Origin of the sequence: Ferrimonas futtsuensis DSM 18154 (assembly GCF_000422645.1) — a bacterium.
Taxonomy (GTDB): domain Bacteria; phylum Pseudomonadota; class Gammaproteobacteria; order Enterobacterales; family Shewanellaceae; genus Ferrimonas; species Ferrimonas futtsuensis.
Window position 1 is genome coordinate 1 of record NZ_AUGL01000031.1, and the last position, 42,433, is coordinate 42,433.

The following is a 42,433-nucleotide window of genomic DNA, read 5'->3' on the forward strand; positions in this document are numbered from 1 at the left end:
AAGGCCTGATGTTCCACTCAGACCAGGGATGCCAATACAGCAGCCGGGCCTTCCGACAACGACTGTGGCGCTATCGCATCACTCAGAGCATGAGCCGCCGGGGAAACTGTTGGGACAATGCGCCGATGGAGAGGTTGTTCCGCAGCCTGAAATCAGAATGGGTACCCGCGACGGGCTACCCATCAGTGGCCGAGGCCAGAAAAGACATCAGTGAATACCTGATGCACTACTACAACCGACAGCGGCCCCATCAACACAATGATGGCGTTACTCCTGTTCAAGCCGAGAATCGGTCTAACTTACTGTCCGGAATTAGTTGACCACTACACCATGGTAGAGCCCTTATCAAGACACCCATAGTTAGGCCTATCTGCTGCGACCTTCTTGTATCGCGGTTGCACTACACTTAGCACTCGCTTTTGGAAAGGAGGGAACCATGCCAAAGGCCAGGAAGCAACAAGTCAGCTTGGATGACACGCGCCACTACCACTGCATCAGCCGATGTGTCCGGCGCTCATTTCTGTGTGGTAGGGACCAGTACAGTGGTAAAAGCTACGAACACCGTCGTCAATGGGTGGAGGACAGGCTGTTGTCCCTCGCCAAAGTGTTTGCCATTGAGGTCGCAGCCTATGCGGTGATGAGCAACCACACCCACCTTGTGCTCTATGTGAATGTGGAGCTCGCGAAGGATTGGGATGATGTCGAGGTCGTCTCTCGATGGCATCAGCTCTTCTCTGGGAACTCTCTCACTAAACGTTTTGCTGATGAAGAGCAGAGAGATTCCATGGAGTCCTGGGAGCTGGACATTGTCAAAATACAGGCTGAGCTCTATCGAACACGCTTGATGGACATCAGCTGGTTTATGCGGACTCTTAATGAATACATCGCCCGTAAAGCCAATAAAGAAGACGAGTGCACTGGCAGGTTTTGGGAGGGGCGGTTTCGTTCCCAGGCCTTACTGGATGAGCAAGCGCTTCTAGCGTGCATGGCATATGTCGATCTCAACCCGGTACGTTCAGGCATGGCAAAGAAGCCTGAGGAGTCTAAACACACCAGCATTCGACGGCGAATTCAATCTGCAAAGGTCGGCAAGCAGCCTGCGCTCCTAAAGAGCTTTACCTCATCCGGTGGTAAAGACGACGCTTTGCCCTGTCACCTTAATGATTACCTGGATCTGGTGGACATGACCGCCAGGGTGATGGTGGAGGGAAAAGGGCATATGGATGACTGTACTCCTTCCTTGCTACAACGCCTGAACGTGGAGGCTGATTGTTGGCTGGAGCTGACTCAGGGGTTTGAGTATCAGTTCAGTCACTATGCAGGGCGCGTGGACAGCCTCAAGCGCTGTGGTGATGCGAATCAGATGCAGCGAGTTCGGGGTACTGCAGCGGCGAAACGATTGCTCGGCTAACTTCCAATTTTCTTTTCGGCTTTGAACTCACCCATTGAGTGGGGTGAAGGGATAAGTGTGCCTCTTGTTTGGTTAATAGGCCTGTTGTAGTTGATTGGAGTGGTTGCAGCTGTCCTTTTAAGGGGCTGAGCCAACAAAGATGGGGCGCTGCCGGTGGCAACTGAGCGTGGAAGTTGGGATTTGGGAATGGAGGTGTGGGGGAGGGTGAAAAATTGGGTGTCTGTGTATGGAGAGCGGGGGAACGATGATGGATGTCTTGGTAAGGAGGATTGGGGAGGGTGAAAAGTTGGGTGTCAGTGTATGGAGGGCGGAGGAACGATGATGGATGTCTTGGTAAGGAGGATTCTGCCGGTGGCAACTGAGCGTGGAAGCGGGGGATTTGGGAATGGAGGTGTGGGGGAGGGTGAAAGGTTGGGTGTCTGTGTATGGAGGGCGGGGGAATAATGATGGATGTCTTGATAAGGAGGATTACCTTTACCTTGTGACATTCCTATTGTTATGATTTCTTATGGAAAAAATTCATATCAATTCAGCTTATAACTATCAAAAGTAGAAGCTTTAGAACACTAAGGGAATAGAGAGATGTCGAAACTTATCAGTTACCTCAATGAGTTAGATTCCAATGCTGAGCTGCAGTCTGCTCATGCGGAGGATGCGGAAGCGTCGATGCGTAGCTTCGGCCTTGGTGACAATGAAATTGCCGCAGTGCTCTCAGGAGACAACACTAAAATTGCTGAAGCGGCAGGGGTGGACGATCCTGAGATGATTGTTCGTACACCTCAAGTTCAGCAGAATTAACGGACTCCGATGCGCATTTGGCTCAGGGGTCTAATATCACTGTTGCTGAGTGCCGTATTGTTGTACGCAGGCGCCGTATTTGCTAATGGCGCTTCGGTTTCGGATCTCAGTCAGGAGATAGAGCGCATTCCTCAGCTTGCCTATGAGTCGCCAGCTGACGCTGAAGCGATCATCAAGCGCGTGAGGCGGAGCCTGGATCTGTTGACTCAGGAGTCTAAAGAGCGCTTCTTTCTCTTTGAGGCTTACTTTTATGGCGTAAGCCAAAAGCATCAAAAACGTCTTGAGTTACTTCTTTCATATGATTGGAGTGCTTCTCAACCTAAATATCAGGCCAGAGCATTCCAACAATTGGTTGATGTTCATATGAATCTTAACCAATTTGATTTGGCCTTGGACAATCTGGATCTGGCCATTCACCTGCTGCCTTTATTGCAGGAGGATACGGCCAAGATGTTGATTCTCCATTCTGCATATACTGTTTTTTCCAACCTTTATCGATATGATCAAGCTCTTAAATTTGCCGATCGAATTACAGCCCTTGGGATAGAGGGCAACTCTAAGCGAATTCAATGTTATGGCATGACTAATCGGTTGGATGCCCTGTTTCTTGATGGGCAGTTTAAGCGAGTATTACTGGAGGCCGAAGATGCCAGAGAGCTGTGCCTTTCAAGCCAGGACCAGCTTTCAGCGGATCTTATTCATGTTTATCAACTGGTTGCATCCATACAGGTGTATGGCGGCGCGATGTACCAGGAGCAGGCAGAAGCCCTGTATGCTCAACTAAAAAACAATCATCATGAATACACAATCCTTCTAGAGCATGCACTTGGTTCCCATTATTTTTATCAGGGACATATTGAAAGGGCGGGCGAGTTCTTCCTCAGAGCATTTAATCGGGCAGATGAACTGGATCTGCTGCGACTAAAACCCAAGCTTGCGGAGGCGGTGGCTAAGGTGAAGTGGCGCCAGCAGCGCTGGGATGAGTACGCCGCGTTCATCAATTTGACCATCGATGCTCACAAAGCCTACGAGCAGGATCTTTATGACAAGTCGGTCTATTTTCACCTGGCAAAAATTAATGCTGAGGATATAGAAGGCCAGTTAAAGATCATCGAGGCTAAAAACCGAGAGTTGCAGCTGGAAAACCAGTTGGCAGAAACTCGTTTCAAGCACATCAGAATACTTTTTGCCTGGGCATCCATCGGCTGCTTAGCGCTGTTTGCTTTGGTGGTTTTTGTTCAAAGGCAGAAGGCCAAGATTAAGGTGTCACTGGAGACAGATACCCTGACCAAAGTGCTGTCCCGGGTGAGTTTGATGGAATCTTGTACCAAGGCGGTGGCTGAGGCGAAGCGGCGGGAGCAGCCGTTGTCTCTGGTGGTGTTTGATTTGGACCACTTCAAGAGGGTTAACGATACCTTTGGTCATGCGGTGGGTGACTGGGTGCTGAAGACGGTGTCTCGTGTGGTGCGCAACAGTATTCGTGACAAGGATATTCTGGGTCGTCTTGGTGGTGAGGAGTTTGTTATCTGCCTGCCCAATACGGATATCGAACAGGCCAGGCAGTTGTCGGAGCGTTGTCGTGAGGGTTTGGAGCGGATCATTGCGCCAGTGGCCAACAACAAGCTGGATATCAGTGCCAGTTTTGGGGTGGCCAGGTTGGACGCGACCGTGGACAGTCTGGATAAGCTTCTGGTGACCGCCGATAAGTGCCTGTATCAGGCCAAGCATCTGGGGCGCAACCGGGTGGCGACGGTGCTGGATGACGACTGTACCGAAGCCTATCAGCCGTCGATGGGCCTGTGTTCTCTGCAGGCTGAGCATGGCCAGATTCCACTGAAGTAGAAAGGGCATACCCGGTGGTGGCTTATCGCCGCTATCGGGTATGCTTTTTTGTTGTAGGAAGAGATAGAGCGATGAGCAATCAGGGCAGTTTGGTTTGTGTGGGCTCCGGGATGCGGCTGGCGGGTCAGCTGACCCCGAAATCCAAGAGCTGCATCGAGCAGGCGGACGTGGTGCTGGCGGCCATGGCCAACCACCTGAGCCGCCAATGGATCAAGGAGATGAGCAAGGAGTATCGTTGTCTTCTGGACCTCTACGGTGAAGGCGGCGGCGAAGGCAAGCCTCGGGGCCAGACCTACGATGAGATGGCCGAGCGCATTATGGAGGAGGTGCGCAAGGGGCGCAGGGTGTGCGCGGTGTTCTATGGCCACCCCTCGGTGTTCTCCTGCATCTCCAAGAAGGCGATAGACCTCGCCCGGGCAGAAGCGTTTCCGGCGCATATGGAACCGGGAATTTCGGCGGCGGATTGTCTGTACGCGGATCTGGAGATCGACCCGGCCAGTGCCGGCGAGCAGGCGATGGAGTGCACCCAGTTTATGATCTACGAGCGGCGCATCGACCCCAGTGCGCTGCTGATCCTGTGGCAGCCTGGCGTCGCCGGGGATCTCTCCATGAAGCGGTTTGAGACCCATCAGGCCTATATCAATTTGTTGGTGGAGAAGCTGTCCCGGGATTATCCGCTGGACCATGAGGTGATCCTGTACGAGGCGGCCACCTCGCCGTTGGAGTCCACCCGCATCGAGCGCCTGCCTCTGGCCGAGTTGACCCAGGCCACCCTGAATCAGATCACCACTTTGGTGGTGCCACCCTGTCGGGAGATGGCTGCGGATAATGCCATGTTGGATAAGCTGAAAACCTTGGCTGAAACCGTGTGGTAGTGTCGGCTTTAGAACGGAATGAAAATAGAAAGGGCAGCCCAATGGCTGCCCTTTGTTCTATGCAGTTCTGTTAAACCGCTACTTATGCCGCTGCGCCAGTCTGGCGATCACCTCGGGCAAGGGCACCTGCTGCTGCTCCAGCAGTACGGTGAGGTGGTAGAGCAGGTCGGCGGTCTCATCCAGCAGGTTTTCCCTGTCGTTGGTGGCGGCGGCCAGGGCCACTTCCACGCCCTCTTCACCCACCTTCTGGGCCACCCGTCTGGGGTTGCCCGCCAACAGTTTGGCGGTGTAGCTGCTGTCTGGGTCGACGTCTCGGCGGGCGGCCACCACCTGGGCCAGTTTGCCCAGGAAGGGCTGATTGTCCAAGTCGTTAAAGCAGCTGGTGTTGCCCAGGTGGCAGGTGGGGCCGGCTGGGGTGGCCTGCACCAGGATGGCGTCGTTGTCGCAGTCGGTGCCGATGCTCACCAGGGTAAGCACATTGCCGGAGCTCTCCCCCTTGGTCCATAGCCTGTCCTTGGAGCGGCTGTAGAAGGTGACCTTGCCGCTCTCCAGGGTGACCGCCAGGGCCTCCGGGTTCATGTAGCCCAGCATCAGCACCTGACCACTGTGGTGGTCCTGAACCACGGCGGGGACCAGGTTGTTCATCTTGTTCCAATCGATTGAGAGAGTGGTCATAGCCGTACCTCGATGCCTTGCTGTTTCAGATAGCCCTTGAGCTCCATGATATCGATGATCTGTTTGTGGAACACCGAGGCGGCCAGGGCGCCGTCCACCCGGGCCTGCTTGAACACGTCGGCGAAGTGCTCCATGGCCCCGGCGCCGCCGGAGGCGATCAGCGGCAGGCCACTGACCTGACGGATGGCGCTGAGCTGATCGATGTCGTAGCCCTTACGCACGCCGTCCTGGTTCATCACGTTGAGGACAATCTCGCCGGCCCCGCGCTTCTCCACCTCCTGGGCCCACTCCTGGGTGTACCACTGGGTCTGACGGGTGGCAGACTCGTCGCCGGTGAACTGGTACACCTTGTAGCTGCCGCTTTCCCTGTCGAACCAGGAGTCGATGCCCACCACCACGCACTGGCGGCCGAAGGTGTCGTTGAGGCGGGTGATCAGGCTGGGGTCCGCCAGGGCAGGGGAGTTCACCGAGATCTTATCTGCGCCATCCGCCAGGATCTGGCGGGCGTCTTCGATGGTGCGAATGCCGCCGGCGACGCAGAAGGGGATGTCCAGGCGCTCGGCCACGGCGCTGACCCAGCTCTTGTCCACGGTGCGGCCGTCGCTGCTGGCGGTGATGTCGTAGAACACCAGCTCGTCGGCACCTTCGTCGGCGTAGCGCTGAGCCAGGTTGAGGATGTCGCCCACCACTTCATGGTTGCGAAACTGCACGCCCTTGACCACCTGGCCCGCCTTGACGTCCAGACAGGGGATTATCCGTTTTGCCAGCATGCCAGAGCCTCCTCGATGGTAAAACGGCCGGTGAGCAGGGCCTTGCCGATGATGATGCCGCCGATGCCGATGGCTTTCAGTTGCTTGAGATCCTCCAGCTCGGCGATGCCGCCGGAAGCTTGCCAGCTTATCTCCGGATACTGGCCAATCAGGGTCTGGTAGAGGGCCACGTTGGGGCCGGTGAGCATGCCGTCGCGGTCGATGTCGGTGCACAGCACGTGCTTGAGGCCAGCCTGGCGCAGCGGGGCGATCACCTCTTCCACCAACTTGCCTGAGCCTTTCTGCCAGCCGTGGGTGGCCACCTGGGCGTTACCCTGATCGTCCAGCAGCAGGTCCAGGGCGACGGTGATGCGCTCGGCGCCGAACTCCTGGATCCAGTCCGCCACCAGTTGTGGGTCGCGGGCGGCCAGGGAGCCGATGACCACCTTGTCCACGCCCAGCTTCAGCAGGGCTTGCACTTCGGCTTTGTCGCGGATGCCACCGCCCACCTGGATGGGGCAGCTCAGGTTCTCCACCAGTCGGGTCAGGGTGTCCAGCTGGCGATTGGCGGGATCCTTGGCGCCGTCGAGGTCGACGATGTGCAGCAGGGCGCAGCCGGCGTCGCGGTAGTGGCTGAGCTGGGCCAGGGGGTCGGTATCAAATTGGGTCACCTGGTTGAAATCGCCCTTTTTCAGACGCACCACCTGGCCGTTGATTAAATCGATGGCTGGAATGATCACGCTGTCATCTCCAAGAAATTGCTGAGTATCTTAGCGCCCACGGCGCCACTGCGTTCGGGGTGAAACTGCACCCCCATCAGGTTGTCCCGGCCCACGGCGGCGGAGAAGGGCTGGCCGTAGTCGCTGCTGGCCAGGGTGAGTTCGCCCACCGGTGCCGCGTAGCTGTGGACGAAGTAGACGTAGCTGCCCTCATCGATGCCTTTAAACAGCGGATGGTCGCTGGGGGCCAGGGTGTTCCAGCCCATGTGGGGCAAAGGCTGACCGGCGGTGTCCAGCTGGGCCACCTTGAAGGGCAGCAGGCCGGTCATGGGCGTCTGCTCGCCGCCGGTGGCACTCTCCTCGCTGGCCAGGCCCAGCAGCTGCATTCCCAGGCAGATCCCCAGCAGGGGCTGGGTGACCTTGGTGAGGGTGTCCAGCACGCCGCTCTGTTTCAGGGCAGCCATGCCGGCGCCGGCGCTGCCGACCCCGGGGAGGATCAATCTCGGGCTGGCGAGGATCACCTCCGGATCCCGGCTGACGGTGACCTCGGCGCCCAGGCGGGCCAGGGCGAAGCGTACCGACGCCAGGTTGGCGCAGCCGGTGTCGATGATGGTGACTTTGGGGGCGTCCTGGCTCATCAGAGCACCCCCTTGGAGGAGGGCAGCTCACTGCCTTCGATGCGCACCGCCTGGCGCAGGGTTCGGCCAAACACCTTGAACAGCGCCTCCACCTTGTGGTGCTCGTTGTCGCCGTCCACGGACAGGTGCAGGGTGGCGCCCAGGCTGTCGGCCAGGGAGCGGAAGAAGTGGGAGACCATCTCGGTGCTGAGATCGCCTACCTTGTCGCGGCTGAACTCGGCCTCGAAGCGCAGGTAGGGGCGACCGGACAGGTCCAGCAGGCACTGGGCACCGGTCTCGTCCATGGGCAGGGCGAAGCCAAAGCGGCCGATGCCTCGCTTGTCGCCCAGGGCCTGCTTCAGGGCCTGGCCCAGGGTCAGGGCCACGTCCTCGACGCTGTGGTGTTCGTCGATGTGCAGGTCGCCGCTCATGGACAGGGTCAGGCCGATGCCGCCGTGGGTGGCAATCTGCTCCAGCATGTGGTCGAAGAAGCCCACGCCGGTGTTGATGCTCACCGGGCCCGGGCTGTCGAGATCCACCTCAATCTGGATGTCGGTCTCACGGGTGGTGCGCCGGGCGGTGGCACGACGTTCACCCTGGGTGAGCTGAGCCAGGATCTGTTCCCAGCCGAAGTTGTCTCTGTCGTAGCGGATGCCGGCCACGCCCATGGCGCGGGCCAGCTCCATGTCGGTCTCCCGGTCGCCGATGACGGCGGAGCGGGTGAAGTCCACCTTGCCCTGGGTCAGGTAGTCGCGTACCAGTCCCAGCTTGGGCTTGCGGCAGCTGCAGTTGTCGCTGTCGAAGTGGGGGCAGATCAGCACCTCGTCGAAGCGCACCCCCTGGCTGGTGAACAGCGCCATCATGGCGTTGTGGGGGGCATCGAAGTCTGCCTGGGGGAAGCTGTCGGTGCCCAGACCGTCCTGGTTGGAGACCATCACCAGACGGTAGCCCGCCTGCTGCAACGCCAGCAGGGCCGGCACCACCGCGGGCTCAAATACCAGCTTCTCCAGGGAGTCGAGCTGTTTGTCGATGGGCGGCTCCTCTACCAGGGTGCCGTCACGGTCGATAAAGAGGATGGGTTGTTTCATGGTTATGCATCCTGTTGAAAAGCGGTCAGGGCGTTGGTGAGCAGCTCCATTTCGGAATCGCTGCCGATGCTGATTCTGAGCCAGCCGGGCAGGGCGCCGTAGGCTCGAATCAGTATCCCCTGAGATTGTAGGGTGTTAAAGAGGTCGTCGGCGCCATCGGCCTTAAACAGAACAAAGTTGGCGGCGGACTCCAGCACCTGATCGACATACGTCAGTGTGCTGAGGGCGGCCACCAGGGCGCTGCGGCGTGCATTAAGCTGAGCCACCTGGCTCTGCATGCGGCGGATGCCAAAGTCGCTCAGGGTCTCCAGGGCCAGGTCGGCCACGGGCTTGGGCACCGGGTAGGGGGCGATCACCTTCTCCAGCATGGTGATGATCTCTTTGCCTGCCAGCAGGAAGCCGCAACGGGCGCCGGCCAGGGCAAACGCCTTGGAGAGGGTGCGCAGCACCACCAGGTTGGGGCAACCGCCAATGGCGTCTGCCAGGCTCTGATCGGCGCAGAACTCAATGTAGGCTTCATCCACCACCACCAGGGTGTCTGGCAGGGCGTCCGCCAGGGCCAGCAGATCCTCGCGAGGTACCAGGGTGCCGGTGGGGTTGTTGGGGTTGCAGACGAACACCAGCTTGGCGCCGCGGCCTGCCTCGGTCAGCGCCAATGGCAACTGATAGCCCTCCTCCCAGGGCACCGCCTGATACTCGACGCCGCAGGTGAGGGCGCTGATGCCGTACATGCCGTAGCTGGGGGCCAGGCTGACCACCTTGTCTTGGCCCGGGACACAGAAGGTGCGGATCAGCAGTTCAATCCCTTCGTCGGCGCCGCGGGTGATCAACAGCTGCTCTGGACGCACGCCGGCATAGCCAGCGTAGGCGGCGCGCAGCTCAGGTGGCTGACAGTCCGGATAGCGGTTGACGTCCGCCACATTGGCGTTACGCCAGGGGCTTTCGTTGGCATTGAGCCAGACATCGCCACCACTCATGCTGCGGCGGGCGGAGGCGTAGGGAACGAGTTCCCTCAGTTCGGGGCGACAGAGGCGTTCGGCCAGGTTCATTACTGCTCTCCTTACTCTTAATCCAGTTGCGCCATGCGTAGGGACACTGCCTTGGCGTGGGCATCCAGGCCTTCGGCGTCGGCCAGGGCAATCACCGTGGGGGCCAGTCCCTTGAGGCCGTCGCGGCTCAGCTCCTGCACCGTATAGCGACGGCAAAAGTCCGCCAGAGACAGACTCGACGCACTGCGGGAGGCGCCATAGGTGGGCAACACGTGGTTGGTGCCACTGGCGTAGTCGCCCACAGACTCCGGAGACCAGGGCCCAAGGAAGATGGAGCCGGCGGCGCGCAGTGTGCCCAGCAATTCTCTGGGGGCTTTGGTCTGCACAATCAGGTGCTCGGGGCCATAGGCGTTGGAGACCTCACAGGCCTGCTCCAGGCTCTGTACCACCAGGGCGCGGCTCTGTGACAGGGCGGCGGCGGCGATCTCCTTGCGGCTCAATGTGGTGAGCTGACTCACCAGGGCGGCGTTGACCTTGTCGGCAAAGTCGTCGCTGAGACACACCAGCATCGCCTGGCTGTCTTCGCCGTGTTCTGCCTGGGAGAGCAGGTCGGCGGCCACAAACTCGGGGTTGGCGTCGTCATCGGCTAACACCAGCACCTCGGAGGGGCCGGCGGGCATGTCGATGGCGGTGCCACTCTGGCTGACCTGGGTCTTGGCTTCGGTGACGAAGCGATTGCCCGGGCCGAAGATCTTGTCCACCTTGGGCACGGTCTCGGTGCCAAAGGCGAGGGCGGCGATGGCCTGGGCGCCGCCGATGGGGAACAGTTGCTGCACCCCGCAGCGCCAGGCGGCGTAGCAGATGGCGTCGCTTACCGGAGGCGGAGTGGTCATCACCCGCACGTCGCAGCCAGCCAGCTTGGCGGGCAGGGCCTGCATCAACACCGAGGAGACCAGGGGGGCACTGCCGCCGGGAACATAGAGGCCCACTCGCTCAATGGCTTCGCTGCGCAGTTCGCAGACGACGCCGGGCTGGGTTTCCACTCGTACCGGCTGGAACTGCTGAGCGTCGTGGAAGGCAATCAGGTTGTCGATGGCAACATCGATGGCGGCCTTGAGGCTGGCATCGATGCGCTGGCCGCGGCGGCCCAGTTCGTCGTTGTCGTAGGCCAGGGCGTCGGGGCGGCCGCCGTCGAACTTCTCGCTCAGCTCAAGCAGGGCGTTGTCGCCACCGCGGCGGACCTGGTCGAGGATGCCCGCCACCGCTTGGGTCAGGTCCATGCTTTGCACCTGATCCGCCCGGGCCAGGGCCAGAGTCTGTTCGGTGTCGCACAGCTGGTTCCAGTTGAGTACTTTCATCTCTAACCTCTTAACCCAGCATCTTCTCAATGGGCAGCACCAGGATGGAGCTGGCACCCAGGGCTTTAAGCTGTTCCATGGTTTCCCAGAACAGGGTTTCGGAGCTGACCGCGTGCAGGGCCACCCGCTCGCTGTCCTGGGCCAGGGGCAGGATGGTGGGGTTCTCGGCGCCGGGCAGCAGGGCCACCACCTGATCCAGGGTCGCCTTGGGGGCGTGCAGCATGATGTACTTGCTCTCCCGGGCCTGGATGACGCCGTTGATGCGGGTCAGCAGCTTGTCCACCAACTCCTGGTTGGTGGCGCTCAGGGGGGAGGCGGTCTGAATCAGGGTGGCCTTGGAGCGGAAGATCACCTCGGTCTCCTTCAGGCCATTGGCTTCCAGAGTGGCGCCGGTGCTCACCAGATCACAGATGGCGTCGGCCAGACCGGCGCGGGGGGCCACCTCTACCGAGCCCTTGAGCATACAGTCGCTGAAGGGGACGCCGGTCTTTTTCATGTAGCTGGCCAGCAGGTAGGGGTAGGAGGTGGCGATGCGCTTGCCCGCCAGGGTGGTGGGGCCGTCCCAGGCCAGATCCTTGTCCACCGCCAGGGAGAGGCGGCAACCGCCGAAGTCCAGGCGGCGCAAGGTGGTGAACTCACAGGGGCGATTCATCGCCTCGCGCTCCAGACGCTCCTCCTCCAGCACGTTCTCGCCGACGATGCCCAGGTCCACCACGCCGTCCATCACCAGGCCGGGGATATCGTCATCACGGACACGCAGGATGTCGATGGGCAGGTTCTGGCAGTGGGACAGCAGGCGCTGGTCCCGCAGGTTGAGCTTGAGGCCGGCCCCCTTGAGCAGGGTCTGGCACTCATCGGCCAGGCGGCCGGATTTTTGGATGGCGATTCTCAGTCGTTGTTGAGTCATGATTCAGTCCTGATAAAAAACAAAAAACCCTGGGCGCTTGCTCCAGGGTTCTTATGTGTTCAGGTTCTGAATCCGCTGGAGGGCGCCGTTTAAACAGCAGCCTCCAGCGACAATGCCAAAGGCTACCGCTTGAAATGATGATGGTGATGTAGGGCGGTAAACTTCAGCATGGGTGAATTCCTAATGATTCAGTACAAAATTCTGTGCACGTTCAACGTGGCGTGCTTTTAAGCTAATTCAGTGAATAAATAATTGCAACAACCAATTTACGCTTTTTTTCTGATGAATCCATAACCCCGCTGTCAGGGGGCAGCGGCTGTGTCATAATGGCCGACCCTTAAGACTCCGTGTGCTACTCCATGTCCCGTTTCTCCAGCAAAATCAAAAAGGCGTTCGCCGCCGATGGCCTGCTGGCCGATACTCTGGAGGAGTTTCGTTACCGCCCGCAACAGCAGCAGCTGGCCCACGCGCTGGCACAGCACAGCACCTCGGGCAGGGTGCTGGTGGCGGAGGCGGGCACCGGCATCGGCAAGACCTTCGCCTACCTGCTGCCAGCCCTGTTGAGCGGCAAGAAAGTGGCCATCAGTACCGGCACCAAGAACCTGCAAGATCAGCTCTTTTTCAAAGATCTTCCCCGACTTTTGCCGCTGATCGACTCGGGCATCAAGGTGGCGCTGCTCAAGGGACGGGGCAACTACCTGTGCCTGTATCACCTGACTCAGCAGCTGGCGGACCCGGAGGCCCAGACCCCGGTGGAGATGGACCAGCTGATTCGCATCCGCAGCTGGGCCAACGGCACCGGCACCGGGGATATGGCGGAGATGGACGCCCTGGCGGAGGACGCCCCGATACTGCGCAAGGTGACCTCCACCCAGGACAACTGTCTGGGTAAGGCCTGCCCGGATTTTGACCGCTGCTTCCTGAAAAAGGCCAGGGCCAAGGCGATGGGGGCGGATCTGGTGGTGATCAACCACCACCTGTTCTTCGCCGATTCGGCGCTGAGAGAGGGGGGCTTTGGTGAGCTCCTGCCTGAGCTGAACTGGATCATCTTCGATGAGGCCCATCAACTGCCGGACATCGCCCTGACCCGCTACGGCGAGCGCCTCTCCGCCTCCAGTTTTCACTACCTGGGACGGGACGTGCGCCGGGTGTATAAGACCCTGAAGGACTGCAAATCGCTGGAGACCCGGGCCGACGAGCTCAGCCAGTGGGCCGATGAACTGACCGAGGCGATCCAGGCCAATGGCGAACCGGCCTGGCAGGCACAGCTGGGGTTTGAGGCGGTGTCTGGCGCTTGGCAGGGGCTGACCCGCTCCCTGGGCTTACTGAAGACCGAACTGGGCTACCATCTGGGACGGGATGAGCTGGGTGACCAGTGCTTCGAGCGCAGTGCCCGGCTGATGGGGCTGCTGGAGCACTTCGGCAACCCGGATGCCAAGCGCATCTACCGGCTGGAGCGGCGGGAGCGCGGCTTTGGTCTGGTCTCCAGTCCCATGTCGGTGCGGGATGAGCTCAAGGCCCTGTATAACAGCTACCACTGCGCCTGGGCCTTTACTTCGGCCACTTTGCAGGTTGGGGGCGACTTCGGCTACTTCACCCGGCAGATGGCGTTGGAGAAGGCCGATTCGCTGATCCTGGACAGCCCTTTCGATTACGCCAGTCAGGCGCTGATGTGTGTGCCCCGCCACCTGCCTCAGCCGCACGAAGCCAATGTGGCCGAGCACCTGGCCGAGATCGCCTCCAGGCTGATTGAGGCGGCGGACGGGCGCACCTTCCTGCTGTTCACCAGCTACCAGATGATGTACCGGGTGGGGGAGTTGCTCAGTCACCGTCAGAGCCGGCCTCTGCTGGTGCAGGGGATGGACTCCAAGCGGCAGTTGCTCAGCCGCTATCACGCCTACGGCAATGCCGTGCTCTTAGGCACCGCTGCGTTCTGGGAGGGGGTGGACGTTAGAGGGCGTGCGCTCTGTTGTGTTATGATCGACAAGCTGCCTTTCGTCTCTCCGGACGACCCCCTGACCCAGGCCAGGCTGACCGCCTGTGAACGCAGTGGTCAGGATCCCTTTGCCATGGTGCAATTGCCTCAGGCGATCCTCGCCTTGAAGCAGGGTGTCGGCCGATTGATTCGCAGCGAGAAGGACCAGGGGGTGCTGGTGATCTGCGACCCCAGACTGGTTCAGCGCCCCTATGGCGAACAGTTTATACGCAGCCTGCCTCCGATGACGCGGACCCGCGGGCTGGACAAGGCTCTAGCACGATTAAGAGAAGTTTGATGTCTGAAAAGATTTTGATCATCGACACCGCCACCGAGAACTGCTCGGCGGCTCTGGTGCTCGGTGACCGGGTTATCGACCTGTGTGAAGAGGCTCCCCGTGAGCACAGTCAGAAGATTTTGCCCTTTGTGGAGCAGTTGCTGGCAGAGGGGGGCGTGACCCTGGCCCAGCTGGATGCCATCGGTTTCGGTCGTGGTCCCGGCAGTTTTACCGGCATTCGTATCGGCACCGCCATGATGCAGGGACTGGCCCTGGGGGCGGAGCTGCCGGTACTGCCGATCTCCAACCTGGCCGCCATGGCCCAGGGCGCCATCGAGGCCGGTGCCGAAACGGTGATCGCCGCCATCGACGCCCGCATGGGCGAGGTGTATGTGGGACGTTACGAGAGCCGCGATGGCCTGGCCACCCTGGTGGGTCAGGAGCTGGTGATTGCCCCCGACGAGCTGGTGACTCTGGAACTGATGCAGGGAGAGGCGCTGGTGGCCGTGGGCACCGGGTTTGAGACCTACCCAGAGCTACTGGCTGAGGGGCGTCTGAGCGTCAGTGGCGATCATCGTCTGCCCAGTGCTAAGATGATGGTGCCTTTGGCACTGGAACTCTATCGCAACGGCGGCGCCCTGCCTCTGGAGCAGGTCGAGCCGGTGTATCTGAGAGACAACGTCGCCTGGAAAAAGATGCCGGGCAAATGATACCAAATTCATTAGATAGACCACCTATCTAATACTATTGGTACGAGGGAGAGCGAGCGACACCACCATGATCCATCACGTTGGATTATCCACCCAGGCCCCTTTGCCGGCGAAGCCGCAGAGTAAGGGCAGCCCGGAGAAAGCCAAAGAGGCGGAGCCGGCGGTCAGGACCGCCGAGCTGGTGGTGCCCAGCGATCCTCAGGGCTGGCAGACGTTCGCTGCCGGCCGAACCCGCCTGACCCAGGATCACCCCGACTCCCGGGCCATCTCCGCCTACATGGAAACCGCCAATCAGGGACTGCGCCAGGAGCTGCAGTCGATGATGGGCGTCGATCTCTACGTTTAATCCCCGGAGCCTTAGTCGCGCCGCCATCTTTTGTGACATCTTCTGGCCGCAGCGCCATTGCAATCTCCCAGTGCCGCGATAGGTTATAGACTTTGACCTGAAAACTGAGTCTTAGGAGGGAACCATGAGAACCTTATTGCTGGCGTCTGCCCTGACCCTGATGAGCCTGCCGACTCTGGCGGGGAGCAGCGACAACCAGAACGCCCTGAACCAGTGGGCCAACGGTGAGCATCGAAGCCAGGCCAATATCGAGCGCAACCAGTACCGCCATCCCGCCGAGACCCTGGATTTCTTTGGGCTCCACCCCCACATGCGGGTGATTGAGCTGTGGCCCGGCGGCGGCTGGTACAGTGAGATTCTGGCGCCCTACCTGAAGGACAAGGGCAAGTTGATCGCCGCCAGTTTTGACACCACCCCCGCCGAAGACACTCCTCGCACCCGTTATCGGGCCAACGCCGGTAAGCGCTATGAGACCAAGTTAGCCGCGGAGCCTGAGCTCTACAGCAAGGTGGAGGTGGTAACCTTCGACCCGCCAGCCAAGACCAAACTGGGTGTGGAGGCCAGCGTGGATATGATGCTGACCTTCCGTAATCTGCACAACTGGGCGATGGCCGGTGCCCTGGAACCGGTATTTCAGGCGGCCTTTGAGGTGCTGACCCCGGGCGGGGTGTTTGGTGTGGTCGAGCACAGGGCCAATCCCGGTATGCCGGCAGAATCCGGTTACATGGATGAAGCCCAGATGATTGCCCTGGCTCAGAAGGTGGGCTTCAAGCTGGCGGCCCAGAGTGAGGTCAATGCCAACCCCAAGGACACCAAGGACTATGAGCGCGGGGTGTGGACCCTGCCTCCTTCACTGCGCCTCAAGGATCAGGACAGGGAGAAGTACCTGGCCATCGGCGAGTCCGATCGCATGACCCTGAAATTTTACAAACCGGAGATTTGATAGTGACCCAAGAGCCGGGCCGGGAGCGGCGCTTTCAACTCGAGAATCTGTCGCTGGCCGCATTGGAGTGGGGTCCACAGCAGGGCCCGTTGGTGCTGGCGCTGCATGGCTGGATGGACAACGCCAACAGCTTTGCTCCGCTGGCTCCCGCCTTAACTGATCTGGGATACCGGCTGCTGGCATTGGAGTTTCCCGGTCATGGCCATTCGGACCATAGGCCCCAAGGCAACTACTACCATTTCCTCGACTACCTCTATGACCTGCACCAGGTGTGGCCACAGTTACCTGAACAGCCGGTTCTGCTGCTGGGCCATTCCATGGGCGGGATTCTCGGGGGGCTGTTTGCCTCCCTCTACCCGGAGCGGGTCTCCAGGCTGGCGATCATCGAGGCGATGGGGCCTCTGACCGCCGAGCCGGGAGAGAGTCTGGAGCGGATGCGGGCCGGCTTTGTCAGTCGGGACAAGGGATTTAAGCCCAGGGGCTATCCGGATCTGGCGCCCCTGGTGAGTGCCCGGGCGGCGGCGGGAGGACTGGACGACGCTTTGGCCCGATTGCTGCTGGAGCGAAACCTGCAAAACCGCGAAGGTGTGTGGCACTGGCGTTCCGATCCCAGGCTGCGCACCCGCTCTCCCTGGATGATGACCGATGCTCAGGGTGAGCGGCTGATGTCGGATCTGCGGGCCGACACCCTGGTGGTGTTGGGTGAATGCGGGTTTGAAGGACTCAGGGAGGCCTGGGAAGATCGCCAGCAATGGCTGAACCGACCTCAGTTGGAACGGATCGCCGGAGGGCACCACTGCCATATGGAGTCTCCACAGGCCCTGGCGAGGCTGATTGACGGTTTTATTGGCGTAAAAAGCAGCGAACACACCAACTTAGGTTAGGTTTCGCCGCATATGAAGGTATCATTGGGCCATTAACGTCGCGCTCGCCATTCGCTGTGGGCGCAGAGACCCGAAGTCCTGTTCCAGTAAAGGAGAACAGTGTGGACAAGGCATGGCTTAACAGCTATCCCGCCGGTGTTCCGGCGGAGATTCATCCCGAACAGTATCGTAACCTGCTTGACCTGTTTGAGCAGAGCTGTCACACCTACGCCGATCAGGTGGCGTTCATCAATATGGGCGCGGTACTCACCTATCGTCGCGTCGAAGAGCAGAGCCGCGCCTTTGCCGCCTACCTGCAGAACGAACTGAAGCTGCAGAAGGGGGATCGTGTCGCCATCATGATGCCCAACCTGTTGCAGTATCCGGTGGCCCTGTTGGGCGTGCTGCGTGCCGGCATGGTGGCGGTGAACGTTAACCCTCTCTACACCCCCAGGGAACTGAAGCATCAGCTGTGTGACGCCGAGGCCAAGGCGATTGTGCTGGTGACCAACTTTGGCCAGAGCCTGCAGCAGATCGTTGACGATACCCCGGTGGAGCACGTCATCCTGACCAAGATTGGTGACCACCTGTCTGCGCCCAAGCGCACCCTGGTCAACTTCGTGGTGAAGTATGTGAAGAAGATGGTGCCCAAGTACCATCTGCCTTACGCGGTATCCATGCGCAAGGCGCTGACCGTGGGCCGTCGCCTGCAGTACATCAAACCCAAGGTGGAGTTGGATGACATTGCGGTGCTGCAGTACACTGGTGGCACCACTGGCGTGGCCAAAGGGGCGATGCTGACCCACAAGTCCCTGATCTCCAACATGCTGCAGGCGGAGGCCTACTTTGGCCCTGTACTCGATGAGGGGTCTGAGATGGTGGTGACGCCACTGCCGCTCTACCATGTGTTTGCCAACACGGTGAATCTGCTGCTGTTCTTCAAGCTGGGCGGTCAAAACCTGTTGATCACCAATCCCAGGGATATGCCGGCTTTCCTGGGCGAGCTGAAGAAATACCCCTTCACCGTGCTGACCGGGGTCAACACCCTGTTCAACGCCATGCTCAACCAGGAGGCGTTCTGCGGGCTGGATTTCAGCCAGTTCAAGATCACCATCGGCGGTGGCATGGCGGTGCAGCGCGCCGTGGCCGAGCGTTGGCAGGAGGTCACCGGGCAACCGTTGATTGAGGGTTATGGCCTGACCGAGTGCTCCCCTGTGGCCGCCGCCGGCACCTATGATCAGAAAGAGTACACCGGCGCCATTGGCCTGCCCATCCCCTCCACCGAGATGCGTGCCGTGGACGATGACGGCAATCCTGTCACCCCCGGTGAGACCGGTGAGCTGCAGGTTCGCGGTCCCCAGGTGATGAAGGGCTACTGGCAGCGGCCCGAAGAGACCGCCAAGGTGCTGACCGATGACGGCTGGTTGTTTACCGGGGATATCGGCTACATGGACGATAAGGGCCAGTTCTACATCGTCGACCGTAAGAAAGACATGATCCTGGTGTCCGGCTTCAATGTGTTCCCCAACGAGGTGGAAGACGTGGTGGCCAGCCACCCCAAGGTACTGGAAGTGGCTGCGGTAGGTGTGCCTCACGAGGTGTCCGGCGAGCTGGTGAAGATCTTCGTGGTGGCCAAGGACCCCTCCCTGACCGACAAGGAGCTGATCGCTCACTGTCGCAAGTCTCTGACCGGGTACAAAGTGCCCAAGCTGGTGGAGTTCCGCGATGACCTTCCCAAGACCAATGTGGGCAAGATCCTGCGCCGGGAGCTGCGGGAGGAGCAGATGAAAGAGGCCAGCAACGCATGAGTGAACTGAACTGGCAATGGGTCGATACCGATGAAGCTCTGGCGCAGTTGTGCGCACAGGCCAGCCGGGCAGAGGCGGTGGCCCTGGACACCGAGTTTGTCCGTACCCGCACCCTCTACGCCCAGTTGGGGTTGATTCAGATCTATGACGGCACCACCCTGGCGCTGGTGGATCCCCTGACCATCGACGACCTGGGGCCATTCTGGCGCCTGCTGGAGAATGAGTCCGTGGTTAAGGTGCTGCACTCCTGCAGCGAGGATCTGGAGATCTTCGCCCAGCAGGGCGGCGTCCAGCCCAAACCGCTGTTTGATACCCAGGTGGCGGGGGTGCTGCTCAACAAGGGCGCGCCCATGGGCTACGGCAAGATGGTGGAGGCGTACCTTGGTCTGGCCCTGGATAAGGGAGAGGCCCGCACCAACTGGCTGGCCCGTCCCCTGCGGGATACCCAGTTGGAGTATGCCGCGGCCGACGTGCTTTACCTGCTGAAGATCTACCACACCATGAGGGAGGAGATCGCCGAGGCCGGTCGTCACGACTGGCTGATGGAGGAGGGGGAGCGCCTGACCGAGGGGCGGCTGGATCCGGTGGATCCTGAGACTGCCTACCTCAAGGTGAAGAACGCCTTTCAGCTTCGTCCTGAGCAGTTGGCGGTCCTCAAGTCCCTGGCGGCCTGGCGACTGGGCGTGGCCCAGAAGCGGGATCTGGCGCTGAACTTTGTCATCAAGGATGCGGCGCTGCTGACCCTGTCCAAACGGGCACCGAGGAGCATCAATTATCTGAATCAGCTCGACTGCCTGACAGAGCGCGATGTGCAGCGTCATGGCAAGGCCATTTTGAAGGCGGTGGCCGGGGCGGATCTGGACAACCCGCCGGAGCCGGTGGACGCCCTGTCTGCCGATCCCCAGTTCAGAGACGCATCCAAGCTGGTGCGTAAGACCCTGACTCAGGTGTGTGAGCAGCATCAGGTGGCTGCCGAACTGATGGCCTCCAAGAAGCTGGTGCATCAATACCTAAAGTGGCGCATGACCGGCCAGCAGGGCCGAGAGCCTGTGGTCCTGCGTGGCTGGCGTGGTGAACTGACCCGAAGCAGCCTGGATGGCTTGAGTCTTTAGGAGCAATTGCTTGAAACAGGGGGACCCTATGGGTCCCCCTTTTTTGTGTCTGTCGCCAGTCATCGAAGGCTTGATATCAAAATAGAATAAAGATGTTAAATTCATGTATATCAAGGCTGACAACTGACTAAATATGTGTGATGATGCTCACGTTTATACGCCTGTTTAATACAAGCGCTTAAAAGGATAAGTGGCGTGGAGAAGCCGCATAGACAAGGAGTGACACATGGAAAAGGTCTGGTTAGCGAGTTACCCCGAAGGCGTTCCGGCGGAGATCGATCCTGACCGATTCTCCTCTCTGGTCGACCTGTTCGAGCAGTCGGTGGCCCGCTTTGGGGATAAACCTGCCTTTATCAACATGGGACAAACCATTACCTACTACGAGTTGGACAAGCTGAGCCGGGATTTTGCCGCTTACCTACAGCAGGATCTCAAGCTGGAGCAGGGGGACCGGGTGGCGATCATGATGCCCAACTTGCTGCAGTATCCGGTGGCTCTGTTTGGTGTGCTTCGTGCCGGGATGGTGGTGGTCAATGTGAACCCTCTCTATACCGCAAGGGAGTTGAAGCACCAGCTCAACGACGCCGGCGCCAAGGCGATTGTGGTGGTGTCCAACTTTGCCTCCACCTTGGAACAGGTGGTGGACGATACGCCGGTTGAGCACGTCATCCTGACCAAGCTGGGGGATCAGCTCTCCCCCTTCAAACGCACCCTGGTCAACTTCGTCGTCAAATACATTAAGAAGATGGTGCCGAAGTACCACATCCCCCATGCGCACACCATGCGCAGCGCTTTGTACAAAGGCAGTCAACGCCCCTTTACCAAGCCCAAGGTGTCCAATGACGACCTGGCGTTTCTGCAGTACACCGGAGGCACCACAGGGGTGGCCAAAGGCGCCATGCTCACCCATAGAAATCTGGTGGCCAACCTGGAGCAGGTGAGTTCCTGGATTGGGCCGACACTGAATGAGGGGGAGGAGATGGTGGTCACCGCGCTGCCGCTGTACCACATCTTTGCCCTGACCTGTAACTGCCTCACCTTCATGAAGCTCGGCGGCACCAACCTGATGATCACCAATCCCAGGGACATGCCGCTGTTCATCAAGACCATCAAGCAATACCCCTTCACCGCCATTACCGGGGTAAACACCCTGTTCAACGGTTTGCTTAACACCCCAGGGTTCGATGAGCTGGATTTCAGCAAGCTCAAGGTGGCCCTGGGGGGCGGTATGGCGGTTCAGGCGGCGGTGGCAGAGAAGTGGCAGCAGGTCACCGACTCGCGCCTGCTGGAAGGTTTCGGGCTGACCGAGAGCTCGCCGGTGGCTTCGGTGGCGCCCTATAACGCCAAGGGCTATGACGGCACCATCGGTCTGCCACTGCCCTCCTGCTCCATCCGCTTGGTGGATGAGCAGGGTCAGGTGGTCGGTGTCGGTGAACGGGGAGAGCTGCAGATCCAGGGGCCCAATGTCATGAAAGGCTACTGGCAGCGCCCTGAGGCCACCGCCGAGACCATTTCAGCCGAGGGTTGGCTCTCCACCGGCGACATCGCCACCATGGATGAGCGCGGCTTCTTCAAGATTGTGGACCGTAAGAAGGACATGATCCTGGTGTCGGGTTTCAACGTGTTCCCCAACGAGATTGAGGACGTAGTGGTGATGCACGACGCGGTGGTGGAAGCGGCCGCCATCGGGGTGCCCAATCCGGCCTCCGGTGAGGTGGTCAAGGTGTTCGTGGTGGCCAAACCGGGCACCAGTGAGGAGGCGATCATCCGTCACTGCAAGAAGCATCTGACCGGATACAAGATCCCCAAGATCATCGAATTCAGGGATGATCTGCCCAAAACCAATGTGGGTAAAATTTTGCGCCGTGCCCTTCGCGAGGAGGAGCAGGCGGCCTGAGATCACGCTGTCACGCCGGAGCGATGGCCTGCCACTCACCGCTGTTCGGTACCCACGCTGATCCCGCCCGGATTTACTGATGGCGCCCTTAATGGGCGCCTTTTCTATTCAAGGGGCAATTGGAGGCGCTGGTCGGCAAGAACCCGGATTTTGGCCCGGTTGAACCTCAGCCTGGTCTGAGTTTGATGTAAGGAAATGACGAATAGTGGTTGTGCGTCGCGTCGCATAATGGCGGGCCCATCAGGGTGGCGTGACCAAAATTGGCGCCTGATTGAGCTGCGAATCACCTTGATGGTTGCTTTTGGGGGCAAACTTTGATCATATGATGTCAGTCCTGAAAATATTGATGAGACAATATGGCGGAGAAACGATATCCGTTAGATGCCAAATGGCGATACGCTTTCGAACGATTGGGGTTGGACTCTCGTGCGGTGCTCGAGCGTGCCGGCCTCTCCCTGGAGGTGCTGGAAAATCCCGACAGTCGCCTGAACACCCTGCAGTATCTGGACCTCTGGCACTCTCTGGAGCAGAGTGTCGAGCCGGGGCAGTTGAGCCAGAATGTGGCCCAGTTTTGTTCCAGCACCTTTGCGGCACCCATGATGGCTGCACTCTGCTGTCCGACGCTCCTCGATGCCATTTTGCGTGTGGTGCGCTTCAAACCCCTGCTGGGTCCCCAGCGTCTCAGGGTGGAGGAGCGTGACGATAAGATCGTCATTGTCCAGTTCTGCGAACCGGACACACACAGGTTACCCAATTCGCTGATCGTGCTTGAGTGGTACCTGATCCTGAATCTGGCACAGATGGCCACCAAGGTGGACCCCTTAGTCACCTCCCTGACCCTGCCAGAGGATTGCCCTGAGGGGCGCCAGCTGGCAAGGCGCCTGGGCCTGGAGCTGCAGGTGGGTGAAAACAATGCCCTGGTTCTGCCTAAGGGGGAGTGCCAGCGTCCCTTCATGACCCTGAATGACGCCATGTGGCAACACTTTGAGCCTGCGCTCCTGGCGCAGATTCGCAGTTTGCACTCCGAGGGAGGCGCCGCCAATGAAGTTATGGCGATCTTATTGGAGTGCCTGCCCTCAGGGATGGCGGATAAGGAGCGGGTGGCTGAGCGCCTCGGGGTCAGTCCCAGTACCCTTAAGCGTCGCCTGGCAGCAGAAAAGCGTCCTTTTAAGGAGCTATTGGCTCAGGCCAGAAAGGAGCTCGCCTGCCACTACCTGCAACAATGTCATTTGTGTCATACCGAGATCAGCCTGTTGCTGGGCTTTGATGACCCCGCCAGCTTTTACCGGGCCTGTCAGCGTTGGTTTGGCCTCACCCCGGAACAGGTGAAAAAAAGAGAGGCCGGCATAAAGCCGGCCTGGTAACGAGTTCGGGGAGTCGGGGTTAGCCGAGATCGTCGATCTTGCCCTCTTCATCGCGGACGATGGTGGCGTAGAGATCATACTCGTTGGCGAACTCGATGGAGGCCCACACCATCTGGCCCACATCCACGTCGAACTCGCCGCCGAGGATCACCTTGCCGTCGATCTCCGGGGCGTCGGTATAGGCTCGGGCAACGGCGCCCTCATCGTTGAGCTCATCGACAATCACCCGCATCTCGGTGCCCACTCGGGCCTGCAGCCGTTCGGCACTGATGCGCGCAGCCACCGCCATAAAGCGCTGGAATCGATCCTCCATCACTTCCTCGGGCACCAGCTCCGCCAGGTCGTTGGCCACGGCGCCGTCCACCGGGCTGTATTTGAAGCAGCCGACGCGGTCCAGCTGGGCTTCTTCCAGCCAGTCCAACAAGATCTGGAAATCCTCTTCGGTTTCACCGGGGAAACCAACGATGAAGGTGGAACGGATCACCAGCTCGGGACAGATCTCGCGCCACTTCTTGATCTGCTCCAGGGTGCGCTCCGCCTTGCCGGGGCGTTTCATCGCCTTGAGGACACGCGGGGAGGCGTGCTGGAAGGGGATATCCAGGTAGGGCAGGATCTTGCCCTCGGCCATCAGGGGGATCACCTCATCCACATGGGGGTAGGGGTAGACGTAGTGCAGACGCACCCAGATCCCCATCTCAGCCAGTTTCTGACACAGCTCGGTCATTCGGGTCTTCACCGGCATGCCGTTCCAGAAACCGGTCTTGTGCTTCACGTCGAGGCCGTAGGCACTGGTGTCCTGGCTGATCACCAGCAACTCCTTCACGCCGGCGTCCTTCAGGCGTTTGGCTTCATCCAGCACTTCGCCGATGGGGCGGCTGACCAGGTCGCCGCGCAGGGCAGGGATGATGCAGAAGGTGCAGCGGTTGTTGCAGCCCTCGGAGATCTTCAGATAGGCGTAGTGACGGGGTGTCAGCTTGACGCCGTGATCCGGGATCAGAGAGGTCAGCGGGTCGTGCTGCGGCTTGGGCAGATGCTGATGCACCTGTTCCAGCACCATCTCATAGGCGTGGGGACCGGTGATGCCCAATACCTTGGGGTGCACCTCGCGGATCTCGTTCTCCTTGGCGCCCAGGCAGCCGGTGACCAGCACCTTGCCGTTTTCACTCAGGGCTTCGCCGATGGTGTCCAGGGACTCCTGAACGGCGCTGTCGATGAAGCCACAGGTGTTGACGATCACCAGGTCGGCGCCTTCGTAGGTGTTGACCACGTCGTAGCCTTCGGTGCGCAGCTGAGTCAGGATGCGCTCACTGTCCACCAGGTTCTTGGGGCAACCCAGGGAGATGAAGCCGATGCGACTGCCACTGCCCTGGCCCATGGCCGGAGCCACCTTGGTGGCGTGGGTGGTGTTAGGCTGCTCAGCCTTGGGCTGATCGTCGCCGGGAACGAAGGTTTCGACGGTCATAGAGTCCTTATCTGTTCACTACTGGAATTAAGAGCGCGGATTATACCTGAACCGGACCGCATGTACAGGTCAGAAAAACGTCAGTTCCCGTTTGCCTAAATGGTCGTCGGGGCGCACTATTGGAGGTAGGCGAGGGTAGGGCAACGTTGTTATTGGCCCTCCTTTTCAGGGAGATAACTGACGCCGGGAGGGCGCTTTATGACAATGACCCTGACCTTTCTTGGTGCGGCCGGCGAAGTCACCGGCTCCTGCCATCTGTTGACTCTGGGTAAACGCCGGGTCTTGCTCGATTGCGGTCTGATTCAGGGAAGCCGCCAGGCGGAAGCCCGCAACCGCGAACCCTTTCCCTTTGACCCCTGTGCCATCGATGCGGTGATCCTCAGCCACGCTCACATCGATCACTCCGGCCGGTTGCCGCTGCTGGTGAAGCAGGGCTTTAAGGGGCCGGTGTATACCCACAATGCCACCGCCGAGCTGTGCGACATCATGCTCAGGGATGCGGCCATGCTGCAGCGCCGGGACGCCGAACGACTCAACAAGAAACTGGAGGCCCGCGGTGAGCCGCTGGTGGAGCCCCTGTTTACCGAGGAGGATGTGGATGCCCTGATGGCTCTGATGGTGCCTCTGGAGTATGGCCAGTGTCGTCAGGCGCTCTCCGAGCTGCGATTTGAGCTGGCGGATGCCGGCCACATCCTGGGGTCCGCCATAGTACAGCTGTGGCTGGAGCACGAAGGCCGTCAGTGCAAGCTGGTGTACAGCGGCGACCTGGGGCGTAAGGGGATGCCGGTGATTCAGGACCCGGCCTACATCGACAGGGCGGATCTGGTGGTGATGGAGAGCACCTACGGCGACAGGTTGCACCGCAGCCTGCCGGACACCCTGGAGGAGCTCAAGGGGATCTTTGCCCGAGCCATAGAGACCGCCAGAGGCAATATCCTCATTCCCGCCTTCTCTGTGGGCCGGGCCCAGGAGCTGCTCTACCTGTTGCACCTGCATGCCAAGGAGTGGGATCTCGGCCGTTGGCGGGTGTATTTGGACAGCCCGATGGCCACCGAGGCTACCCGGGTCTACGTACGTCATTTCCACCTGTGTGACGATGAGTTCAAGGCCTTTACCCGCCAACACCCTGGCCGCCACCCGTTGCTGTCCAACATTGAGTTTGTTCAAACTACCGAAGCGTCCATGGAACTGAATGAGGTGGACAGGGGAATGATTGTCATCGCAGGCAGCGGCATGTGCAATGGCGGCAGGATTCGCTGCCATATGGAGCACAACCTCTGGCGTGAAGAGGCGGATGTGATCATCTGCGGTTATCAGGCCAAAGGCACTCCGGGTCGTGCCCTGGTGGATGGTGCCCAGAGCTTGAACATCGGTGGCAAGCCGGTGGAGGTCAGGGCTCGGTTGCACACGGTGGGCGGGCTGTCGGCTCATGCGGATCGCGATGAGATGACCGACTGGTACCGGCACTTCAGCGGTGCCCCCCCTGTGGTCTTGGTGCACGGCGAGCCAGAGGCTCAGCAAAGTTTTGCCGAACATCTGGGTCAGTTCAGTCGGCACCTGGTCGTTGCCGAGCGTTTTGACTGTCTGGATTTGACCGGCCTGCCGGAGCTGATTTGGCTGAAGAGCACACTCTGAGGCGATTTTTTCACCGAATGAACGTCGTTTCGGCAATCCCGACTAAAGTCCCCCTCGTCACAGGTCGATAACAGGATCATGGCAGGGGGAGTCCATTGCGTCCGTGAAGTTTGGCTAATTTCATGTAAGCAACTGTACTATTTTTACAATAACACTTCGCAGAAACCCCCTCCAGATTGATAATGCTCGCAAATTGCGCGGCGGTTTATGTGATCAAAATTACTGAAACGTAACTCGCATAAACTTTAGTATTGCTCACTGGCAGCGCAAAAAAGCACAATCCAGCGCCAAATGTTAACGCCAATGTAAAGGCGGAATGAGGGGTCACATGAGAGAAGTAGAGTTCAGAACCATAGACAGGTTGTTTATCAAACTGACGCTGAACGAGAAATTTTGGGTGCTGTTCCTGATGGCCGCGTTGGCGGTGATGGGCGTAGCCACCAAGGGCTATCTGGACGTCAGTCGCCTGGCGGAGCAGAAGAGCCTGGCTCAGGCCCAGGGGCAACTGACCTCTGCAGTGAAGGTGGTGAACAGTCTCAAGGGCGATGCCAGGGAGCAGGCTGTGGCAGCTCTGGGCTTGAAGCTCAACGGCCTCAGCGGTGAGCCGCGTCGTCAGGGCGAGCGCATCATTGTCAGTGCCCCCCTGGCTGGTGGCGGCCACAGCGAGTTGTCCATGGCGGTGCCCGCTGAAGAGGCACAGCTGAAATCCCAGGCTCTGACCCGGGTGGGCCTTAGTGCTCTGCTGCTTATTCCCATCGCGCTGTTCAGCTACTGGCTGGCCACTTTCCTGGGCGGTGCCCTGTGGGTGAAACACCAGGCGATTCAACGCATCGCCGATGGGGATCTCACCTCTCGTCTCGGCTTTCACGTGGGCCGCGAGGAGTTTGGTATCATCGGTCACCAGCTGGATCGCACCATGGATACTCTGAGTGAACTGGTGAGTACGGTGCAGAACAGCTCTGCCACCCTCAATCAGAGCGCGTCGGTCTTCAGCGCCGACAGTCGCAACAGCCAGGATCAGATCGCCTCCCAGTACAGCTCTCTGGATTCTGTGGCCACCGCCATGGAGGAGATGAGTGCCACCGCTAAGGACATTTCCAACCTGGCGCAGCAGACCTCCACTCAACTGGAGCAGGATGGTCATAAGGTGGCCCAGAGCAACGAGAAGGTGCAAAACGCCATCGTTGAGACCACCGAACTGGCGGATAAGACCGATGCGGCTTCGGTGACGGTGAATAACCTCACCGCCAAAGCCACCGAGATCAATGAAGTGATCACCACCATCAACGCCATCAGTGAGCAGACCAACCTGTTGGCACTGAACGCGGCCATCGAGGCGGCTCGCGCCGGTGAGCAGGGGCGTGGATTTGCGGTGGTGGCCGACGAGGTACGCACCCTGGCCAGCCGCACTCAGCAGGCCACCGTCGAGATTCAGGCGATGATCGACAACCTGCAGACCGAAACCCGCGGCATTGCCGACATCACCTCCCATACCCTGAAGCAGGCCCACCATAGCCGAGAGCTGATCAGTGAAATTGGCCAGGACGTGAACGCCATCGCCGACTCCGCCCGTGGTGTGATGGAGATGAGTGCCCAGATCGTGGCCGCGGTGGAGCAGCAGACCGCGGCGGCCAATGACATTGCGTCGGAGCTGTATGACATCCGAGGCCAGTCCAACGCCATCCGCACCAGTGCCGAGCAGTCTGCGGTGAGCGTGAGCGAACTGGCGGAAAGCTCCCTGCAACTGGGAGAGATATTGAAGAAGTACCGCACCCAGGCGTAAGGGAGCGGGATTGCACCGGGGAGCTCAGGCTCCCCTTTTTTTGGCGTGTCTACCCTGATACCCTGCGGGCATCTGAGTAGAGTGAGATTGTGATATGACCATCTGGGTCGACGCCGACGCCTGTCCTGTCGTCATTAAAGAGATTCTGTTCCGCGCCGCGGATCGCACCCAAACACCTGTGGTGCTGGTGGCCAACCGGGGCATGCGCACGCCGCCTTCAGCCTGGATACGGGTGCAGGTGGTGCCGGCAGGGTTTGACGTAGCGGACAACGAAATCGTCAAGCAGGTGCAGCCGGGGGAGATGGTGATCACCAGTGACATCCCGCTGGCGGCAGAGGTGATTGAGAAGGGCGCAGAAGCCCTCAGCCCCAGGGGGGAGGAGTTCAATGCGGGGAACATCCGCGGTCGTCTCAATATGCGTGACTTCATGGATACCATGCGTGCCAGCGGGGTACAGACCGGCGGGCCACCGCCCCTGAGTCAGCAGGAGCGCCAGTCCTTTGCCAACGCTCTGGACCGTTACCTGGCAAAGCTTAAATAAAAAAGAACCCGGCCAATTGGCCGGGTTCTGGGTTTCTGCGCCTTGGTTTACCAACCGCACTGGCGGCCTGCGGCCTGGTTTTGCTGGTCCAGCCAGGTGTGCAGCGGCTTGAAGTAGTTGAGGATGGCATCACCACTCATCTTCTCCGAGCCGGTGACCATGGCCAGGGCCTGAGGCCAGGGCTGGGACAGGCCGGATTCGAGCATGGTGTTCAGCTTGGCCCCCGCTTCCTGGTTGCCGTAGATGGAGCAGCGGTGAATGTCGCCCTCGTAGCCTGCGGTGTCGCACAGGGACTGATGGAACTGGAACTGCAGGATGTGCGCCAGGAAGTAGCGGGTGTAGGGCACATTGCCGGGTACGTGGTATTTGGCACCCGGGTCGAAGTCCGTTTCGGTGCGCGCCACCGGACTGGCGATGCCCTGATACTTGGCGCGCAGTTCCCACCAGGCCTGGTTATAGTTCTCCGGGGTGATGTCGCCGGAGAACACCTTCCAGCGCCACTGGTCAATCATCAGGCCGAAGGGGAGAAAGGCCACCTTATCCAGGGCCTGGCGCAGCAGCAAACCGATATCGGCATCGGCACTGGGCACCTCCTCCAGCAGGCCGATCTGCTTCAGGTAGCTTGGGGTGATGGAGAGGGCGATGGTGTCACCAATGGCTTCGTGGAAGCCATCGTTGGCGCTGTCCTTAAACAGGAAGGGCTGGTTCTTGTAGGCACGCTGGTAGATGTTGTGCCCCAGTTCATGATGAATCACCACGAAGTCCTCGGCGTTTTTCTGGATGCACATCTTGATGCGGATGTCGTCTTCGTTATCCAAGTCCCAGGCGCTGGCGTGACACACCACGTCACGGTCCTGAGGCTCGACAAACAGGGAACGTTCCCAGAAGGTCTGAGGCAGGGGCTCGAAGCCCAGTGAGGTGAAGAACTGCTCCCCCTGCTCCACCATCTTGATCTCGTCGTAGTCGTGTTTGGCCAGCAGCGCGGTCAGATCAAAGCCGGGGTCCGCCTTTTCCGGGGCCACCAGATCGTAGATGTTGCCCCACTGCTGAGACCAGAGATTCCCCAGGAGGTGGGCGGGGATCATGCCGTCCTGGGGCACGACGTCGCTGCCATACTCCTCACCCAACTCACCACGCACATAGCAGTGCAGGGCGTCATACAGCGGCTTCACCTCACCCCAGAGGTTGTCCAGCTCTTTGGGGAACTGGGCGGCGGGCATGTCGTACTTGGAGCGCCACAGCTCTCCCACATCCTGGTAACCCAACTGCTTGGCCCCTTCGTTGGCCAGCTCTACCTGGCGGGTAAACAGGGGACGCATCGGCTTGGCGATCTCACGCCAGCCCTGCCACACCTCCAGCAGCTGCTCCGGATCCCGGGAGGTGGCCATCAGCGAGGAGATCTGTGGCTGACCCAGGCAGTCACCGTTTGCCATGCAGTAGCGGCCTTTGCCATAGAGGCCACCGAGTTCGGCGTTGAGTTTGGCCAGCTCTTCGCTTTTGGCCGGACTGTCGGGGGAGGGCAGCACTATGGTGCGCTTGAGCACCTCCAGTTTGCGCAGCTCCTCCTGGGTCAGGCCCTGAGTGTCCGCCTTAGCGGCGAGGCTGGCGTACTCCACCGCTTTGTCGTTGAAGCGGCGCTCGGCGTCGGAGGCCAGGGCGGCGGTGTCTTCGGTGATGAAGTTGCTGTAGATCCAGGCGGCGCGGCCGGACTCCTCAATCAGGTTGGAGAGATCCGCTTCGGCGTTGGCGATGAATTCGCTGGTGCTGGGTTGGGGTGCCTGGTTCGCGTCGGCTTTTTCGTTGGATTTTTCGGCCGGTGCGCAGGCGGTGAGCAGCGCAAGTGCCACGGCCGACAGGGCCATGGGAGATCGCATAAGAGCCATAGAGCTTTCCTTTGCTTGTGGTTGTTGTTGATCTGTGCGGCATTCTAGTATGCCAGCCCAGGTGTGAAAAGCGACAATGCTGTGTGACCCTAATTCGCAAGGGATTTACTGCTAACGCCTGGAAAAGGCGGGATTATTCTTAAGTTCAAACAGTTTGCCCTTGGCTGCTTTGACATTACCCAGGCCGCAGAGTAAGTTAAAACAAGTGTTTTAATCAGGAAGGCGCACACATGTCTAATAAGCAAGGTACAAAGTCTCGTATCTTGGACGCTGCGGAAAGATTGTTTGCAGAACGTGGGTTTGCGGATACCTCGCTGCGACTGATCACCAGCAAGGCGGAGGTGAATCTCGCCTCGGTCAATTACCATTTCGGCTCCAAGAAGGAGCTGATACAGGCTGTACTGGCGCGCTACCTGGACCAGTTTATGCCTGCCTGTGAGGAGGCCCTGGCTGAGCTTGATGGTCAGTCCGAGCTGAGCGTGTCTGCCATTTTCGAAAGCCTGGTTCAGCCGCTGTTGTCGCTGGACCAGTTGCGCAATCGCGGCTCGACCATATTTCTGCAGCTGTTGGGGCGTGGCTACATCGAGAGCCAGGGCCATCTGCGCTGGTTTGTCACCACCCACTACGGCAAGCCCCTGGAGCTGATCGTCAAACTGATTCACCAGGTGGATAAGGATATCGACGATGCAGAGCTGTTCTGGCGCCTGCACTTTACCCTGGGCACCATGGTGTTCACCATGGCCTCTCTGGATGCATTGAACGACATCGCCCAGGCCGATTTTGATCAGCAAAACGACGTGGAGTCGGTGATCAAGAGATTGATCCCCTACGTGGCTGCAGGCGTGGTCGCCCCGGCTCCCCATCTGTCAAGGACACAGATTAAGGAAGTATCATGACGCTGTTTATTCTGGTAATCATCGCCCTGCTGGTGTTGTTTGGCGTGACGGACATTCGCCGACAGTTCATCACCAAGCCGGTGTTTTCCTTCTTTAGAAAGGTTTTGCCGCCTCTTTCCCAGACCGAACGGGAAGCGATGGAAGCGGGCACCGTCTGGTGGGATGGCGAACTGTTCTCCGGTCGCCCCGATTGGCAGCAGCTGCACAATATGCCTGCCTCCGAACTGACCGGTGAGGAGCGCGCCTTCCTGGATAACCAGGTGAACACCCTGCTGAAGATGCTGGACGATCACCAGACGGTCCAGGGCGACAAGGACCTGCCGAAAGAGGTGTGGGATTACCTGAAGCAGGAGCGGTTCTTCTCCATGATCATCCCCCGGGCCTACGGCGGCCTGGACTTCTCCGCACTGGCGGCGTCCACCATAGTGGCGCAGATTGCCTCTCGCAGTCTGACTGCCGCCATCACCGTGATGGTGCCCAACTCCCTGGGACCGGGTGAACTGTTGGCCCACTATGGCACTGAAGAGCAGAAACAGCGCTGGTTGCCTGGCCTGGCCGAAGGTTCTGAGGTTCCCTGCTTTGCTCTGACCGGTCCGGAAGCGGGCTCCGATGCTGGCGCCATTCCCGACAGCGGTGTGGTGTGCATGGGTGAGTTTGAAGGCAAAGAGGTCCTCGGCCTCAAGCTGAACTGGGATAAGCGCTACATCACCCTGGCCCCTGTGGCCACGGTGTTGGGGCTGGCGTTCAAGATGCGCGACCCGGATGGGCTGCTGGGGGATAAGAAGGAGATTGGCATCACCTGTGCGCTGATCCCCGCCGACCATCCTGGTGTAGAGCTGGGTAATCGTCACAATCCGCTGAACATGGCCTTTATGAACGGCACCACCCGGGGCAAGGATGTGTTCATCCCCCTGGAGTGGATCATTGGTGGTCCGGACTACGCCGGTCGCGGCTGGCGGATGTTGGTGGAGTGTCTCTCCGCTGGCCGTGGCATCTCCCTGCCTGCGCTGGCGACCTCGGCGGCCCATATGGCCACCCGGACTACGTCGGCCTACTGCGGCGTGCGTCAGCAGTTTGGGGTGAATATTGGCCAGTTCGAAGGGGTCCAGGAGGCGCTGGCGCGCATCGTCGGCAACACCTATCTGCTTGAGGCGGCGCGTAAGATGACCGTCGGTGCCATCGACATGAAGCAGAAGCCCTCGGTGGTGACCGCCATTGCCAAGTACCACATGACCGAGCTGGGTCGCTCCATCATCAACGACGCCATGGACATCCACGGCGGCAAGGGGATTCAGCTGGGGCCCAAGAACTACCTGGGGCACCAGTATATGGCTCAGCCGGTTTCCATCACCGTTGAGGGGGCCAACATCCTCACCCGTAACCTGATGATCTTCGGCCAGGGTGCCACCCGCTGCCACCCCTATGTGCTGTCCGAGATGGAAGCGGTGGCGATGGAGGACAAGGATCAGGCACTGAAGGTGTTTGACGGTCTGCTGCTCTCCCACATGATTCACGGTGCCCGCAACGCCCTGGTGTCTCTGGGCAGTGCCCTGACCGGCTCCCGCTTCAACAATGCACCTGTAGCCGGTGATACGGCTCAGCACTACCGCAATCTGGGTCGCCTCAGTGCCAACCTGGCATTGATGTCGGATCTGGCCATGGCCACTCTCGGTGGCAGCCTGAAGCAGAAGGAGATGATCTCCGCTCGTCTGGGTGATGTGCTTAGCCAGCTGTACCTGGCCTCTGCGGTGCTGCGTCACTACGAAGCGGAAGGGCGCCAGCAGGGGGACCTGCCGCTGGTGCACTATTCGGTGGCGCGTTGCACCCACCTGGCCGCCAAGGCGATGGAGGAGGTGATTCGCAACTTCCCAAGCCTGCCGGCACGCTGGCTGGCCAAGGTGATGATCTTCCCCATCGGCAACCATTTCCATATGCCCTCCGATGAGTTGGCGCAGCAGGTGTGCGACACCGTGGCTCAGCCCGGTGTGCTGCGTGAGCGGCTGACTCACCTTTGCCCGGTACCTGAAGGGCTGAACGACGGCATCAGCGAAGTGGAGTCTGCCTTCCTGGCTCTTCATAAGCAGCAGCCGCAGATGAAGAAGATCAAGCAGGCGATGCGCCAGGGTACCCTGGCCAAGCAGGCGATCACCCCGGAGGTGATTGAGCAGGCCAGAGAGGAGGAGGTGCTGACCGAATCGGAAGCCTGTGAGCTGATGACCGCCTGGACGCTGCGCACCGCAGCCATCCATGTGGACGAGTTCGCCACCCTCTAGGGGCAGCGATGGAAAAGGGCCGGCATATAGCCGGCCTTTTTTGTGCCCTCATCTGAAGTGATTGACGTGTCCAGGCGTTTGCAGAAAAGAGGGGCATTGGGTCTTGTGACCTGATAGGGCATGGCCGGTGTCTCTGCTCAGAGTCAGTTGTCTCAGGTGTCGTCGCTGCTTCAAGAGTGGATCGTAGCAGGGCATTTGAGATGGGGTGCGTACTTTTGGGGGCAGAGTGGTTTCCGAATTGGAAACAAAAAAGGGTTGGCCAAAGCCAACCCTTAATCATCTGTTCAGTAGAGATTACTCGACTACAACAACCTTGGTGGTGTTGGTGCCGCCGATGGTCTCCATCATGTCACCCTTGGTAACCAGAACCATGTCGCCGCTGTTCAGCAAGCCAGCTTCTTTGATCTCGGTGATGGCAGCCGCCACCATGTGACCAGGAGTGTGCTCGGTGGAGTCGAAGCGTACAGGGTACACACCACGGTACAGGGCCATGCGGGCCAGGGTGGCGTCGTGACGAGACAGGGCAATGATGGGCAGGCCGGAGGTGATGCGGCTCATGATCATCGGAGTGTTGCCAGACTCGGTCAGGGCGACAATGGCCTTAACGCCTTCCAGGTGGTTGGCGGCGTACATGGTGGCCAGGGCGATGGTCTCTTCAACGGTCTTGAAGCGCTCATCCAGACGGTGGCCGGAAACCTGAACACGGGGGTTCTTTTCGGCGCCGATACACACGCTGGCCATCGCCTTCACGGTCTCTTCAGGGAAGTCACCGGCGGCGGTTTCGGCAGACAGCATGACCGCGTCGGTACCATCGAGGACGGCGTTGGCCACGTCCATCACTTCGGCACGGGTCGGCATCGGGGCGGTGATCATGGACTCCATCATCTGGGTCGCGGTGATCACAACACGGTTCAGCTGACGGCAGCGGGCGATCAGCTTCTTCTGTACGCCCATCAGCTCGGCATCACCGATCTCAACACCCAGGTCACCACGGGCAACCATTACGGCGTCGGAGGCCAGGATCACGTCGTCCATGGCTTCGTCGGTGGCAACGGCCTCGGCGCGCTCTACTTTGGAAACGATGTGGGCATTGCAGCCAGCTTCGCGAGCCAGTTCGCGAGCGTAGTGCAGATCTTCACCGGTGCGTGGGAAGGACACGGCCAGGTAGTCCACGCCAATCTTGGCAGCGGTCTTGATGTCAGCCTTGTCTTTCTCGGTCAGGGCTGCTGCGGAGAGACCGCCACCCTGCTTGTTGATGCCTTTGTTGTTGGACAGAGGGCCGGCGACGGTCACGGTGGTGATAACGCGGTTGCCTTCTACCTTCTCAACACGAAGCTGAACACGGCCGTCATCCAGCAGCAGGATGTCGCCGGTGTCTACGTCCTGAGGCAGGGTTTTGTAGTCCAGACCTACTTGATGCTCATCGCCTTCGCCTTTGGCGAGATCGCTGTCCAGTACGAAGGTGTGGCCCAGGGGCAGGTGCACCTTGCCGTCCTTAAAGGTGGATACTCGAATCTTGGGACCCTGCAGGTCGCCGAGGATGGCCACGTGGCGGTTGTGCTTGGCAGCAAGTTCGCGTACCTCGTTGGCGCGCTGAATGTGATCCTCAGGGCTGCCGTGGGAAAAGTTCATCCGTACGACGTTGGCGCCGGCGAGGATGATCTTCTCCAGGTTGCCGTCGCGATCAGTCGCTGGACCCAACGTGGTTACGATCTTAGTTCTTCTGAGCATAGGTAACTCCATCAGAATACTGGCTCTAAAGTTTAAGTTGATGAAACTCCCGACCTTATGGCTGAAAGTTCAACATGAAAGAAAATTACGTAAATTATAGATGTTGCCGCATGACAAAAATGTGACCTGGCGCAAGGTCGACAAGCCTAAGGAAGCATTTTGTTGAGGTCAAGTGTAGTCGTTGTGACAAAGAAAATGCCGCTGAGTGGGATTCACAGCGGCATTTTGGGGAGAGGGGCTTACAAATTAGAAGGTTTTTCGAAACGTGATTCGCGTATCGCTTCTTTGACGCGCTTCAAATTCTCACGGAAGCGCGGGCCACGGCGCAGGGTGAAACCGGTGGCCAAAACATCAATCACCGTCAGGTGCGCCAGGCGGGACGCCATGGGGATAAACATGTCGGTATCCTCTGGCACCTCCACGCTGACGGCCAGGGTGCTCTCCCGGGCCAGGGGGCTGTCCTTGGCGGTAATGGAGATCACCTGGGCGTTGCTTTCGCGGGCCAGGCGCGCCACCTCCACCAGGGCCTTGGTACGGCCTGTGTGGGAGAACAGCACCAGCACGGAGCCGGCGCTGGCGTTGATGCAGCTCATGCGCATCATCAGCACGTCGTCGAAACAGCTTACCGGCACATTGAACCGGAAGAACTTGTTCTGGGCGTCATGGGCCACGGAGGAGGAGGCCCCCAGGCCGAAGAAGGAGATGTGCTGAGCCTGGGTGAGGATGTCCACTGCACGATTGATTGCCATGGGATCAATGGATTGGCGTGCAACGTCCAGGGCTGCCATGGAAGATTCAAAGATCTTGTTGGTGTAGGAGTCTGGACCGTCATCCTCGTCCACATGACGGGAGACGTATGGAGTGCCGTTGGCCAGGCTCTGTGCCAAATGTAACTTGAAGTCCGGGAATCCCTTGGTGTCGAGGCGGCGGCAGAAACGGTTCACCGTAGGCTCACTCACGTCTGCCATCTTAGCCAAGGTGGCTATGCTGGCGTGTATAGCGGTTTGGGGTGAGGTTAAGATGACTTCCGCTACCTTTCGCTCGGACTTACTGAAGTTACTGAGGTTCGTCTGTATTTTTTCTAGTGTATTCATAAGAATAATCGCCCAGTTAACCGAGAGTACAACTGCGGCTCTTTGCCTGAACACGCCTATAATTGCCAATAAAGCACTGTATACTGAGGCGTTGCTCTCAGGTTATGAGATGCAGTTAGGATAAGTTTACAAACAGTGTTGTAATTTATCTAGCTTTTGAGTGACCGCTAAGGTTGCGTCAGCGAAAAAAATTCTCTTTAATGTAGTTAATTTACGAAAATGTGACGCCACGGACGTGGCAACATCCTTCTATATAGGAGTTGGATAGTGACTCACTTTACCGGCTCGGTAGCCAAGCCCTGCGATTTCGTGCTCTTCGGCACCGTTGGCGATCTGGCTCGCCGCAAATTGATCCCCTCCCTGTACCAGCTGGACAAGGCTGGTCTGCTTCACAGCGGCACCCGGATCTTTGGTGTGGCCCGTCGTGAAATGACCCAGGACGATTACCTGCAGGTGATTCGCACCTCCCTCGGTGAGTTCCTGAAAGAGGAGGTGGAGACCGACACGCTGGAGCGGCTGCTGGCCCGCTGTACCTACGTTGCCATGGACTTCACCCAGCCTGAAGGGTATGAGCAGTTTCACACCCTGCTGAAGGCTCAGCCGGACAACGTCATGGTGAACTACTTCGCCACTCCACCCTCTATCTACGGTGACATCTGCCGTTGTCTGAAGTCTGCCGACCTGATTGAGCCTGCCACCCGTGTGGTGCTGGAAAAGCCCATTGGTCACGATCTGGCATCCTCCATGGTGATCAACAACCAGGTGGCAGAGTTCTTCCAGGAGAACCAGATCTACCGTATTGACCACTACCTGGGTAAGGAGACGGTTCAGAACCTGGTGGCGCTGCGCTTCGCCAACTCGCTGTTTGCCTCCAAGTGGGACAACCGCACCATCGACCATGTGCAGATTACCGTGGCCGAAGAGGTGGGCATCGAAGGTCGCTGGGATTACTTCGATAAAGCGGGCCAGATGCGCGACATGATCCAGAACCACCTGCTGCAGGTGCTGTCTCTGGTGGCCATGGATCCTCCGGTGAATCTGGATGCGGATTCCATTCGTGACGAGAAGGTGAAGGTGCTCAAGTCCCTGCGCCCCATCGACAGCAACAACGTTTTTGAGAAGACGGTTCGGGGCCAGTACTCCGCCGGCTTCCTTAAGGGCAGCCCGGTGCCCGGTTATCTGGAGGAGGAGGGGGCCAACCTGGACTCCGACACCGAAACCTTCGCTGCCCTGCGGGTGGACATTGACAACTGGCGCTGGTCCGGAGTGCCATTCTATCTGCGTACCGGCAAACGGATGCCCTATAAGTGCTCCGAGATCGTGGTGAACTTCAAGAACCCACCGCACAACCTGTACCGGGACAGCTATCGTCAGTTGCCACCCAATAAGCTGACCATCCGTCTTCAGCCCCACGAAGGGGTGGAGATCCAGATGATGAACAAGGTGCCGGGCCTGGATGAGACTCAGCGTCTGCAAACCACCAAGCTGGACCTCTCCTTCTCTGATACCTTCAAGAATGAGCGGGTTGCTGATGCCTATGAGCGTCTGTTGCTGGAGTGCATGCTGGGTAACCAGTCTCTGTTTGTCCGCCGTGACGAGGTGGAGCAGGCCTGGAAGTGGTGCGACTCCATTCTGGCGGCCTGGGCAGACTCCCATGAGCCACCCAAGGCTTATCCGGCAGGCACCTGGGGACCCGTGGCGTCGGTGGCACTGATCACCCGCGATGGCCGTTCCTGGGATGAGTAGGAAAGATCAGATGATTACCTTGCCCGTATATAAAGAGTTTGATACCGCCCAGGATCTGGCAGAGATTTTGGCGGTGAAGATTGCTTCCCGACTGCAAGATGCCATCGATGCCAGGGGCAGTGCCTCGCTGGTGGTGTCCGGTGGAAGCACTCCCCTTAAGTTGTTTGCCCAGCTGTCCCGACAGCTGATCGACTGGCAGGATGTTTTTATCACCCTGGCCGATGAGCGCTGGGTTGCTCCCGAGCACGCAGATTCCAATGAGCGGCTGGTGCGTGAACACCTGCTGGTACGCCGGGCGGCCAAGGCCAAGTTCCGCAGCCTGAAGAACATCTACTCCGTGGTGGATGAGGGTGTGGGGATGACCGAGGAGGTACTCTCCAATGTGCCGCGCCCCTTTGATGTGGTGGTACTGGGTATGGGCAACGACGGCCATACCGCGTCGCTCTTCCCCTGTTCTGATCAACTTCAGGAGGGGCTGACCACTGGCCGCACCTGTCTGGCGGTTCATCCGACGACCGCCCCTCACGGGCGCCTGTCTCTCTCTTTGAAAGCGCTGCTGGACAGCAAACAGATCTACCTGCACCTGCATGGTGAGCCTAAGCGCGAGGTGTTGCAGCAGGTACTGCAGTCCGTGGATGTGAATGAGATGCCGATCCGGGCGGTGCTCAATCAGCGACAGACCCCGGTGGACGTATATTGGAGCCAAGCCTAATGACCCATGAAACCCTAGTGGCGGTAACTGAACGCATTATTCAGCGCAGTCGGGCCCGTCGTCAGGCTTACCTGGCACGGATGGCCAAGCTCGAGGAGCAGGGGGTAAACCGAGAGGCGCTCTCCTGTTCCAACCTGGCCCACGGTTTTGCCGGTTGTGGCAAGCAGGATAAAGATGACCTGCGTCACTTCAACAAGGCCAACATCGGCATCGTCACCGCCTACAACGACATGTTGTCGGCCCACCAGCCCTATGGTGTCTACCCGGACATCATCAAGGAGGCCTGCCGTGAAGTGGGCTCCGTAGCCCAGGTGGCCGGGGGTGTCCCCGCCATGTGTGACGGTGTGACCCAGGGCCAGCCCGGCATGGAGCTGAGCCTGATGTCCCGTGATGTCATTGCCATGGCCACTTCCGTCGGTTTATCCCACGCCATGTTCGATGGCGCGCTGATGCTGGGGATCTGCGACAAAATCGTCCCCGGACTGCTGATGGGCGCCATGAGCTTTGGTCATCTGCCGACTCTGTTCGTGCCTGCCGGCCCGATGCCATCGGGCCTGCCCAACAAGGAGAAGGCCAAGGTGCGTCAGGAGTACGCCGAGGGCAAGGTGAGTGACGAGGATCTGCTCAAAGCGGAATCGGCCTCCTACCACAGCCCGGGAACTTGCACCTTCTACGGTACCGCCAACTCCAACCAGCTGGTGCTGGAAGCCATGGGCCTGCAACTGCCTGGTTCCTCCTTCGTGAATCCCACCAGTCCGCTGCGTCACGAGCTGACCAAGCTGGCCAGCCAGCAGGTGTGCCGCATGGCTCAGCCGGGTGACGGCTTTACCCCCCTGTATAAGATGGTGGATGAGAAGAGTGTGGTGAACGGCATCGTCGGCTTGCTGGCCACCGGTGGTTCCACCAACCTGACCATGCACATCGTCGCCGCAGCCCGGGCTGCCGGCATCATTGTCGACTGGCAGGACTTCGCCGAGCTGTCCGCAGTGGTGCCTCTGCTGGCGCGGGTTTACCCCAATGGCCAGGCAGACATCAACCACTTCCATCAGGCGGGCGGTATGGCTTTCCTGATTCGTGAGCTGCGCCGAGGTGGCCTGCTCCATGAGGATGTCACCACCGCGGCGGGCCAGGGCCTGGCGCGTTACACCCAGAAGCCTGAGCTGGTGGATGGCAAGGTGGTGTGGAATGACATCCCCGAAGCCAGTGGCGATGACGAGGTGCTGCGCCCCATCGACAACCCCTTCCTCGCCAATGGCGGTATGAATCTGGTGAAGGGCAACCTGGGTCGTGCGGTAATCAAGACCTCCGCCGTGGCGGATGAGCATCAGGTGGTGGAAGCCCCCGCCATGGTGTTTGAGTCTCAGGCGGCGCTCACCGAGGCGTTCAAGGCAGGAAAGATGAACAAAGACCTGATTGCGGTGGTCCGCTATCAGGGGCCTCAGGCCAATGGTATGCCTGAGCTTCACAAACTGTTGCCTCCTCTGGGAGTTTTGCAGGACAAAGGATTCAAGGTGGCACTGGTGACCGATGGTCGCATGTCCGGTGCTTCTGGTAAGGTGCCCGCGGCGATCCACGTCAGTCCGGAAGCCCTGGATGGAGGCCTGTTGGCCAAAGTTCGGGATGGCGATCTGGTGAGATTGGATGCCAAGCGTGGCGTAGTTGAATTGTTGGTTGACGAAACTGAGCTGGATGCCCGTGAAGTTACTCCCGTCGACCTGCGGGACAATGATGAAGGCTTTGGCCGTGAACTGTTCCGCAATGTGCGTAAGCTGCTCTCCAGTCCGGAAACTGGGGCTTCGGCGCTGTTAGATTAAGCGAGGAAATGATGGAAAATTGGAGCATCCAGCCTGAACAGGTGTTTGAGATCAGCCCGGTGGTGCCTGTGATGGTGATTGAACACCTGGATCAGGCGGTTCCCCTGGCCAGGGCCCTGGTGGCCGGTGGCATCCGAATTCTTGAAGTGACCCTGCGCACCGAGTGTGCCTTGGAAGCGATCAAGCTGATTCGGGAAGAGGTGCCTGAGGCATTGGTCGGGGCGGGCACCGTGCTCAACCCTGAGCAGCTTCAGGCCGTAGCCGACGCCGGCGCGCAGTTCGCCATCAGCCCGGGTGTGACCACCGCGCTGCTGGAAGCAGGCGCCCACAGCACCATTCCGCTGATCCCCGGCGTGGCGTCCGTGTCTGACGCCATGAAGGCGATGGACTTTGGCTACACCTACCTGAAGTTCTTCCCGGCGGAGTCCAGTGGTGGTGCCAAGGCGATCAAGTCCATGGGCAGCCCCCTGTCCGGACTGGTGTTCTGCCCAACCGGCGGCATTGGCCTGGCCAACTGCAAGGATTACCTGTCCCTGGATAATGTGGCCTGTGTGGGCGGTTCTTGGGTTGCCCCGATGGACGCTGTCCGTGACGGCGATTGGCAGCGGATCAGTGACCTCTCCTGCCAGGCACTGGCCCACATCAACGGGTAACTGGAAGAGGCGTTACAGAATGAACAAAGGCCGCTACCTTCGGGTAGCGGCCTTTTTGTTTGTGGGTGCCGCGGGAGTGCAAGGTGTCGCTTAGTCTACGGGAAGGTCTATCCAGATCTCAGACACCACCGGGTTCACCCTTTGCATCTCGGGAGCCTCAGAGGGAAACTGGGTGTCTCCAAGCAGCTTGATGGTGTCCTCACTCACAGAGTCTGGTGTCAGGCGCAGGCTGAGATGTGGGGCGAATTTGGCCATCTTTCCCTGGCGCCAATTCGTCACGGTCCCCCCCAGATCCCACTCGAAGCCATAGAGCGCAAAGGGGCCGCCATTGGTTTGTTCCAACTGCTTCAGACTGCTGCCTATGCCAATTTCGCCAACCAGGTGACATCGGCTGTCAGTGGCATCAATATGGGCCGCGATGAGCCTTTGCCGAGAATCCATGAGGAATTCGATGCGGTTGGCCTCGTCGTTGGCGAAGATGGCCACCCCCAGGGCAGACTCTCCCTCGCCGAGGTTGATCTGTATCGGCTGAACATTGGCTGCCCCAAACAGTGTTTTGGCATCAGTCAGTGTTGCGCCGGCCTGAAGGTCGCCCACTGCGGCCCCGGGCACCATGAGTCGATTGGGCCCGGCGGTCTGAGTGGTACAGCCAAGGAGCAGTAATGTAAGCAGCAGCACTCTCATTTTGAGGCCCCTTTTCTGACAGTGGGCTTTGGATAATGGGAGGGTCCGGCGCCGGGGTCAAGATTAACTCCCGGCCGAAGGCTGTGGTTGAGCTGACAACTAGGCCATTACTTTCACCAGGCGACCGTTCACTCGGTTCTGAGTGGCGTCGAAGGGGGAGGCGGTTGTGGGTCTGGCGGCTGTGGTTGAAGTCGATGAGTACC

General features: G+C 59.5%; 36 protein-coding genes. 23 read left to right on the top strand and 13 right to left on the bottom strand.

Annotated features, from left to right (window positions below; all coding sequences use genetic code 11):
- The 5 genes from G505_RS0116815 to G505_RS0116845 all read left to right on the top strand — a co-directional run.
- On the top strand, nucleotides 1-320 hold a 320-nt coding region (locus G505_RS0116815), incomplete at its 5' end, for an integrase core domain-containing protein (protein WP_028110600.1).
- Nucleotides 321-436: 116 nt separating this feature from the next.
- Nucleotides 437-1,411 (top strand): transposase, encoded by a 975-nt coding sequence (locus G505_RS0116820; protein ID WP_028110601.1) that lies wholly within the window; start codon nucleotides 437-439, stop codon nucleotides 1,409-1,411.
- A 582-nt stretch (nucleotides 1,412-1,993) separates the two neighbouring features.
- Nucleotides 1,994-2,209, top strand: coding sequence for a hypothetical protein (locus G505_RS21875; RefSeq protein WP_035385523.1), 216 nt, complete (start codon nucleotides 1,994-1,996; stop codon nucleotides 2,207-2,209).
- A 42-nt stretch (nucleotides 2,210-2,251) separates the two neighbouring features.
- Nucleotides 2,252-4,051 carry a GGDEF domain-containing protein gene (locus tag G505_RS0116840; protein ID WP_169628230.1) on the top strand — a complete coding sequence of 600 codons (1,800 nt, stop codon included), beginning with the start codon at nucleotides 2,252-2,254 and terminating at the stop codon, nucleotides 4,049-4,051.
- 71 nt (nucleotides 4,052-4,122) lie between these two features.
- Nucleotides 4,123-4,926, top strand: coding sequence for an SAM-dependent methyltransferase (locus G505_RS0116845; RefSeq protein WP_035385524.1), 804 nt, complete (start codon nucleotides 4,123-4,125; stop codon nucleotides 4,924-4,926).
- Nucleotides 4,927-5,004: 78 nt separating this feature from the next.
- Here the strand turns inward: G505_RS0116845 and hisIE are convergent, their stop codons facing one another.
- Genes hisIE through hisG form a run of 8 tightly spaced genes read right to left on the bottom strand, consistent with a single transcriptional unit; the run spans nucleotide 5,005 to nucleotide 12,031 of the window.
- Nucleotides 5,005-5,601, bottom strand: a complete 597-nt coding sequence (gene hisIE / locus G505_RS0116850; protein WP_028110605.1) for a bifunctional phosphoribosyl-AMP cyclohydrolase/phosphoribosyl-ATP diphosphatase HisIE — start codon at nucleotides 5,599-5,601, stop codon at nucleotides 5,005-5,007.
- On the bottom strand, nucleotides 5,598-6,371 hold the full coding sequence (hisF, locus tag G505_RS0116855; protein ID WP_028110606.1) for an imidazole glycerol phosphate synthase subunit HisF: 774 nt from the start codon (nucleotides 6,369-6,371) through the stop codon (nucleotides 5,598-5,600). Before hisF ends, hisIE begins: the two co-directional genes overlap by 4 nt.
- Nucleotides 6,353-7,090 carry a 1-(5-phosphoribosyl)-5-[(5-phosphoribosylamino)methylideneamino]imidazole-4-carboxamide isomerase gene (hisA, locus tag G505_RS0116860; RefSeq protein ID WP_028110607.1) on the bottom strand — a complete coding sequence of 246 codons (738 nt, stop codon included), beginning with the start codon at nucleotides 7,088-7,090 and terminating at the stop codon, nucleotides 6,353-6,355. Before hisA ends, hisF begins: the two co-directional genes overlap by 19 nt.
- Nucleotides 7,087-7,707, bottom strand: a complete 621-nt coding sequence (gene hisH, locus G505_RS0116865; protein ID WP_028110608.1) for an imidazole glycerol phosphate synthase subunit HisH — start codon at nucleotides 7,705-7,707, stop codon at nucleotides 7,087-7,089. Before hisH ends, hisA begins: the two co-directional genes overlap by 4 nt.
- On the bottom strand, nucleotides 7,707-8,774 hold the full coding sequence (hisB, locus tag G505_RS0116870) for a bifunctional histidinol-phosphatase/imidazoleglycerol-phosphate dehydratase HisB (RefSeq protein WP_035385525.1): 1,068 nt from the start codon (nucleotides 8,772-8,774) through the stop codon (nucleotides 7,707-7,709). Before hisB ends, hisH begins: the two co-directional genes overlap by 1 nt.
- Before the next feature lie 2 nt (nucleotides 8,775-8,776).
- The gene (hisC, locus tag G505_RS0116875; RefSeq protein ID WP_028110610.1) at nucleotides 8,777-9,823 is read right to left on the bottom strand and encodes a histidinol-phosphate transaminase; all 1,047 of its coding nucleotides are present in this window, start codon (nucleotides 9,821-9,823) and stop codon (nucleotides 8,777-8,779) included.
- A gap of 17 nt (nucleotides 9,824-9,840) precedes the next feature.
- The gene (hisD, locus tag G505_RS0116880) at nucleotides 9,841-11,121 is read right to left on the bottom strand and encodes a histidinol dehydrogenase (protein WP_028110611.1); all 1,281 of its coding nucleotides are present in this window, start codon (nucleotides 11,119-11,121) and stop codon (nucleotides 9,841-9,843) included.
- 10 nt (nucleotides 11,122-11,131) lie between these two features.
- Nucleotides 11,132-12,031: an ATP phosphoribosyltransferase gene (hisG, locus tag G505_RS0116885; RefSeq protein ID WP_028110612.1), complete on the bottom strand. Its 900-nt coding sequence runs from the start codon at nucleotides 12,029-12,031 to the stop codon at nucleotides 11,132-11,134.
- 356 nt (nucleotides 12,032-12,387) lie between these two features.
- On the opposite strand from hisG, the gene yoaA reads away from it, so the two are divergent.
- From yoaA to G505_RS0116930, 9 genes are all read left to right on the top strand, one after another.
- A complete protein-coding gene (yoaA, locus tag G505_RS0116890; protein WP_028110613.1) occupies nucleotides 12,388-14,301 on the top strand; it encodes a DNA repair helicase YoaA in 1,914 nt (637 codons plus the stop codon).
- Complete coding sequence (tsaB, locus tag G505_RS0116895) at nucleotides 14,301-14,990, top strand: tRNA (adenosine(37)-N6)-threonylcarbamoyltransferase complex dimerization subunit type 1 TsaB (RefSeq protein ID WP_028110614.1); 690 nt, start codon at nucleotides 14,301-14,303, stop codon at nucleotides 14,988-14,990. The genes yoaA and tsaB overlap by 1 nt, the downstream gene beginning before the upstream one ends.
- Before the next feature lie 67 nt (nucleotides 14,991-15,057).
- Complete coding sequence (locus G505_RS0116900) at nucleotides 15,058-15,336, top strand: hypothetical protein (protein ID WP_028110615.1); 279 nt, start codon at nucleotides 15,058-15,060, stop codon at nucleotides 15,334-15,336.
- Between the two features lie 124 nt (nucleotides 15,337-15,460).
- Nucleotides 15,461-16,279: a class I SAM-dependent methyltransferase gene (locus tag G505_RS0116905; protein WP_028110616.1), complete on the top strand. Its 819-nt coding sequence runs from the start codon at nucleotides 15,461-15,463 to the stop codon at nucleotides 16,277-16,279.
- Between the two features lie 2 nt (nucleotides 16,280-16,281).
- Nucleotides 16,282-17,163: an alpha/beta fold hydrolase gene (locus G505_RS21880; protein ID WP_051216388.1), complete on the top strand. Its 882-nt coding sequence runs from the start codon at nucleotides 16,282-16,284 to the stop codon at nucleotides 17,161-17,163.
- A 101-nt stretch (nucleotides 17,164-17,264) separates the two neighbouring features.
- Nucleotides 17,265-18,950, top strand: coding sequence for a long-chain-fatty-acid--CoA ligase FadD (fadD, locus tag G505_RS0116915; RefSeq protein WP_028110617.1), 1,686 nt, complete (start codon nucleotides 17,265-17,267; stop codon nucleotides 18,948-18,950).
- Nucleotides 18,947-20,062 carry a ribonuclease D gene (rnd, locus tag G505_RS0116920; RefSeq protein WP_035385526.1) on the top strand — a complete coding sequence of 372 codons (1,116 nt, stop codon included), beginning with the start codon at nucleotides 18,947-18,949 and terminating at the stop codon, nucleotides 20,060-20,062. The genes fadD (G505_RS0116915) and rnd overlap by 4 nt, the downstream gene beginning before the upstream one ends.
- A gap of 226 nt (nucleotides 20,063-20,288) precedes the next feature.
- Nucleotides 20,289-21,959: a long-chain-fatty-acid--CoA ligase FadD gene (gene fadD / locus G505_RS0116925; protein WP_028110619.1), complete on the top strand. Its 1,671-nt coding sequence runs from the start codon at nucleotides 20,289-20,291 to the stop codon at nucleotides 21,957-21,959.
- Between the two features lie 356 nt (nucleotides 21,960-22,315).
- The gene (locus G505_RS0116930; RefSeq protein ID WP_084644043.1) at nucleotides 22,316-23,323 is read left to right on the top strand and encodes an AraC family transcriptional regulator; all 1,008 of its coding nucleotides are present in this window, start codon (nucleotides 22,316-22,318) and stop codon (nucleotides 23,321-23,323) included.
- A gap of 19 nt (nucleotides 23,324-23,342) precedes the next feature.
- On the opposite strand, the gene rimO is transcribed toward G505_RS0116930, so the two are convergent.
- The gene (gene rimO, locus G505_RS0116935) at nucleotides 23,343-24,785 is read right to left on the bottom strand and encodes a 30S ribosomal protein S12 methylthiotransferase RimO (RefSeq protein ID WP_028110621.1); all 1,443 of its coding nucleotides are present in this window, start codon (nucleotides 24,783-24,785) and stop codon (nucleotides 23,343-23,345) included.
- Between the two features lie 198 nt (nucleotides 24,786-24,983).
- Between rimO and G505_RS0116940 the strand changes: the two genes are divergently transcribed.
- The 3 genes from G505_RS0116940 (at nucleotide 24,984) to G505_RS0116950 (ending at nucleotide 28,744) form a co-directional block, all read left to right on the top strand.
- Nucleotides 24,984-26,420, top strand: coding sequence for an MBL fold metallo-hydrolase RNA specificity domain-containing protein (locus tag G505_RS0116940; RefSeq protein ID WP_028110622.1), 1,437 nt, complete (start codon nucleotides 24,984-24,986; stop codon nucleotides 26,418-26,420).
- Nucleotides 26,421-26,748: 328 nt separating this feature from the next.
- Nucleotides 26,749-28,203: a methyl-accepting chemotaxis protein gene (locus G505_RS0116945; RefSeq protein WP_028110623.1), complete on the top strand. Its 1,455-nt coding sequence runs from the start codon at nucleotides 26,749-26,751 to the stop codon at nucleotides 28,201-28,203.
- A 94-nt stretch (nucleotides 28,204-28,297) separates the two neighbouring features.
- On the top strand, nucleotides 28,298-28,744 hold the full coding sequence (locus G505_RS0116950) for a YaiI/YqxD family protein (RefSeq protein ID WP_028110624.1): 447 nt from the start codon (nucleotides 28,298-28,300) through the stop codon (nucleotides 28,742-28,744).
- 47 nt (nucleotides 28,745-28,791) lie between these two features.
- On the opposite strand, the gene G505_RS0116955 is transcribed toward G505_RS0116950, so the two are convergent.
- Nucleotides 28,792-30,627, bottom strand: coding sequence for a M2 family metallopeptidase (locus tag G505_RS0116955; RefSeq protein ID WP_028110625.1), 1,836 nt, complete (start codon nucleotides 30,625-30,627; stop codon nucleotides 28,792-28,794).
- A 230-nt stretch (nucleotides 30,628-30,857) separates the two neighbouring features.
- Between G505_RS0116955 and psrA the strand changes: the two genes are divergently transcribed.
- Nucleotides 30,858-31,523: a TetR family transcriptional repressor PsrA gene (gene psrA, locus G505_RS0116960; protein ID WP_028110626.1), complete on the top strand. Its 666-nt coding sequence runs from the start codon at nucleotides 30,858-30,860 to the stop codon at nucleotides 31,521-31,523.
- Nucleotides 31,517-33,796 carry an acyl-CoA dehydrogenase gene (locus G505_RS0116965; RefSeq protein ID WP_028110627.1) on the top strand — a complete coding sequence of 760 codons (2,280 nt, stop codon included), beginning with the start codon at nucleotides 31,517-31,519 and terminating at the stop codon, nucleotides 33,794-33,796. Before psrA ends, G505_RS0116965 begins: the two co-directional genes overlap by 7 nt.
- 294 nt (nucleotides 33,797-34,090) lie before the next feature.
- On the opposite strand, the gene pyk is transcribed toward G505_RS0116965, so the two are convergent.
- On the bottom strand, nucleotides 34,091-35,527 hold the full coding sequence (gene pyk, locus G505_RS0116970) for a pyruvate kinase (protein ID WP_028110628.1): 1,437 nt from the start codon (nucleotides 35,525-35,527) through the stop codon (nucleotides 34,091-34,093).
- 239 nt (nucleotides 35,528-35,766) lie between these two features.
- The gene (locus G505_RS0116975) at nucleotides 35,767-36,621 is read right to left on the bottom strand and encodes a MurR/RpiR family transcriptional regulator (RefSeq protein ID WP_028110629.1); all 855 of its coding nucleotides are present in this window, start codon (nucleotides 36,619-36,621) and stop codon (nucleotides 35,767-35,769) included.
- Nucleotides 36,622-36,888: 267 nt separating this feature from the next.
- Here G505_RS0116975 and zwf point away from each other — a divergent pair, with 267 nt between their 5' ends.
- The 4 genes from zwf to G505_RS0116995 are packed head-to-tail and all read left to right on the top strand — an operon-like array spanning nucleotide 36,889 to nucleotide 41,546.
- A complete protein-coding gene (gene zwf, locus G505_RS0116980) occupies nucleotides 36,889-38,367 on the top strand; it encodes a glucose-6-phosphate dehydrogenase (protein WP_035385527.1) in 1,479 nt (492 codons plus the stop codon).
- Between the two features lie 10 nt (nucleotides 38,368-38,377).
- Nucleotides 38,378-39,079 carry a 6-phosphogluconolactonase gene (gene pgl / locus G505_RS0116985; protein ID WP_028110631.1) on the top strand — a complete coding sequence of 234 codons (702 nt, stop codon included), beginning with the start codon at nucleotides 38,378-38,380 and terminating at the stop codon, nucleotides 39,077-39,079.
- Nucleotides 39,079-40,893: a phosphogluconate dehydratase gene (gene edd, locus G505_RS0116990; protein WP_028110632.1), complete on the top strand. Its 1,815-nt coding sequence runs from the start codon at nucleotides 39,079-39,081 to the stop codon at nucleotides 40,891-40,893. Before pgl ends, edd begins: the two co-directional genes overlap by 1 nt.
- An 8-nt stretch (nucleotides 40,894-40,901) precedes the next feature.
- The gene (locus G505_RS0116995; RefSeq protein ID WP_028110633.1) at nucleotides 40,902-41,546 is read left to right on the top strand and encodes a bifunctional 4-hydroxy-2-oxoglutarate aldolase/2-dehydro-3-deoxy-phosphogluconate aldolase; all 645 of its coding nucleotides are present in this window, start codon (nucleotides 40,902-40,904) and stop codon (nucleotides 41,544-41,546) included.
- Nucleotides 41,547-41,636: 90 nt separating this feature from the next.
- Here G505_RS0116995 and G505_RS0117000 read toward each other — a convergent pair whose 3' ends face one another.
- On the bottom strand, nucleotides 41,637-42,230 hold the full coding sequence (locus tag G505_RS0117000; RefSeq protein WP_028110634.1) for a hypothetical protein: 594 nt from the start codon (nucleotides 42,228-42,230) through the stop codon (nucleotides 41,637-41,639).
- Nucleotides 42,231-42,433 lie beyond the last annotated feature (203 nt).

Excerpts from the sequence above, each read along its gene's own strand:
- G505_RS0116820 (WP_028110601.1), top strand. The coding sequence starts at position 437 with ATGCCAAAGGCCAGGAAGCAACAAGTCAGCTTGGATGACACGCGCCAC.
- hisF (WP_028110606.1), bottom strand. The coding sequence starts at position 6,371 with ATGCTGGCAAAACGGATAATCCCCTGTCTGGACGTCAAGGCGGGCCAG.
- G505_RS0116905 (WP_028110616.1), top strand. The coding sequence starts at position 15,461 with ATGAGAACCTTATTGCTGGCGTCTGCCCTGACCCTGATGAGCCTGCCG.
- hisH (WP_028110608.1), bottom strand. The coding sequence starts at position 7,707 with ATGAGCCAGGACGCCCCCAAAGTCACCATCATCGACACCGGCTGCGCC.
- G505_RS0116930 (WP_084644043.1), top strand. The coding sequence starts at position 22,316 with ATGGCGGAGAAACGATATCCGTTAGATGCCAAATGGCGATACGCTTTC.
- G505_RS21875 (WP_035385523.1), top strand. The coding sequence starts at position 1,994 with ATGTCGAAACTTATCAGTTACCTCAATGAGTTAGATTCCAATGCTGAG.
- hisIE (WP_028110605.1), bottom strand. The coding sequence starts at position 5,601 with ATGACCACTCTCTCAATCGATTGGAACAAGATGAACAACCTGGTCCCC.
- rimO (WP_028110621.1), bottom strand. The coding sequence starts at position 24,785 with ATGACCGTCGAAACCTTCGTTCCCGGCGACGATCAGCCCAAGGCTGAG.
- G505_RS0116845 (WP_035385524.1), top strand. The coding sequence starts at position 4,123 with ATGAGCAATCAGGGCAGTTTGGTTTGTGTGGGCTCCGGGATGCGGCTG.
- G505_RS0116950 (WP_028110624.1), top strand. The coding sequence starts at position 28,298 with ATGACCATCTGGGTCGACGCCGACGCCTGTCCTGTCGTCATTAAAGAG.
- yoaA (WP_028110613.1), top strand. The coding sequence starts at position 12,388 with ATGTCCCGTTTCTCCAGCAAAATCAAAAAGGCGTTCGCCGCCGATGGC.
- pgl (WP_028110631.1), top strand. The coding sequence starts at position 38,378 with ATGATTACCTTGCCCGTATATAAAGAGTTTGATACCGCCCAGGATCTG.
- G505_RS0116945 (WP_028110623.1), top strand. The coding sequence starts at position 26,749 with ATGAGAGAAGTAGAGTTCAGAACCATAGACAGGTTGTTTATCAAACTG.
- hisC (WP_028110610.1), bottom strand. The coding sequence starts at position 9,823 with ATGAACCTGGCCGAACGCCTCTGTCGCCCCGAACTGAGGGAACTCGTT.
- edd (WP_028110632.1), top strand. The coding sequence starts at position 39,079 with ATGACCCATGAAACCCTAGTGGCGGTAACTGAACGCATTATTCAGCGC.
- tsaB (WP_028110614.1), top strand. The coding sequence starts at position 14,301 with ATGTCTGAAAAGATTTTGATCATCGACACCGCCACCGAGAACTGCTCG.
- pyk (WP_028110628.1), bottom strand. The coding sequence starts at position 35,527 with ATGCTCAGAAGAACTAAGATCGTAACCACGTTGGGTCCAGCGACTGAT.
- G505_RS0116955 (WP_028110625.1), bottom strand. The coding sequence starts at position 30,627 with ATGGCTCTTATGCGATCTCCCATGGCCCTGTCGGCCGTGGCACTTGCG.
- fadD (WP_028110619.1), top strand. The coding sequence starts at position 20,289 with ATGGAAAAGGTCTGGTTAGCGAGTTACCCCGAAGGCGTTCCGGCGGAG.
- hisD (WP_028110611.1), bottom strand. The coding sequence starts at position 11,121 with ATGAAAGTACTCAACTGGAACCAGCTGTGCGACACCGAACAGACTCTG.
- G505_RS0116940 (WP_028110622.1), top strand. The coding sequence starts at position 24,984 with ATGACAATGACCCTGACCTTTCTTGGTGCGGCCGGCGAAGTCACCGGC.
- G505_RS0116995 (WP_028110633.1), top strand. The coding sequence starts at position 40,902 with ATGATGGAAAATTGGAGCATCCAGCCTGAACAGGTGTTTGAGATCAGC.
- G505_RS0116900 (WP_028110615.1), top strand. The coding sequence starts at position 15,058 with ATGATCCATCACGTTGGATTATCCACCCAGGCCCCTTTGCCGGCGAAG.
- hisB (WP_035385525.1), bottom strand. The coding sequence starts at position 8,774 with ATGAAACAACCCATCCTCTTTATCGACCGTGACGGCACCCTGGTAGAG.
- rnd (WP_035385526.1), top strand. The coding sequence starts at position 18,947 with ATGAGTGAACTGAACTGGCAATGGGTCGATACCGATGAAGCTCTGGCG.
- G505_RS0116975 (WP_028110629.1), bottom strand. The coding sequence starts at position 36,621 with ATGAATACACTAGAAAAAATACAGACGAACCTCAGTAACTTCAGTAAG.
- psrA (WP_028110626.1), top strand. The coding sequence starts at position 30,858 with ATGTCTAATAAGCAAGGTACAAAGTCTCGTATCTTGGACGCTGCGGAA.
- G505_RS0117000 (WP_028110634.1), bottom strand. The coding sequence starts at position 42,230 with ATGAGAGTGCTGCTGCTTACATTACTGCTCCTTGGCTGTACCACTCAG.